43 protein-coding genes and 1 pseudogene (1 of these 44 running past the window's edge) are annotated in these 57,671 nt (G+C 65.9%); 22 read left to right on the plus strand and 22 right to left on the minus strand.

Annotated features, from left to right (window positions below):
- Window positions 1–16: 16 nt before the first annotated feature.
- The 4 genes from EJB06_RS26385 to EJB06_RS26400 all read right to left on the minus strand — a co-directional run bounded on the left by EJB06_RS26385 (window position 17) and on the right by EJB06_RS26400 (window position 3,837).
- Window positions 17–442 (minus strand): YbaN family protein, encoded by a 426-nt coding sequence (locus EJB06_RS26385; protein ID WP_126077021.1) that lies wholly within the window; start codon window positions 440–442, stop codon window positions 17–19.
- A gap of 85 nt (window positions 443–527) precedes the next feature.
- A complete protein-coding gene (locus EJB06_RS26390) occupies window positions 528–1,301 on the minus strand; it encodes a hypothetical protein (protein WP_126077022.1) in 774 nt (257 codons plus the stop codon).
- A 136-nt stretch (window positions 1,302–1,437) separates the two neighbouring features.
- Window positions 1,438–2,898: a catalase gene (locus tag EJB06_RS26395; protein WP_126077023.1), complete on the minus strand. Its 1,461-nt coding sequence runs from the start codon at window positions 2,896–2,898 to the stop codon at window positions 1,438–1,440.
- 114 nt (window positions 2,899–3,012) lie between these two features.
- On the minus strand, window positions 3,013–3,837 hold the full coding sequence (locus EJB06_RS26400; RefSeq protein WP_126077024.1) for an alpha/beta fold hydrolase: 825 nt from the start codon (window positions 3,835–3,837) through the stop codon (window positions 3,013–3,015).
- A 186-nt stretch (window positions 3,838–4,023) separates the two neighbouring features.
- Here EJB06_RS26400 and EJB06_RS26405 point away from each other — a divergent pair, with 186 nt between their 5' ends.
- From EJB06_RS26405 to EJB06_RS26425, 5 genes are all read left to right on the plus strand, one after another.
- Window positions 4,024–4,542, plus strand: coding sequence for a sigma-70 family RNA polymerase sigma factor (locus EJB06_RS26405; protein WP_126077025.1), 519 nt, complete (start codon window positions 4,024–4,026; stop codon window positions 4,540–4,542).
- Complete coding sequence (locus tag EJB06_RS26410) at window positions 4,539–5,513, plus strand: FecR domain-containing protein (RefSeq protein WP_126077026.1); 975 nt, start codon at window positions 4,539–4,541, stop codon at window positions 5,511–5,513. Before EJB06_RS26405 ends, EJB06_RS26410 begins: the two co-directional genes overlap by 4 nt.
- 75 nt (window positions 5,514–5,588) lie before the next feature.
- Window positions 5,589–8,012, plus strand: a complete 2,424-nt coding sequence (locus tag EJB06_RS26415) for a TonB-dependent receptor (RefSeq protein WP_126077027.1) — start codon at window positions 5,589–5,591, stop codon at window positions 8,010–8,012.
- 39 nt (window positions 8,013–8,051) lie between these two features.
- On the plus strand, window positions 8,052–8,633 hold the full coding sequence (locus tag EJB06_RS26420; RefSeq protein WP_126077028.1) for a hypothetical protein: 582 nt from the start codon (window positions 8,052–8,054) through the stop codon (window positions 8,631–8,633).
- Window positions 8,600–9,328 (plus strand): substrate-binding periplasmic protein, encoded by a 729-nt coding sequence (locus EJB06_RS26425; RefSeq protein ID WP_126077029.1) that lies wholly within the window; start codon window positions 8,600–8,602, stop codon window positions 9,326–9,328. Before EJB06_RS26420 ends, EJB06_RS26425 begins: the two co-directional genes overlap by 34 nt.
- A gap of 16 nt (window positions 9,329–9,344) precedes the next feature.
- On the opposite strand, the gene trpS is transcribed toward EJB06_RS26425, so the two are convergent.
- Both trpS and EJB06_RS26435 read right to left on the minus strand, forming a co-directional pair.
- On the minus strand, window positions 9,345–10,364 hold the full coding sequence (trpS, locus tag EJB06_RS26430; RefSeq protein WP_126077030.1) for a tryptophan--tRNA ligase: 1,020 nt from the start codon (window positions 10,362–10,364) through the stop codon (window positions 9,345–9,347).
- Window positions 10,365–10,585: 221 nt separating this feature from the next.
- Window positions 10,586–11,296: an aspartate/glutamate racemase family protein gene (locus EJB06_RS26435; RefSeq protein WP_126077031.1), complete on the minus strand. Its 711-nt coding sequence runs from the start codon at window positions 11,294–11,296 to the stop codon at window positions 10,586–10,588.
- A gap of 127 nt (window positions 11,297–11,423) precedes the next feature.
- Between EJB06_RS26435 and EJB06_RS26440 the strand changes: the two genes are divergently transcribed.
- Together EJB06_RS26440 and EJB06_RS26445 are read left to right on the plus strand one after the other, a co-directional pair.
- On the plus strand, window positions 11,424–11,603 hold the full coding sequence (locus EJB06_RS26440) for a DUF6726 family protein (protein ID WP_126077032.1): 180 nt from the start codon (window positions 11,424–11,426) through the stop codon (window positions 11,601–11,603).
- A 1-nt stretch (window position 11,604) separates the two neighbouring features.
- On the plus strand, window positions 11,605–12,120 hold the full coding sequence (locus EJB06_RS26445; protein WP_229427300.1) for a hypothetical protein: 516 nt from the start codon (window positions 11,605–11,607) through the stop codon (window positions 12,118–12,120).
- Here the strand turns inward: EJB06_RS26445 and EJB06_RS32280 are convergent.
- Window positions 12,092–13,933 (minus strand): hypothetical protein, encoded by a 1,842-nt coding sequence (locus EJB06_RS32280; RefSeq protein ID WP_198420925.1) that lies wholly within the window; start codon window positions 13,931–13,933, stop codon window positions 12,092–12,094. The two genes, EJB06_RS26445 and EJB06_RS32280, sit on opposite strands and share 29 nt — an antisense overlap.
- Before the next feature lie 237 nt (window positions 13,934–14,170).
- On the opposite strand from EJB06_RS32280, the gene EJB06_RS26455 reads away from it, so the two are divergent.
- Window positions 14,171–14,788 carry an LON peptidase substrate-binding domain-containing protein gene (locus tag EJB06_RS26455; RefSeq protein ID WP_126077033.1) on the plus strand — a complete coding sequence of 206 codons (618 nt, stop codon included), beginning with the start codon at window positions 14,171–14,173 and terminating at the stop codon, window positions 14,786–14,788.
- 106 nt (window positions 14,789–14,894) lie between these two features.
- On the plus strand, window positions 14,895–15,686 hold the full coding sequence (locus tag EJB06_RS26460) for a hypothetical protein (RefSeq protein ID WP_126077034.1): 792 nt from the start codon (window positions 14,895–14,897) through the stop codon (window positions 15,684–15,686).
- Window positions 15,687–15,722: 36 nt separating this feature from the next.
- Here EJB06_RS26460 and EJB06_RS26465 read toward each other — a convergent pair whose 3' ends face one another.
- On the minus strand, window positions 15,723–18,884 hold the full coding sequence (locus EJB06_RS26465; protein ID WP_126077035.1) for a ligand-binding sensor domain-containing diguanylate cyclase: 3,162 nt from the start codon (window positions 18,882–18,884) through the stop codon (window positions 15,723–15,725).
- Between the two features lie 313 nt (window positions 18,885–19,197).
- On the opposite strand from EJB06_RS26465, the gene EJB06_RS26470 reads away from it, so the two are divergent.
- The 9 genes from EJB06_RS26470 (at window position 19,198) to EJB06_RS26510 (ending at window position 30,720) form a co-directional block, all read left to right on the plus strand.
- Window positions 19,198–20,706 carry a DEAD/DEAH box helicase gene (locus EJB06_RS26470; RefSeq protein ID WP_126077036.1) on the plus strand — a complete coding sequence of 503 codons (1,509 nt, stop codon included), beginning with the start codon at window positions 19,198–19,200 and terminating at the stop codon, window positions 20,704–20,706.
- Between the two features lie 156 nt (window positions 20,707–20,862).
- Window positions 20,863–21,807, plus strand: coding sequence for a glycosyltransferase family 2 protein (locus EJB06_RS26475; RefSeq protein ID WP_126077037.1), 945 nt, complete (start codon window positions 20,863–20,865; stop codon window positions 21,805–21,807).
- A 54-nt stretch (window positions 21,808–21,861) separates the two neighbouring features.
- A complete protein-coding gene (locus tag EJB06_RS26480) occupies window positions 21,862–22,254 on the plus strand; it encodes a GtrA family protein (protein ID WP_126077038.1) in 393 nt (130 codons plus the stop codon).
- Between the two features lie 55 nt (window positions 22,255–22,309).
- Window positions 22,310–24,049 (plus strand): hypothetical protein, encoded by a 1,740-nt coding sequence (locus EJB06_RS26485; RefSeq protein ID WP_126077039.1) that lies wholly within the window; start codon window positions 22,310–22,312, stop codon window positions 24,047–24,049.
- The gene (locus EJB06_RS26490) at window positions 24,046–25,248 is read left to right on the plus strand and encodes a hypothetical protein (protein WP_126077040.1); all 1,203 of its coding nucleotides are present in this window, start codon (window positions 24,046–24,048) and stop codon (window positions 25,246–25,248) included. Before EJB06_RS26485 ends, EJB06_RS26490 begins: the two co-directional genes overlap by 4 nt.
- A 119-nt stretch (window positions 25,249–25,367) precedes the next feature.
- Window positions 25,368–26,792, plus strand: coding sequence for an MBOAT family O-acyltransferase (locus tag EJB06_RS26495; RefSeq protein ID WP_126077041.1), 1,425 nt, complete (start codon window positions 25,368–25,370; stop codon window positions 26,790–26,792).
- A gap of 1 nt (window position 26,793) precedes the next feature.
- On the plus strand, window positions 26,794–28,002 hold the full coding sequence (locus EJB06_RS26500; RefSeq protein WP_126077042.1) for an alginate O-acetyltransferase AlgX-related protein: 1,209 nt from the start codon (window positions 26,794–26,796) through the stop codon (window positions 28,000–28,002).
- 86 nt (window positions 28,003–28,088) lie between these two features.
- Window positions 28,089–29,513 carry an MBOAT family O-acyltransferase gene (locus tag EJB06_RS26505; RefSeq protein WP_126077043.1) on the plus strand — a complete coding sequence of 475 codons (1,425 nt, stop codon included), beginning with the start codon at window positions 28,089–28,091 and terminating at the stop codon, window positions 29,511–29,513.
- Window position 29,514: 1 nt separating this feature from the next.
- Window positions 29,515–30,720 carry an alginate O-acetyltransferase AlgX-related protein gene (locus EJB06_RS26510; protein ID WP_126077044.1) on the plus strand — a complete coding sequence of 402 codons (1,206 nt, stop codon included), beginning with the start codon at window positions 29,515–29,517 and terminating at the stop codon, window positions 30,718–30,720.
- 1 nt (window position 30,721) lies between these two features.
- On the opposite strand, the gene EJB06_RS26515 is transcribed toward EJB06_RS26510, so the two are convergent.
- From EJB06_RS26515 to EJB06_RS26530, 4 genes are read right to left on the minus strand one after another with little or no spacing between them, the layout of a single operon-like run.
- On the minus strand, window positions 30,722–34,495 hold the full coding sequence (locus tag EJB06_RS26515; protein ID WP_126077045.1) for a glycosyltransferase: 3,774 nt from the start codon (window positions 34,493–34,495) through the stop codon (window positions 30,722–30,724).
- Window positions 34,495–35,943, minus strand: a complete 1,449-nt coding sequence (locus EJB06_RS32285; protein WP_198420926.1) for a class I SAM-dependent methyltransferase — start codon at window positions 35,941–35,943, stop codon at window positions 34,495–34,497. Before EJB06_RS32285 ends, EJB06_RS26515 begins: the two co-directional genes overlap by 1 nt.
- Window positions 35,940–37,160, minus strand: coding sequence for an ABC transporter ATP-binding protein (locus tag EJB06_RS26525; protein WP_126077046.1), 1,221 nt, complete (start codon window positions 37,158–37,160; stop codon window positions 35,940–35,942). Before EJB06_RS26525 ends, EJB06_RS32285 begins: the two co-directional genes overlap by 4 nt.
- The gene (locus EJB06_RS26530) at window positions 37,160–37,960 is read right to left on the minus strand and encodes an ABC transporter permease (RefSeq protein WP_126077047.1); all 801 of its coding nucleotides are present in this window, start codon (window positions 37,958–37,960) and stop codon (window positions 37,160–37,162) included. The genes EJB06_RS26525 and EJB06_RS26530 overlap by 1 nt, the downstream gene beginning before the upstream one ends.
- 266 nt (window positions 37,961–38,226) lie before the next feature.
- Here EJB06_RS26530 and EJB06_RS26535 point away from each other — a divergent pair, with 266 nt between their 5' ends.
- The gene (locus EJB06_RS26535; RefSeq protein WP_126077048.1) at window positions 38,227–39,372 is read left to right on the plus strand and encodes an acyltransferase family protein; all 1,146 of its coding nucleotides are present in this window, start codon (window positions 38,227–38,229) and stop codon (window positions 39,370–39,372) included.
- A 310-nt stretch (window positions 39,373–39,682) separates the two neighbouring features.
- Here the strand turns inward: EJB06_RS26535 and EJB06_RS26540 are convergent, their stop codons facing one another.
- The 6 genes from EJB06_RS26540 to EJB06_RS26565 all read right to left on the minus strand — a co-directional run bounded on the left by EJB06_RS26540 (window position 39,683) and on the right by EJB06_RS26565 (window position 47,405).
- A complete protein-coding gene (locus EJB06_RS26540; protein ID WP_126077049.1) occupies window positions 39,683–40,960 on the minus strand; it encodes a phenylacetate--CoA ligase family protein in 1,278 nt (425 codons plus the stop codon).
- Window positions 40,960–43,491 carry an acyl-CoA reductase gene (locus EJB06_RS26545; protein ID WP_126077050.1) on the minus strand — a complete coding sequence of 844 codons (2,532 nt, stop codon included), beginning with the start codon at window positions 43,489–43,491 and terminating at the stop codon, window positions 40,960–40,962. Before EJB06_RS26545 ends, EJB06_RS26540 begins: the two co-directional genes overlap by 1 nt.
- A 2-nt stretch (window positions 43,492–43,493) precedes the next feature.
- The gene (locus EJB06_RS26550) at window positions 43,494–44,654 is read right to left on the minus strand and encodes a LuxE/PaaK family acyltransferase (protein ID WP_126077051.1); all 1,161 of its coding nucleotides are present in this window, start codon (window positions 44,652–44,654) and stop codon (window positions 43,494–43,496) included.
- Window positions 44,651–45,865: an MFS transporter gene (locus EJB06_RS26555; protein ID WP_164558048.1), complete on the minus strand. Its 1,215-nt coding sequence runs from the start codon at window positions 45,863–45,865 to the stop codon at window positions 44,651–44,653. The genes EJB06_RS26550 and EJB06_RS26555 overlap by 4 nt, the downstream gene beginning before the upstream one ends.
- A gap of 10 nt (window positions 45,866–45,875) precedes the next feature.
- Window positions 45,876–47,036, minus strand: a complete 1,161-nt coding sequence (locus EJB06_RS26560; RefSeq protein WP_126077053.1) for a GNAT family N-acetyltransferase — start codon at window positions 47,034–47,036, stop codon at window positions 45,876–45,878.
- Window positions 47,037–47,180: 144 nt separating this feature from the next.
- Window positions 47,181–47,405 carry a hypothetical protein gene (locus tag EJB06_RS26565; RefSeq protein ID WP_126077054.1) on the minus strand — a complete coding sequence of 75 codons (225 nt, stop codon included), beginning with the start codon at window positions 47,403–47,405 and terminating at the stop codon, window positions 47,181–47,183.
- A gap of 292 nt (window positions 47,406–47,697) precedes the next feature.
- Between EJB06_RS26565 and EJB06_RS32705 the strand changes: the two are divergent.
- A pseudogene (locus EJB06_RS32705) lies at window positions 47,698–48,026 on the plus strand (IS5/IS1182 family transposase); the annotation flags it as partial.
- A gap of 176 nt (window positions 48,027–48,202) precedes the next feature.
- Here the strand turns inward: EJB06_RS32705 and EJB06_RS26570 are convergent.
- The 4 genes from EJB06_RS26570 to EJB06_RS26585 form a co-directional block, all read right to left on the minus strand.
- Complete coding sequence (locus EJB06_RS26570) at window positions 48,203–48,979, minus strand: Crp/Fnr family transcriptional regulator (protein ID WP_229427301.1); 777 nt, start codon at window positions 48,977–48,979, stop codon at window positions 48,203–48,205.
- 12 nt (window positions 48,980–48,991) lie between these two features.
- Complete coding sequence (locus EJB06_RS26575; protein ID WP_126077055.1) at window positions 48,992–49,321, minus strand: VanZ family protein; 330 nt, start codon at window positions 49,319–49,321, stop codon at window positions 48,992–48,994.
- 89 nt (window positions 49,322–49,410) lie between these two features.
- Window positions 49,411–50,772: a tetratricopeptide repeat protein gene (locus EJB06_RS26580; RefSeq protein WP_126077056.1), complete on the minus strand. Its 1,362-nt coding sequence runs from the start codon at window positions 50,770–50,772 to the stop codon at window positions 49,411–49,413.
- A complete protein-coding gene (locus EJB06_RS26585; protein WP_229427302.1) occupies window positions 50,769–52,589 on the minus strand; it encodes a CHASE2 domain-containing protein in 1,821 nt (606 codons plus the stop codon). Before EJB06_RS26585 ends, EJB06_RS26580 begins: the two co-directional genes overlap by 4 nt.
- Window positions 52,590–52,892: 303 nt before the next feature.
- Here EJB06_RS26585 and EJB06_RS26590 point away from each other — a divergent pair, with 303 nt between their 5' ends.
- Window positions 52,893–54,251 (plus strand): FecR family protein, encoded by a 1,359-nt coding sequence (locus EJB06_RS26590; protein ID WP_126077057.1) that lies wholly within the window; start codon window positions 52,893–52,895, stop codon window positions 54,249–54,251.
- Between the two features lie 597 nt (window positions 54,252–54,848).
- On the plus strand, window positions 54,849–57,671 hold the 5' portion of the coding sequence (locus tag EJB06_RS26595) for a DUF4214 domain-containing protein (RefSeq protein WP_126077058.1). The gene runs 1,434 nt beyond the window's last position; only the first 2,823 of its 4,257 coding nucleotides appear in the window; the start codon lies at window positions 54,849–54,851; its stop codon lies off the right edge, out of view.

Below are 57,671 nucleotides of genomic sequence, written 5' to 3' on the forward strand. Positions count from 1 at the left end.
CAGTCTTTGCGCTGCCTCAGTCGTGCGCGGCGCCGCCGGGCAGGTCCTGGTCCGGGCCGGAGCCTTCCAGGCGCTGCGCGCGCGGGGCACCGGTGGGTACATAGCGCAGCAGGTAAATCGTCACGCCGGCGCCGATACACAGCAGCATCAGGGTCAGGCCGGTGCGCTGCAGGCGCAGCATGGAATACCCCATCGACACCCACATCAGTACCAGGATGGTGATCTTGGCGCGGCGCGGGATGCCGCGCCCCTGTTCGAAATCGCTCAGGTATTTGCCGAATACCTTGTTTGCCAGCAGCCAGGCATGCAGGCGCGGCGAACCGCGCACGAAGCAGGCCGACGCGAGCAGCAGGAAGGGGGTGGTCGGCAACAGCGGCAGGAAAATCCCGAGGATGCCCAGCAGCACGGCAAGACAACCGATGATGTTCAGCAGCAGTTTCATGTCGTGTCCTTTGGTGGCCGTGGAGGAGGGCGCCGCCGGTCTCGATCCTGGCGCGAGCGCGCATCCTACCACCTGGCCGCGGACGCTAGGAATACGGTCGTGTGGCGGTCATGCGTTCCCAGACGCGTTCGAGCAGTCCTTGCATGAAGTGTACGGCCCTGTTGACCATCGATGTGTACGCCAGCGCAAAGGCCGGCGCCGGCGCCATGCGCGGGGCCGGGGCGCGTGGCGCCGGAGACGTCGCTGCCACCTTGGCCGCCGCTTTCTGCGCCGAGCGCGAGGGTTCTTTTTCGACGCTGCAGTTGCAGCCGAGCAGATGCATGGTGCCGACCAGGCGCTGCGCCGTCACATGGTCGAGCCGGCTGCGGATGACGGCATTCGGGGTGGCCAGCATCGTCACCGCCTGTTCGCGCGTGCACTTGAGCAGCGGCACCAGCTTGTCCAGCATGGCGCCCGTGTTGACGTTTTTCTGGATGCTGGTGAGCACTACCCGGAAGCGCGCCGGACGGTACACCAGGCCGGCCTGGGTGTCGATCACCGTCAGCGACAGCGCACCGGCGCGGCGCAGCACGAAGGACAGCACCTCGACATTCTTGTACGTGAGAGTGATCACGCCGATGTCGCCGGTCAGGCAATCGCGCAGCGGGGTGTCGCCCCAGGGGCAGGCGGCCGCGCTGGCGCGGCTGTAGGCGCCGCTCGAGGCGCACGGATAGCGCGCCGTGATGGCCTCGTAAAACTGCAGCAAGCGTGCCGACGGCGGCAAGTCCATCGAGTTCAGCGCGAGCGTGTTGGCAAACCCCCGGACAGAGAGATTGTCGGAAGGCACTGGCGGGACCACCACTTTCAAGATGTAGCTCATCCGGAAATCTTGATGCTTATGGGAAACGCGTAGTGTATGCCATTTAGTGCCTTGGCGAAAGAAGCATGCGGCAGCGTGGCGCGATTGAGACAATCGGCCGCGCTGCGCCCTTGCCGTCCAGCCGATCGCGGCGTGTTTACACGACCTTGTTCGGCGTTGCCGACGCCACGCCGCGCGCCAGCGCCGCCGCCACGCCGGCGCCATAGGCCGGGTCCGCCTTGCTGCAATTGGCGATATGCCGCTCCTGCACCGCGCGCGAGGCGCCGCCCAGCGAACGCGCGGTGTTTTCCATCAGTACCTCGCGCTGGGCTTGCGTCATCAGGCGGAACAGGGCGCCCGGCTGGCTGTAATAGTCTTCGTCGACCCGGTGATCCCAGTGCGCGGCGGCGCCCTCGATGGCCAGCGGCGGTTCCGAAAAATCGGGCTGCTGCTGCCACTGTCCCTTCGAATTGGGCTCGTAGCCGATGGTTGCGCCATGATTGCCGTCGACCCGCATGGCGCCGTCGCGGTGGTAGCTGTGCACCGGGCAGCGCGGGGCGTTGACGGGAATCTGGTGATGGTTCACGCCGAGCCGGTAGCGCTGCGCGTCGCCATAGGAAAACAGGCGAGACTGCAGCATCTTGTCCGGCGAAAAGCTCACGCCCGGCACCACGTTGGCGGGCGCAAACGCCGCCTGTTCCACGTCGGCGAAATAATTCTCGGCATTGCGGTTCAGTTCCAGCACGCCGACATCGATCAGCGGGTAATCCTTGTGCGGCCAGACCTTGGTCAGGTCGAAGGGATTGATGTGGTAGGTTGCCGCATCGCGTTCCGGCATCACCTGCACCTGGAAGCGCCAGCGCGGGAACTCGCCGTTCTCGATGCTGTCGAACAGGTCGCGCTGGTGGGTTTCGCGGTCGCGCCCGACCAGCTCGCTCGCTTCGGCATCGCTGAGGTTCTTGATGCCCTGCTGGCAAAGGAAGTGGAACTTCACCCAAAAGCGTTCGTTCGCGGCGTTGATGAAGCTGTACGTGTGCGAGCCGAAGCCGTGCATGTGGCGGTACGAGGCTGGAATGCCGCGTTCGCTCATCACGATGGTGACCTGGTGCAGCGCTTCCGGCAGCAGGGTCCAGAAGTCCCAGTTGTTCTCGGCGCTGCGCAGATTGGTTTTGGGGTCGCGTTTGACCGCGTGGTTCAGGTCGGGGAACTTGAGCGGGTCGCGCATGAAAAACACGGGGGTGTTGTTGCCGACAATATCCCAGTTGCCTTGTTCGGTGTAGAGCTTGACGGCAAAACCGCGAATGTCGCGTTCGGCGTCGGCTGCGCCGCGCTCGCCGGCCACGGTGGAAAAGCGCATGAACAGGGGCGTCGTCTTGCCCACTTCGGCAAACAGGACGGCCTTGCTGTAGCGCGTGATGTCGTTGGTGACAATAAAGGTGCCGAAGGCGCCCGAGCCCTTGGCGTGCATGCGCCGCTCCGGGATCACTTCGCGGTCGAAGTGGGCCAGTTTTTCCAGGTGCCACACGTCCTGCAGCAGCAGCGGGCCGCGCGGGCCGGCGCTTTGCGTGTTCTGGTTGTCGGGCACCGGCGCGCCGGCGGCCGTGGTCAGTTTGGTCATGGAGGGTCTTTCAAGCGAATGGAGGGGAAGGCGGCGCCGCCAGGGGCGCCGGCCGGTGTGGGTGATGCGTGCTGCCTCAGTAGGCAATGTCAGGACTCGATGTCAGACTCGATGTCAGGACTGGATAAATGCCAGCAAGTCCGCGTTGACCCGGTCCTTGTGGGTGTCGGTCAGGCCATGCGGCGCGCCCGGATACACCAGCAGGGTCGCATGCGCGATCAATGTGGCAGCAGCCTTGCCGGCCGCCTCGATCGGCACCACCTGGTCGTCGTCGCCATGGATGATCAGGGTCGGCATGCTGAATTTTTTCAGGTCCTCGGTGAAGTCGGTTTCCGAAAAGGCCTTGATCGAATCGTAGGTGTTCTTGTGCCCGCCCATCATGCCCTGCATCCACCACGCCTGCACCAGGCCCTCGGAGCGGACCGCGCCGGGGCGGTTGAAGTTGTAGAACGGGCCGCCCGCGATATCGCGGTACAGCTCGGCGCGGTTGGCCAGGGCGCCGGCGCGGATGCCGTCGAACACGCTGAGCGGCAGGCCGCCCGGGTTGGCTTCGGTCTTGAGCATCAGGGGCGGCACCGCCGAGATCAGCCCGGCCTTGGCCACCCGCTGGCTGCCGTGGCGGCCGATGTAGCGCGCCACTTCGCCGCCGCCGGTCGAAAAGCCGAACAGCACGGCATCCTTGACGTCGAGCTTGTCGAGCAGCTGGGCCAGGTCGTCGGCGTAGTGGTCCATGTCGTTGCCATCCCAGGGCTGGCTGGAACGGCCGTGGCCGCGCCGGTCGTGGGCGATGCAGCGGTAGCCCTGGCCGGCCAGGAACAGCATCTGCGACTCCCAGCTGTCCGAATTGAGCGGCCAGCCGTGGCAGAACACGATCGGCTGGCCGCGTCCCCAGTCCTTGTAATAGATCTCGACGCCGTCGCTGGTCGTAAATGTGCTCATGGGATTCTCCGTGGGATGGTTGGGATGTGCGGACGCTGCCCGCGCGAGCAGGATAGGGCGGCGCGCGCGCCGGCGCATCACCGGAAAGAGGGATGGCGGCGATGCCGCTGCCGTGGCAGGGGATGATTGCCGGCATCATGCGGCATGGGTTAAAATGAGAACAATTCTCATTTGCGTTTGATGCCCATGTCCGCCGCCGAGCTCGCACAACAAGACGCCATGCACGCGCTGTATCGCGGCCATCACAGCTGGCTGACCGGCTGGCTGCGCCGCAGGCTCGGCTGCTCGGCCCAGGCCGCCGACCTGGCGCAGGACACTTTCGTGCGGGTGCTGGCGGCGCGCAACGCGACCCGCATCGCCGAGCCGCGCGCCTACCTGGCCACGGTCGCGCGCGGCATCCTGGTCAACTGGTACCGGCGCCAGGACCTGGAGCGGGCCTGGCTGGACGCCGTCGCCCTGCTGCCCGAGGCCAGCGTGCCTTCGCCGCAAGAGCGCTACCTGCTGCTCGAGACCCTGCAGCGGGTCGACGCCATGCTCGATGCGCTGCCGGCGCCGGTGCGGCGCGCCTTCCTCCTGTCCCAGCTCGACGGCATGGGCTACGACGCCATCGCCATCGAACTGGGCGTGTCGACCGTCACCATCAAGCGCTACATGAAACAAGCCTTCCTGCATTGCCTGCTGCTGGCTGGCCAGGACGGCGCATGAGCGCGCCGATTGCGCCGATTGCGCCGATTTCCCCGCGCATCCTGGAACAGGCGGCGGCCTGGCTGGTGCAACTGCACAGCGGCGCCGCCGGCGATGCCGAGCGCGCCGCCTGCGCCCGCTGGGTCGGGCAGGATCCCGAACATGCGCGCGCCTGGGAACGCGCCGAAGCGCTGATGAACCAGCTGGGCGGACTGCCGCCGGCGCTGGCGCGGCCCGTGCTCGGCCGGCCCGCCAGCGGCGCGCGGCGCAAGGCGCTGGCCGGCGCCGCCGGCTTGCTGGTGCTGCTGCCGGCCGGCTGGCTCGGCTGGCGCATGAGCGCGCCCGCGCACCGCACCGGCAGCGGCGAACGGCGCGAACTGCTGCTGGCCGACGGCAGCCGCGTCACCCTCAACAGCGGCAGCGCCATCGATGTGCATTTCGACTCCGCCGAGCGCCTGGTGCTGCTGCGCGAAGGCGAGATACTGGTCAGTACCGCGCCCGACCAGGCTGGCGCCCGGCGTCCGTTCCGGGTCGCCAGCGCGCACGGCCGCATGCAGGCGCTCGGCACGCGTTTCACCGTGCGCGCGCACGCCAGCCGCACCGAGGTCGCGGTACTCGACGGGGCGGTGCGCATCGAGCCGGCCCATGGCGCCGCGCTGACCCTGCGCGCCGGCCAGCAAACCTCCTTCAGCGCCGGCGCCGCGGCCGCGGCCGCCGACACGGTCGACGCCGCCGCCTGGACGCGCGGCATGCTGCTGGCCGACAAAATGCCGCTGGCCGAACTGCTGGCCGAACTGGCGCGCTACCGTGGCGGCGTGCTGCGCTGCGACCCGGCGCTGGCGGCGCTGCCCGTGTCCGGCGCCTTCCCGGTCGGCAACCCGCGCGAGACCGAACGCGCGCTGGCCATGCTGGCCGCCACCTATCGGCTGCAAGTGCACACGCGCCTGGGCGGCTGGTGGACCACGCTGGTGCCGGCCAAAAAAGAAATGTGAAAAAAGCTGATACTTTTTTTCGGCTCGGTTGGCCTGCCTCGTGAACCCCTCATTTTCACGCAAAGGAAACCCGCCATGCCGCAGCCCCGCCCGACCCGACTTCATCACGCCATCCGCAGCGCCTGCCTCGGGCTGGCCCTGGCCGCGCCGCTGGCCGGCGCCGCCCCGGTCACGCTCGACACCGCCCCGTTGCAAAGCTACAAGCTGCCGGCCGGCCCGCTGGGACGCGCGCTGTCGGGCTTCGCCGTCGACGCCGGCATCGCGCTCTCGTTCGATCCGGCCCTGACCGAGGGCCTGATGGCCGCCCCGCTGGCCGGCAGCTACCCGGCGCGCGAAGCGGCGGCGCGCCTGCTGGCCGGCAGCGGCCTGGAACTGGCCGCGCGCGCCGACGGCAGCTACACGCTAAAAAAGTCGCCCGCCCCGGCCCCGGCCCCAGGGCCGGCGCCGACGGCCATCCTGCCCGGCGTGACCGTGACCGCCAGCGCTGAGACGTCCCCCGGCGAGCTGCCCGACGCCTACGCCGGCGGCCAGGTGGCGCGCGGCGGCCGCCTCGGCATGCTCGGCAACATCGACGCCATGGACACCCCGTTCAACCTGACCAGCTACACCGCCCAGGCCATCGAGAACCAGCAGGCGGCGACCATCGCCGACGTGGTCGCGCGCGACCCCTCGGTGCGCAGCACCGCCCCCAGCGGCGACGTGGCCGATTCCTTTTTCATCCGCGGCTTCGCCATCGGCGACAACAACATCGGCGAAATCGCCTTCGACGGCCTGTACGGCGTGGCCCCCAACTACCGCCTGCTGGCCGACTACGCCGAACGGGTCGATGTCCTCAAGGGCCCGGCGGCCATGGTCTACGGCATGTCGCCCAACAGCGGCGTGGGCGGCAGCATCAACGTGGTGCCCAAGCGCGCCGGCGCCGACCTGACCCGGGTGCAGGCCGACTACGCCGGCAGCTCGCAGGCCGGCGCCAGGGTCGACCTGGCGCGCCGCTTCGGCCCCGAGCGCGCATTCGGCGCGCGCTTCAACGGCGGCCGGCGCAGCGGCGACACCGCCATCGACATGCAGTCGCGCACATCGAGCCTGGGCGCGCTGGCGCTCGATTACCAGGGCCAACGCCTGCGCGCCACGCTCGACCTGATCGACCAGCGCGAGGATGTCGACGCCCCGTCGCGCCGGCCGTGGCTGAGCGCCGGCCTGGCCGTGCCGCGCGCGCCCGACGGCCGCACCAACCTGACCCAGCGCTGGGAATGGTACGACAGCCGCGAGCGCTCGGCCCTGCTGCGCGCCGACGTCCAGGCGCATGAGCGGCTGACCCTGTTCGCCAGCGCCGGCACGGCCCGCAGCGATGTCGACCGCCTGTTCAACACGCCGTCGATCGTCAACGCCGCCGGCGACACCACCGTCCTGCCGACCCGCGCCGTGTTCGACGTCGAGCGCAGTGCGCTCGGCGCCGGCCTGCGCGCGCGCCTCTCCAGCGGCGCCGTCAGGCATCAGCTCACGCTGGAGTGGAGCCAGTACCAGGACCGGCTGGCGATGGGCACCCGGGCCGGGCGCGCCTACACCTCGAACATGTACGCGCCGGTGGCGCAGCCGGCCCAGGACGTGGCGGCGCCGGCGGCGGTCGCCCCGCGCTCGACCACCCGCCTGGGCGGGGTGGCGCTGGCCGACATGCTGTCCATGTTCGACGAGCGCCTGCAAGTGATGCTCGGCCTGCGCCGCCAGACCATCCGCGCCGACACGGTCGGCGCGGCCGGCATCGGCGCCGCCCGCTACCAGCAGAGCGCGGTCACGCCGATGGCCGGGGTGGTGCTCAAGCCGTGGCGCCAGGTGTCGCTGTATGCCAACCATATCGGCGGCTTGAGCAAGGGCGACAGCGCGCCCGATAGCGCCGTCAACGCCGGCGAAGCCTTCGCCCCGTACAAGGCGAAGCAGAACGAGATCGGCGCCAAGCTCGACCATGGCAGCCTGGTGACCACCGTGAGCCTGTTCCAGATCACCCGTCCGAGCGGCCAGCTGACCGCCAACCGCTACGCCGCCGACGCCGAACAGCGCAATCGCGGGATCGAAGTGAACGCCTACGGCAAGCTGGGCGAGGCGGTGCGCTTGTACGGCGGCGCCAGCTGGACCGATGCCGAGCTGGTCAAGACCAACAGCGCCGCCACGCTCGGCAACACGGCGGTCGGCGTGCCGACACTGCACGCGACCATGAGCGCCGAATGGGACCTGGCGCAACTGCCCGGCCTGACCCTGACCGGCGCGCTGCAGCACAGCGGCGCGCAGTACGCCAACCAGGCCAACACCCAGCGCCTCGACAGCTGGACCAGCGTCGACCTGGGCGCGCGCTACCGCGGCACGGCCCTGGGCAAACCGCTGGTGCTGCGCGCCGGCCTGCGCAACGCGGCCGGCAAGCATTACTGGGCCGGCGCCTCGACCTGGGGCACCCTGATCGCGGGTGCGCCGCGCAGCGTGGTGCTGTCGGCGGCGCTCGACTTCTGAGGCAAAGGGGAGGATCGGCCTGCGCCCGGAGAGGCGCGCGTGGGGTATGATCTGCGCTCCAACCGTTTCCCTCTCTCCATGCACAGCCTGCGCCCCCTTGCCATCCTGCTGGCGATCTTCACCATCCCGGCAGTGCTGGGATGGGGCTTCGCCACGCTGATGGGCGCGCTGCTGCTCGTTCCTCACCACGGCACGCGCTGGCTCGCGCATTTACCGCTCGCCGCGACCGCGTGCGGCATCATCCTGTTGGGCTGGACCGGCCTGGCGTCCCTGTTCTGGACCGCGCGCCACTTCGACGCCTACATCAGCCCCACGCCGCGCTGGGTGCTGGCCGGCTACCTGCTCTGCGCCCTGGTGTTTGGCCTGTTGCTCAAGGATCTGGCGCCGGGGCTGGCGAGCCTGCGCGATGCGCAATCCTTGCTTACCTATGCCGGCGGTCCGGCCGGCCTGCTCTTGCTGGCGCTGTGGCGCTTGTGGCGTATCCGCCGCTTTTACGCGACAGATATTGCCGAATTGCATCAAAATAGTGCATGCGCCGGCGCTGCCGATGGTACATTGGGTGCACCCACCGACCATCTTGCCGCCCCATGTTCAAGCGACCCGCCTGCCTCCTCGCGCTGACCGTCCCGCTGTGCCTGCCGTTCGCGGCCGCCGCCGCCCCGGACCTGGTCATGATCGCGCCGCTGAACCAGGTCATGCCGCTGGCGCAGTTCCGCGACGACAAGCTCAGTGGCGGCATCCTCAAGGACCTCGGCGACCTGCTGGCGCGCCGGCTGGGGCGCGGCATTGCCTACCTCAGCGTGGCGGGAGAGCAGGTCGGCGCCACGCTCGATGCCGGCACGGCCGACGGCATCTGTTATGTGCGTCCGTTCTGGATCGACGGGCATTTCGACTGGAGCCGTCCGCTGCTGCCGGACGCCGAGGTGATCGCTTCGCAGCAGGGCGCGCCGCGGGTGCGCTCGCTGGCCGACCTGCGCGACCGTCCGGTCGGCACCGTGGCCGGCTACCGCTATCCGCGCGTCGAGCAGGTGCTGGGCCTGCGCTTCCAGCGCAGCGAATCGCGCACCATGGAAGAGAATCTGCGCAAGCTGATGGCCGGCGCGGTGCGCCATACCGTGATCGGGCAGGCCACGCTGGCCTACCAGATGCGCGTCCACAAGGACCTGAAGCTGCGCCAGGACCTGGTGTTCGCCTCGTTCAAGGCGCAATGCGCGTTCTCGAAAAAGGCCGGGGTGCCGTTCGAGGAAATCGACCAGGCCATCAACGGCCTGATCGAGGATGGCAGCGTGGAGGCCATCCTGGCGCGCTACCGCTGAGGGCAGCGCACGCGCATCAGAAGTAGCTCAGGCCCATCGCGCGCTTGACTTCATCGGCCGTCCGCGCCGCCACTTCGCGCGCGCGCGCCGTGCCGTCCTTGAGGATCTGCATCACGTGGCCGCGATCCTTTTCCAGCTCGGCGCGGCGGGCGCGGATCGGGCCCAGGAACTCTTGCAGGCAGGTTTCCAGGCGCGCCTTGACGATGCTGTCGGCCAGGCCGCCGCGCTGGTAGTGCGCTTTCATCTCGGCCAGCGCGTCCTTTTCAGGATCGAAGGCGTCCAGGTAGGCGAAGGCGATATTGCCTTCGATATGGCCGGGATCGGCCACGCGCAGGTGCAGCGGGTCGGTGTAGACCTTCTTGACGGCGGCGCGCACTTCGTCGGCGGTGGCGGACAGGTTGATCGTGTTGCCGAGCGACTTGCTCATCTTGGCCTTGCCGTCGATGCCGGGCAGGCGGCCGATTTCCGGCACCAGGGCCTTGGCTTCGACCAGCACGTCCTGGTTGGCGATGCGGTTGAAGCGGCGCACGATTTCATTGGTCTGCTCGATCATCGGCACCTGGTCTTCGCCGACCGGCACCAGCACCGCCTTGAAGGCGGTGATGTCGGCCGCCTGGCTGGCCGGATAGGTCAGGAAGCCGGCCGGGATGTCGCGCTCGAAGCCGCGCAGGCGGATTTCTTCCTTCACGGTCGGGTTGCGCTCGAGGCGCGCCACGGTCACCAGGTTCAGGTAGTAAAAGGTCAGTTCGGCCAGTTCCGGGATCTGCGACTGGATCAGGATGGTCGACTGGGCCGGGTCGATCCCGGTCGCCAGGTAGTCGAGCGCGACTTCGATGACGTTGCGCTGGACCTTGCCCGGGTCGTCCATATTGTCGGTCAGCGCCTGGGCGTCGGCCAGCATGATGAACTGGCGGTAGTCGCGCTGGTAGCTGACGCGGTTGCGCAGGCTGCCGACGTAGTGGCCGAGGTGGAGCGGGCCGGTCGGACGGTCGCCGGTCAGGATGATGGGTGCCGCGTTGGAAGCTGGTGTTGGCATTTCGATAGTCCTTGGTGGTTGCCCCTATCGGAAAACGCTCATAAAAAACGCCGCCCAATCGAGGCGGCGTTCATGGAAAACACATGATGGTGCAAGCGCCGCGCAATGTCAGCGCAGCCACCAATTCAAACTTTGGGCATGTGAATTAAACGTTGTCATGCTCGTATCCTCGCAGTTTTGCGCGGCCGTGTCAATCCGGTAAGGCCGCTTTCCTTCCCGCTTCAGCGTTGCCCGATTGCGTGGCGCAGCGCGGCGCGCGCCAGCAGTCGGGTCGAGTCGAGCGTGGGCAGGGGCGAATTGCTGTTGTTCATGATCAGCGGAATCTCGGTGCAGCCCAGCAGGACCGCATCGCAGCCGCCATCCTTCATGCGCGCGATAGTTTTTTGGAAATACGCGACCGCCGCCGGCTTGCACTCGCCGTTGACCAGTTCGTCCATGATGATGCGGTTGATTTCCATGCGCGCGGCCAGGCCCGGGCGCACTGTGGCCAGGCCGCGCGCGCCGAAGCGCTCCGGATAGACCTCGCTCTCGACCAGCCAGCGGGTGCCGGTCAGGCCGACGCGGCGGTAGCCGCGCGCCAGCGCTTCCCCTGCCACCACGTCGGCGATATGCAGCCAGGGCAGGGGCGAGCGCGCCAGTATGCCGGGCAGCGCCTGGTGAATGGTGTTGTCGGGACAGATCAGGAAATCGGCGCCGGCGGCGGCCAGCTTGTGCGCCGACGAGAGCATCAGTTCGCCCACGCCGTCCCAGTCGTCGGCGTCGATGCAGCGCAGGTAGGCGGCCAGCGCGTGCGAATGCATGCTCAGTTGCGGATGCTCGTAGGGCCCGAGCTGGCGCGCGCCCTCGTGGCAGATGGTGCGGTAGCACAGTGCCGCCCCTTCGGCCGAGCAGGCGACGATGCCGATATGCAGTTGAGCGGTGGGTGATTCCATGCAAGCCATCCTAGCACTGTCTTGCGCACCCTGTGGCGCACTCACGTTTTGTTACCTCGAACTTCTTGTCGCCACGGTGGCGCGCCACTTACAATTCTTTCTCACCCTCACTTTTCCTGGATTCACGATGAACGCCCGCCTTGTCTGCCGTCTCGCCACCATCCTCCTGCTGCCGGCCGTGCTGAGCGGTTGCGGCGTGCTGGCGGCGCCTTGCCGCGTCGGTTCGGCCGTGATCAAGATGGTCCCCGTGGTCGGGCATGCGGCGGCCTTGCCGACCGACGCCTGCGCCGCGGTGATCGATCCTTGACGTGCCCGAGATCCTGCCTGCGCCTGGCCCCGGCGGCGGGCCGCTGAGCATGGAACAGCTGCTGCGCCGCCACTGGCTCGCTTCGCTCCTGCTCGGGTCCGTCCTGCTGCCGCTGCTCTGGGCCGCGATGGCGCCGATTCCCCCGGGCAGTCGCGATTTTCTGCTCGACATTCCCGAACATGCGGCCGAGCGCCGCCGCGCCGGCGACAAGGCCGAGGTCTTGCCGGCCGTGGTGCGCCTGACCGTGGGCTTGCGCGACGTGCTCTTGCTGAGGAATAGCGACAGCGTGCCGCACCAGGTCGGGGGCCTGCGCCTGATGCCGGGCCAGGAATTCCGCCTGCCCTTCGAGCGCGCCACCGAATTGCAGCTGCCGTGCAGCGCGCGCGTCAGCGGCAGCTTGACGGTGCTGGTCGGCATCCATCCGAATCCCGGGCCGGACCGCTTGCGCTGGCGCCTGTACGCGCTCGAACAGGCGGTGCGCGGCTACGCTATCGAGGGACCGCCGCCGCGTAGTTGAGGCGCCGCGCTTCGCGCAGGCGGCCGTTTTTCAGCTTGCCTTCCACCAGCTCATCGCCCAGCAGGGCGAACATGCGTCCCTGGACGAACAGCGGGCGGGCGTTGCCGTACCAGGCGGCGGCGTCCTCGGGCGCGCCGTGCTGGGCCTTGAGCGCGCCCAGTTCGCGCAGCCGCAGCGCGGTGTTGCGCAGGTACAGTAGCGAGGCCGCGTCCTCGCCCTCGTCGGCGCGCCCGGCTTCCACGATCGCCAGCGCCAGCATGCCCTGGCCGGGGCGCTGGGCGTCGTAGGCTGGCGGCCGCACCGGCGCCGGGGTTTCGCGCGCATTCGGATGGACATGCACGCTGGCCACGCTGGCTTGCTGGTCCGGCCCCGCTCCCTGTCCCAGCCGGACACTGCTCAGGTGCAGCGCGCTGCGCGCCTGGCCGGCCACCACCGCGTCGCCCCCCATGGCCGCGATGCGCTCGACCGGGTGCGCCAGCTGCAGGCGCTGCAGGCCGCCGGTGCCGTCCCAGCGCAGCGCGAACAGCGGCGCGCGGCCGTCGGCGCCGGCGCGGGCGCCGCCGTACACCAGCCAGGGACCGATGAAGCGGTTGCGCAGCGCTTGCATGGGCAGGTCGGGCAAGTCCTTGTAGCTGGACAGGGGGGCGCGCTGGTCGCCGTCGGAAAACGCTTGCAGCGGCAGGCGCAGCAGGGCCAGGGAGTCGGTCCCGGCCTCGCCGCGCCAGGACGGGCCGGCGCCGTCCGCGCCGACCAGCACGTTCAGGTGGGCGTCCGCGCTTTCATGGAAGGAAAACTGGTCGCGCGGCGCGCCCGACACCCGCAGCGCGCCCGGCGCGCCGCCGTTGAAGGGAATGCGCAGCAGGCCGGCGCCGGCCTCGCCGGCGTAGGGGAAGGTCCAGACATACACCGCTTGCGGCGCCATGTGGAAGGCGCGCGCCGGCGGCGCCAGCACCGCGCTGGCGTCGCAGCGCAGCGCGCGCCCGGCCAGGTCGCACACGGTGACGCTGTGCAGGGTAGGGCCACCCGGGGTAGGGCCGCCCGGGGTAGGGCCACCCGGGGTAGGGCCGCCCGGGGTAGGGCCACCCAGGGTAGGGCCGCCCGGGGTAGCGCCGCCCGGGGCAGGGCCACCCGGGGCAGGGCCGCCCGGGGCAGGGCCGCTGCCGATGGCGGCGTCGAGACGGTACACGCGGCTGGCGGGGACGATGCGCTCGAACCCGGCCGTCCCCGTGCGCAGCGCCGGCAGCCGGGCCAGCGGCTCGGCGCCGGCCTCGGTCGCGAGCGCGGCGTACAGGACCAGCTTGCTGTCGATCTGCTCGACGGCCGGGGCCTCCGGCGCCGCGCCGCGCAGCAGGTGGCTGGCGCGAAAAGCCAGGCGGCCGGCGGCGTCGATGTCGAACAGGACGATGCCGGTGCTGCGCTCCGGTTCGCTGTAGCCGATCACGGCCACCGTGTCGCCCGCCACGATCACGCGGTCGTAGCGGCTCATGGCGGCGCCGCCGGGGGCGAAGGCGTCCAGCGCCGCCACCGGCTTGAGCTGGTCCTTGCCGGTGTCGACGGTAAACAAGCGTCCCTGGCGCAGCAGCACCAGGTGCCTGCCGTGTTCGGCGGCCATGGCGGCCTCTTGCGCGTCGATGGGGCCCGCCGGCGCCGGCGCGGTCGTTGCGGGCGTTGCGCCATGGTCCTTGAAAAACGCCGCCAGCTGCGCATCGTCCTCGAACGCGCGCAGGGTTTTCTGTGGCGCCGGCTCGCTGGCGCGCTGCTGGCAGCCCGCGAGCAGCAGCAACGCCAGGCCGGCCGCAAAGAGATGCGACATGGGTTGGCTCTCCTGTTTGATGTCTTCCGGCGTCTTGCCTGAATCACGCCTTTTATATGTATGTCCGTTCCTGGCCCGCAGCGACGATTGCGCATTGGCGGGACATGGAATGTAACGGAAGCGGGCCGAAAAAGGGGTTGCTTGATGTAAAAAAAGTAAATTGGCGACACACCCGCGCCGCTGGGCGGCGCCACAATCGTGCTTCGCTGCCAGCCCGGATTCTGGCATCATGGGGTGATGGCGACCCTCACTTTCCCACTCTTTCCACTTGGTACGGTCCTGTTCCCGGACGGCGTGCTGCCCCTGCAGGTTTTCGAGGTGCGCTACCTCGACATGGTGGGCAAGTGCATCGCCGGCGGCAGCCCGTTCGGGGTGGTGCTGCTGACCGAGGGGCGCGAGGTGCGCACGCCCGAGGGCCAGGAGCGCTTCCACCCGGGCGGCACCCTGGCTTCGGTGCACGACAGCGCCATGAGCGCGCCCGGCCTGATGCAGCTCAGCTGCCGTGGCGGCGCGCGCTTTCGCATCCTGGCCAGCGAGCGCCGTCCGAACGGCCTGTGGATGGCCGAGACCGAGCTGGTCGACGACGACCACGCGGTGCCGGTGCCGTCCGAGCTGCAGGGCGCGGCCGACGCGCTCGACCGCGTGCTGGCCTCGCTCGACGAGGTGCCCGAGCAGCGCTGGCCGGTGCTGCCGCCGTTCCGCCTCGACGATTGCGGCTGGGTCGCGAACCGCTGGTGCGACCTGCTGCCGCTGCCGAACGAGCAGAAATACCGTTTGCTGATGCTGGACAACCCGGTGATCCGGCTCGAATTATTGCACGACATGCTGGACGAACATGGCCTGATCACGTCCTGACGCGGGTTCCGGGGCGCTCGCTTGCGCAGCCATGGCGCAATGATAAGATAGCGGCAAGGGCGCGTGCCCCTGCCGCACGGGAACCCGTTCAGACGAGGATGGCAGCATGAGCTTTTCCGATGAAATCCTGAAGGCCTACGCCGACGGCGCGCTCGGCGACGCCACCCGCCAGGCGGTCGAGGCGGCCGTGCGCCAGGATCCGCTGCTGGCGGCCCGGGTACGCCAGTTGCAGGCCCAGCGCAGCAACGCCTTTGCCGGTTTCGGACAGGGCGGGGCCGAGGGGGCGGCCCAGCGCCAGGCGGCGCCGCCGCGTTCGGCCAAGGTGGTGCACCTGCATGCCGTGCGCAGCCCGCGCGTGGCCGCCGCCGCGCCGGCCGACGACACCCCGCACACCTGGACCTGGCCGGCCTGGGCCAGGCTGGGCGGCATGCTGTCGGTCGCCGTGCTGGCCGGCGCCGGCCTCGGCTACGCGGTGCAGCCGGTCCCGCTGGCGCTGGCCGACGGCGACGGCGCGGCCATGATGGCGCGCGGCGCGCTGGCGCTGGCGCTGACCCGGCAATTGTCGGGCGCGGGCGGCGACGCGGCGCACGCCGATCCGGTACACGCCGACCGGGGATACGCCGACATGCCGGTGCGCATCGATCAGAGTTTCCTGTCCAAAGACGGCGCCTATTGCCGCAGCTTCCGGCTTGCCAACGGCGGCGGCCTGGCTTGCCGCGCCGAAGGCGGGGCCTGGCAGATCGCGCTGTTCGCCGCCATGGACGGCCCGGCCGCCGAATACCGCAGCCCCGGCAAGGGCATGCCGTCGGCGGTGCTGGCCGCCGTCAACCGGCGCGCCGACGAGCAGCTCGACCCGATCGCCGAACGGGCCGCGCGCGACCGCGGCTGGACCCGCTGAGCGCGGCTTCGCCACGGCGCCGTCCCAACGGCAGGCTCAGGCGCACATCGCGCGGTTGCGGCCGTCGGTCTTGGCGCGGTACATGGCGCGGTCGGCCTGTTCGATCAATTGTTCCGGCCCGCCGCTCTCGTCCGGCATCAGCGAGGCCACCCCGATACTGATGGTCACCACCCCGTACGGCGACTTGGCGTGCGGCAGCGCCAGCTGTTCCAGCGCCAGGCACAGCGCGCTGGCCAGTTCGTGCGCTTCGGCCACGCTGGTGGCCGGCGCCAGCAGCGCGAATTCCTCCCCGCCGTAGCGCGCCACCAGGTCGGACGGCCGGCGCGCGTGCGCCGCGATCACCCCCGCCACCGCGCGCAGGCACTGGTCGCCGGCCTGGTGCCCGTAATGGTCGTTGTAGCTCTTGAAATGGTCGACGTCGAGCATCGCCAGCGCCACCGGATAGCCGTTGCGCGCGCCGCGCCGCCATTCGGCTTCGAGCGCGTTGTCGAAGCCGCGCCGGTTGTTGATGCCGGTCAGCCCGTCCGTGCTCGACAGTGCGGCCAGCTTGGCGTTGCTCGCTTCCAGCTCGGCGGTGCGCTCGGCCACCATGTGCTGCAGCTGCTTCTGGCGCCGGGTCAGGTCGCGCACGCGCGCGCGGTAGGCCGCGCTCAGCAGCGCCAGCGCCAGCAGGGCCAGGATGGTGCGGAACCACCAGGTCTTCCACCAGGGCGGCAGGATCGTCACCGTCATGCTGGCCGCGTTCTCGCTGCGCATGCCTTGGTGGTTGGCGGCGCGCACCGAAAAGGTGTAGGTGCCGGGATCGAGGTTGGTGTAGGTGGCGCTGCGGTGGGCGGCGTCGGTGAGCACCCAGGCGCGGTCGAAGCCGGCCAGCCGGTATTCGTAGGTGTTGCGCACCGGGTCGGTGAAGTGCAGGGCGGCGAATTCGATCGAGAACACCGAGCCGTCGCCGGCCAGGGTCAGGTTGACCGGGGCCGTCACCGGCCCCTCGAGTTTCAGTCCCGGCACCGCGCGCCCGTCGCGCAGCGAGCGGTTGAACACGCTGATATCGGTGATCGCCACCTGCGGCGGCGAGGACACGCTGCGCACCGCCGCCGGGGTCACCCCGGTGATGCCCTTGACCCCGCCGAAGTACAGGCGGCCGTCCGGCGCGGCGTGCGCGGCGCCCGAGGAAAAGCCTTCCGACAGGCCGTCGGCGGGGGAAAAGCGCGCCACCGTGCCGCTCTCCGGATCGAGCCGCAGCAAGCCGTTGGCGGTGCTCAGCCATAACTGGCCGGCGCGGTCGCTGCGCATCGCCAGGATCTTCAGCGGGCCAACGCTGCCGGGGCCGTCGTAGCGGCGGAAGCTGATCGCCCCCCTGGCGTCGGTCATGATCTGGTTGACGCCGCGCGCGGTGCCGGCCCACAGGCGCCCCTGCGGGTCCTGGTACAGCGAGACCACATTGTTGTCCGACAGCGAATGCGGGTCGCCGGCGCGCTGGCGCAGGTGGCGGAAGGTGCCGCTGGCCTGGTCCAGCACGTCGAGCCCGCCGCCGCCCCATTCCGAGCCCATCCACACGCGCCCGAGCCTGTCTTCGACGATGCTGGTGGTGCCGCTCACGCTCCTGCTGCTCGGCTGCGCCGGGTCGGACGGGTAGGGCGTGCTGCTGCCGCTGGCCGGGTCGTAGCGCAGCACGTGCTGGCCGGTGCCGATCCACAGGGCGCCGCCGGAGGCCGGGGCGATGGTATTGATGAAGTCGCTGCCGACCGAACCGAAGCTGACCACCTGGACCGGCGCGTCGAGCGCGTCCAGCCGGTTCAGGCCGGCCGAGGTGCCGATCCACAAGGGACCGTCCGGCTGCTGGTACAGGCTGTAGACGATATTGCTGCTCAGCGCGCTTGGAGAGGCGGCGCCCGGCCGGGTGTCGGCGCGGTAGCTGCGCAGCACGGCGCCGCTGGCGCTGTCGAACAGCGACAGGCCGGCGTTATTGGCCAGCCACAGGCGCCCGTCGGGCGCTCCTTCCATGGCGCGCATGGCATTGTTGGGGCGCAGGTTGTTCGCTTCCACGTCGAAGGGAATGAAGCGCTGGAAGCCTTCGCTGTTCAGGTTGACGAGGCTGATGCCGTCGGTGATCGAGCCGATCCACAGCATGCCGCTGCGGTCGTGCATCACGGCGCGGATATCGTCCGAGGGCAGGCTGTAGGAATCGTTGGCGCGGTGCACGTAATGCACGGCCTTGGCGGCCGCCCCGTGCGGGTCCCCCTCGGGCTCGCGCTTCTTGTCCCAGCGCAGCAGGCCGGCGCCCAGGGTGCCGGCCCAGACCGTGCCGTTGCGGTCGCCGTACAGGGTGTTGATGCGGGTCGCGGGCGAATCGACCTGGCGCCGCGTGTGCCAGCCCTGGCCGGCGCGCCAGGTGACCACCCCGGTCTCGGTGCCGATCCACAGGGTGCGGTCGGGCGCGAAGTGCAGCGCGCGCACGATGTTGCGCTTGGGGTCGGGCGACTCGGGGCGGTCGACCCGGAAGTGGACGAAGCTGCTCGCGCCCGGCGCCAGGTAATCGAGTCCGCCGGGCCAGGTGGCGGCCCACAGGCCGCCGTCGGCGTCCAGCGCGATGGCGTTCAGGTCGTTCGAAGCCAGGCTGCCGGCGCGCGCCGCGTCGTGCAGGTGCAGGGTGAAAGTGGCGCTGGCCGGATCGAAATGCTGCAGCCCGCCCCAGGTGGCCAGCCACATGCCGCCCTTGCCGTCGCCGATGATTTTCTTGACGATGCGCTGCGAGGCCGGCCCCGGCGGCGGCACGAAGCGGGTGAAATTATTGGTTTCGGGATTGAAGCGCGCCAGGCCGTTCTGGGTCGCCACCCAGATCGTGCCGGCCGCGTCCTCGTACAGGTCGGAGACGCGGTCGTGCGGCAGGTTGCCGCCGCTGTTGGCGTTGCTGGCGTACTTGACCGCGTGGTAGCCGTTGTAGCGGTACAGTCCGCCGCTATGGGTGCCGATCCAGACAAAACCCTGGCGGTCCTGCAGCAGCGCCAGGATCGACAGCTCGTCCGAGCCGAACGAGGGCAGGCGCTTGAAGCGCAGCGGCGAGGTGGGGGTGGTGCCGGCATGGGCCGGCTGCTGCAGGCAGGGAAGGACTCCCAGCATGGCGCACAGGCACGCCCACAGCAGCAGGCGCGGCAGGGCGGAGGGATGACGGGCGAAGGCGGTAAATACGCTGAACATGGCAAATAGTTGTCTACAGTACCGGCCACCCCGGGAATGCCGGGGAACTCGGGCAGTGTAAACCAAGTTGGCTGTGCGGCAATACCTCTTTCAAGATGTATTATCGATGTACAGTTGCCGTGATTTAGGGTATCGTTTACGGCACTATTATTGCATCTACGTCCGTACGCCCGGTTCTGCCGACGCTGTCGTGGCACTATTCGAGCTGGCCCCGGTCTTGCCATTACGCCCGGCTCGTTCCCGTCCATCCTGGAAGTTCCCCGCGTCGGCCTGCGCGGGCGTAGAGCATATCGAACCAACGCCCGGAAAACTTATGCCTGAAACACCGATTACCATCGAAGCCGACAGTGCACCCACCGTCAAGTTCGCCGATTTCGGCCTTGCGCCGGAGATCCTGCGCGCACTGACGGACCAGGGCTACATCCATCCGACGCCGATCCAGGCCGCGGCCATTCCCATCGTGCTGCAGGGCCGCGACGTCATGGGCGCGGCCCAGACCGGCACCGGCAAGACCGCCAGTTTTTCGCTGCCGATCATCCAGCTGCTGCTGGCGCACGCCAATCCGAGCATGTCGCCGGCGCGCCACCCGGTGCGCGCGCTGGTGCTCACGCCGACCCGCGAGCTGGCGGTGCAGGTGGCCGAGAACGTCAAGGCCTACGCCCAGCACACCCCGCTGCGCTCGACCGTGGTGTTCGGCGGCATGGACATGAAGGGCCAGACCGTGATCCTCAAGGGCGGGGTCGAGATCGTGATTGCCACCCCGGGCCGCCTGCTCGACCATATCGAACAGAAGAACGTCAGCCTGGGCCAGGTCCAGATGCTGGTCATGGACGAAGCCGACCGCATGCTGGACATGGGCTTCCTGCCGGACTTGCAGCGCATCATCAACCTGCTGCCGAAGAAGCGCCAGAACCTGATGTTCTCGGCCACCTTCTCGCCAGAAATCAAGAAGCTGGCCAACAGTTTCCTGACCGATCCGGCGACCATCGAAGTGGCGCGCAGCAACGCCACCGCCGACAAGGTCACCCAGATCGTCTACAAGGTCGCCGACGAAGCCAAGCGCGACGTGGTCGAATTCCTGATCCGCGGGCGCGACCTGAAGCAGGTGCTGGTCTTTTCGAACACCAAGATCGGCGCCTCGCGCCTGTCGCGCCACCTGGAGCAGGGCGGCATCAAGGCCACCGCGATCCACGGCGACAAGACCCAGCAGGAGCGCATGGCCGCCCTGGACGCCTTCAAGAAGGGCGAGATCGACGTGCTGGTCGCCACCGACGTGGCCGCGCGCGGGCTCGACATTTCCGACCTGCCGTGCGTGATCAACTTCGACCTGCCCTACAACGCCGAAGACTATGTGCACCGGATCGGCCGCACCGGCCGCGCCGGCGCCTCGGGCGACGCGCTGTCGGTGTTTTCGGACAAGGACGAGCGCCTGCTGGTCGACATCGAAAAACTGATCAAGCAAACCATCACGCGCGGCGAACTGGCCGGCTTCGTGGCCAGCAGCGGCAGTAGTGGCAGCGGCGCGCGCGGCGAAGCGGGCGGCGAACGCCGTCCGCGCCGCGACGAGGGCGCCGGCGGCGCGCGTTCCTCCGGCCGTGCGCCCGAACGCGAACGCGGCGGCGAGCGCAGTTTCGGCGCCGAACGCGGCGCCGCGTCCGGCCGTTCCGGCCCGTATCCGCGCCGCGAAAAAGTCGATCCCTGGTTCCTGACCCCCTACGAACCGGCCAAGAAGAGTGCGCCGGTGGCGGTCGAGCAGGTCGGCGCCAGCGCCAAGCCCAAGCAGAAGATCGCCGTGCTGCTCGGCGGCTCGCCCAAGCAGTAAGACGCCGGCCGGCACACCCTCGGGGCGCGGCGGCGCGCTGCGCGGCGGTCCCTCGAGTGTTGCCTGGATGTATAATTTGCCCAAATGTAATGCCGCAACGCGCCCGGCCGTCCGGCCACCCGCTGCGGCGTTGTTCTTTTTATTCACTGTATAGCCATGAACAAACTCATTAATCAAAGCATCGCCATCCTCGTGCCTTGTTACAACGAGGAGCTGACGGTTGCCGCGATTGTTCGCGACTTCAACGCTTGCCTGCCGCAGGCGGTAGTGTATGTTTTCGACAACAATTCCAAGGATGCCACCGTGCGCCTGGCGCGCGAAGCCGGCGCCGTGGTGCGCAGCGTGCCGCTGCAGGGCAAGGGCAATGTGATCCGGCGCATGTTCGCCGACGTCGACGCCGATATCTACATCATGGTCGACGGCGACAATACCTACGACGCCAGCGTGGCCCCCCGGCTGGCCGAAAAACTGGTCGACGAAGGCCTCGACATGGTGGTCGGCACGCGCGTGTCGACCGAGCAGGAAGCCTACCGCTTCGGCCACCGCTTCGGCAACCGCATGCTGACCGGCTCGGTCGCGGCGGTGTTCGGCAATACCTTCACCGACATGCTGTCGGGCTACCGCGTGTTTTCGCGGCGCTACGCCAAGTCCTTCGCGGCGCACTCGGCCGGCTTCGAAACCGAAACCGAGCTGACCGTGCACGCGCTGGAACTGCGCATGCCGGTGGCCGAGGTCGAAACCATCTACCGCTCGCGTCCCGAGGGCTCGGTCAGCAAGCTCAACACCTACCGCGACGGCATCCGCATCCTGTGGACCATCATCAAGCTGTTCAAGACCGAAAAGCCGCTGGCCTTCTTTTCGCTGGCCTTCTTCGCCTTCATGCTGGCCGCGCTCGGCTTCGCCCTGCCGCTGCTGCAGACCTACCTCGACACCGGCCTGGTGCCGCGCCTGCCGACCGCGATCCTGTCGGTGGCGCTGAGCCTGTTCGGCGTGATCTCGCTCAACTGCGGCCTGATCCTCGACACCGTCACCAAGGGCCGCATCGAACAGAAGCGCTTCGCCTACCTGGCGATCTCCGGACCGCGCGTGAAAAATGCCTGAGTTCGGCAGTAAGGGCGGGGCCCGCGTGCGCCCCATCGACGCCGCGCCGGCGCCATGAAGCTCGGCGTGCAGCTGCTGCGCTTCGGCGTGGTCGGCGTGGCCGGGCTGCTGGTCGACCTGGGCGTGCTGGCGCTGGCGCGCAGCGCCGGCCTCGACCCGTATGCCGGGCGCGCGCTCTCCTTCCTGTGCGCCGTGTTCGCCACCTGGCAAATCAACCGCCGCTATACCTTCCACCCGGCCGGCATCTCGCTGTGGACCGAATGGTGGCGCTACCTGCTGGCCATGAGCGGCGGCGGGGCGGTCAATCTGGCCACCTACAGCGCCATCGTCTGGTGCTTTCCCGGCGTGCCGCAGATTGCTTACTGGGGCGTGTGCGCCGGTTCGCTGGCCGGGATGACGGTCAATTTCGTGGGCGCGCGCTGCTTCGTGTTTCAACGTAAATCGTAAGGGCTGACGCGCCCCCTTTCTCTTCTTTCTCTTAACTATTGATCGCAGGATTCGCATGAATGTCGTGACTCGGGCAATTTCGCGTGTGGACGCCGGCGTGCTGCGCCTGTGGGAGGGACTCGACCGCGCCGCCGCGCTGCGCCTGTCCCTGTGGCTGGGCCCGCTGCTGGCCGGCCTGGTCTCGATGCAGCTGGGGCAGGATGCCAACTGGGACTTGCGCAACTATCACTGGTATAACCCCTACGCTTTCCTGAACGGCAAAATCGGCGTCGACCTCAATCCGGGCCAGTTCCAGAGCTATTTCAATCCCACCATCGACCTGCTGTATTACGGCCTGGCCACGCATTTTCCGACCCGCGTGACCGGTTTCGTGATGGGCTTCCTGCACGGGCTCAATTTCGTGCTGCTGATCGCGATCGTGCGCCAGGTATTGCACAGCGCCGAGCCGGCCGCGCTGGGCGGCGCGCGCTGGCGCCTGCCGCTGCTGCTGGGCGTGGCCGGTTGCCTGGGATTTTCCTTCCTGACCCAGCTCGGCAACACCATGGGCGACAACCTGACCTCGCTCACCGTGCTGGGCGCCATCGCGCTGCTGCTGCGCCAATGGCCGCAACTGCTGGCCGGCGGCGCGCGCGCGATGATGGTGGCCGCCCTGGCCGGCCTGATCATCGGCGCCGGCACCGGACTCAAGCTCACCAACGCCAATTACGCGCTGGCCCTGTGCCTGGCGCTGCTGACCTTGCGCGCCAGCCTGTGGCAGCGCTTTTGCACGGCCTTCGTGTTCGGCCTGGGCACCCTGGCCGGCATCGCCGCCAGCGCCGGCCACTGGTACTGGCTGATGTGGAAGCAGTTCGGCAATCCCCTGTACCCGCAATTTAACAATATCTTCAAGGCGCCGCTGGCCTCGCAGATCGCCGTGGCCGACATGGGCTGGGTGCCCAAGAACGCGCTCGAAGCGCTGCTGTGGCCCTTCATCTTCACCTTCAATTCGAAGCGCGTGATCGAGCTGCCGATGACCCAGATCATCTGGCCGCTGGTCTACATCGCCTTTATCGCGCTGGCCGCGCAGCGCCTGCGCCGCCTGTGGCTGGCCGCGCCCGCGCCCGCCGCCATCCCCGCGTCCGACACCCCCGGCGCGCGCCTGCTGCTGGTGTTCTTTGCGATTTCCTACCTGATCTGGCTCAAGCTGTTCGGCATCTACCGCTACATGGTGCCGCTCGAACTGCTCGCGCCGCTGGTGCTGTGGCTGCTGCTGCACCGCCTGTGCAGCGCGCCGGTGGCGCGCGCCATGGGCGCCTGGTGCATCGTGCTGGCGGCCATCGCCGGCCTGCCGCGCGTGAACTGGGGCCACCATTACAATGGCGACAAGAGTTTCACGGTGCAGGTGCCGGCCTTTGCCGCGCCGGAGCAGAGCATGGTGTTTACCGTGCATGGCGACCCGCCGATGTCGTGGCTGGTGCCGCATTTTCCGCAGCGCCTGGCGTTCGCCGCGCTCGGCTCGGGCTTTCCCGAGTCGCCCGCGTTCGCCGAGCGCGTGGCCCGGATGGTGGCCGCGCGCAAGGGGCCCCTGTACGTGATGCTGGCCGCCGGCGGTTTGCCGCCGGGACCGCGCAGCGGCGCGCCCGCGCTCGATGCCGAGGCCGCCCAGCGCCAGCGCCGCCTGTACGACGCCGGCCAGGAAATCCTGCAGCGCTACCGCCTCACCTTCGACGAAGCGAGCTGCGTCGTGTACGACGCCCGCTTCGGCGGCGGCGGCAGCGATCCGTATCAACTCTGTGAAGTAGGGCACCTGCCATGACCACCATTCTCGCGCACCTGCGCCGGCATTCGGCCAAGATCTCGATCGTCGCCCTGCTGGCCCTGCCGGCGCTGCTGTCGCTGCAGCGCGCCATCGGCAACGCGCCCGATCCCAACCTGGCCCCGCTGCCGCCCAGGCCCCAAAGCCTCGCGGACTGGACCGCCGCGCCGTCCAAGCTCAGCGCCTGGGTCGACGACCATTTTGGCGGACGCAGGAATTTCATCCGCGTCGGTACCTTCGTGCGTTTTCACCTGTTTAAGGAATTTCCGACGATCCAGATGGCGGCCGGCCAGCACGGCCGCTATTTCCTCGCCGCCCACGGCACCAACGTGGCGCGCTACCAGGCCATCACCACCGTGTGCGGCAAGGGCGTGGCCAACGCCACCACCATCCCCTACCTGAACAGGATGTTCGGCGCCTTCCACGCCGCCGGGCTGCAGCCGAAACTGCTGGTGGTGCCGTCCGCGCCGGCGGTGCACCCGGAAGACGTGCCGCCCGCCCTGGTGGCCGAATGCAGCAGCGAGCGCACCGCCGTCACCACGGTCCTGGCGGCGCCGGAACTGGCGCGCGAGGCGTCCGCGAACATGTTTTATCCGCTCAAGGAAATGCGCGAAATCAAGAAAAGCGCGACCCTGTTCCCCGACACCTGGTTCCACTGGACCGGCGCCGGACTGGACCAGGTGGCGCGCCTGTCCCTGACCCGCTTCTGGCAGCGCCCGCTCGACCAGGGGCCGGCCCTGGCCACCCGCCGCCATGTGGCGGGCTCGGACGTGTCGCACCTGTTCGACGGCATCACCCTGAGCAGCGAGATCGTCGAGCCCGACCTGGAGGCGTCCGGCATCAAGGGCTGTTTCGGAGGCGAGTGCTTCCCGGAAGTGGCGGCCGCGCGCATCCTGCAGGACGTCAGCCGCTTCGACAATCCCAGGGCCCCGGCGCGCCGCCTCCTGATCGTGTCCGACTCCTTCGGCGTGAAGATCGCGCCCTGGTACGCGCGCTACTACCGCCAGGTCGAGCACATGGCCACCAACCGGGTCGACCAGCTGTCGGCGCCGCAGATGGCGGAACTGAAGACCTTCCTGTACCGCGATCCGGCCCAGACCGACATCCTGATCCTGTACCACGACGGCGGCGCCATGTACGACACCTTGCGCCTGGGAACCGAAAACATGCTCCCCGCCGCCGTGCCGAAGCAGGGCTGACGCGCTGCTTACGATAATTTCTTATTTGCAAGTTTTCGATTATTGCAATAGGGCGATGCTATAATTCCGCGCTTTAGCAGCGCCGCCATCGCCGCCGTGTTCATCTGACGAGACATCTTATGGTTTTCAGTTCGGCCGTTTTCCTGTTCTATTTTTTCCCCCTCTTCCTGCTGCTGTATTACGTTTTGCCGTGGAAAAACGGCGTCCTGCTGATCGGCAGCCTGGCGTTTTACGCCTGGGGCGAACCGCGCTTCGTGCCGCTGCTGATGCTGTCGGCCTTCCTGAACTACAGCGTCGGCTACCTGATCGCGCGCGCCCACGGCCAGCGCAAGGCGCTGCTGGTCCTGGGGATCGGCCTGAACCTGGCGATGCTCGGCTATTACAAATACCTGGGTTTCTTCGCCGGCATCCTGAACGCCGTCGGCCTGCGCGAAGGCGCGCTGCCGGCCATCGTGCTGCCGCTGGGGATTTCGTTCTTCGTGTTCCAGGGCATTTCCTACCTGATCGACGTGTACCGGCGCGACATCACCGCGCAAAGCAGCTTCCTGCGCTTCGCCATGTACAAGGCCATGTTCCCGCAGCTGATCGCCGGCCCGATCGTGCGCTACAGCCAGATCGCCGATGAAGTCGATCACCGCTCGCTGAGCAATGAACGGATCTGGATGGGTTTCCGCCTGTTCGTGCTGGGCCTGGCGCAAAAAACCCTGATCGCCAACTACGTGGCCTTGCCGGCCGACCGCATCTTCGCGGTCGATCCGGCCCAGCTCGACGCCCCCGGCGCCTGGCTCGGCATCGCCTGCTACACGATCCAGATCCTGTTCGACTTCGCCGGCTACTCGAACATGGCGATCGGCATCGGCCACATGCTCGGCTTTACCTATCCGCCCAACTTCAACCGCCCGTATGCGGCCACCTCGATCACCGATTTCTGGCGCCGCTGGCACATCAGCCTGTCGAGCTGGTTCCGCGATTACCTGTACATCCCGCTGGGCGGCAACCGCGCCTCACCAGTGCGCACTTACTTCAACCTGGCGCTGGTGTTCTTCCTGTGCGGCCTGTGGCACGGCGCCGCCTGGACCTTCGTGATCTGGGGCCTGTGGCACGGCGCCCTGCTGGTGCTCGAACGCCTGGGCGGCGCGGCCCTGCTGGCGCGCCTGCCGGGCGTGGTGGCGCAAGCCTGGACCATGCTGTGCGTGATGATCGGCTGGGTCTTCTTCCGCGCCAACGACGTGCCGTATGCGCTCAAGTACCTGGGCAGCATGTTCGGCGCCTATGACGGGGTAGCCGTGCTGCATCCGTGGCGCCATGACATCGACAACACCGCGGCCTGGGCGCTGGCGATCGGCATCGTGCTGGCATGCTGGCGCCTGCGTCCGGCCGCCGGCCGCAAGCCCGAAGCGAAGGCGGTGCCGGCCATCGTGGCGCCGCGCGCCGGCGTGCTGGCCAACAGCGCCAGCGTGCTGGCCACCTCCGCGCTGGGCCTGCTGTGCATCGCCAGCCTGGCCGCCGGCACTTACAACCCCTTCATCTATTTCAGGTTCTGACATGGCGCCAGCCTTACTTGCGCGCGTGGGCGGGCACTCGGCCAAGGCCATCATCACCTGCATGCTGGCCATGCCGGCCTACCTGTCGCTGGGCGCATTGCGCCTGCCGGACGACCCCAACCTGACGCCGCTGCCGCCGCGTCCGCACAGCGTCAAGGAGGCGGTCGAGCTGCCGCCCAAGCTGACGGCATGGGTGAGCGATCACTTCGGTTTTCGCACCAGCTTCATCGAAGCCGGCAATATCCTGCGTTTCAGGCTGTTCCACGAGTTTTCGACGGTCCAGCTGGCCTATGGCCAGAACGGGCGCTACTTCATGGCGGCGCACGCCAAGACGGTCGGCCCCTACCAGGCCATGACCACAGTGTGCGGCAAGGGCAAGGCCAACGACAGCACGATTCCCTACCTGAACAAGCTGTTTACCGCCTTCCACGCCGCCGGCATGCAGCCGAAGTTGCTGGTGGTGCCCTCGTCGCCGGCGGTGTATCCCGAAGACGTGCCGTCGAGCCTGGTGGAAGAATGCACCAGCACCGACACGGCGGCCGCGCGCGTGCTGGCCGCGCCCGAGCTGCTGCCGGAAGCGCGCAGCGCGATCCTGTATCCGCTCAAGGAAATGCGCGAGATCAAGAAAACAGCGACCCTGTTTCCCAAGACCTGGTTCCACTGGGGCGGCGCAGGCCTGGACCAGGTCGCGCGCCTGACCGTGAGCACCTTCTGGCAAATGCCGCTGGACCAGCCGCCGCTGAAGCTGCGCACCTATATGGACCGGTCGGACCTGGCGCACATGATGATCGGCATCGATCTGAAGAGTGAAATGACCGATCCCGACCATGGCGCCTCCGGCATCCAGGCCTGCTTCGGCGGCGATTGTTTCCCCGAAATCGCCAGCGTGTCGCGCATCCTGGGCGACGTCAGCCGCTTCCGCAATCCGCATGCGCCCAAGCGCCGCCTGCTGATCGTGTCCGATTCCTTCGGCGCCAAGATGGCGCAGTGGCTGAGCCGCTATTACGGCGAGGTCGAGCATTTCTGCAGCAGCCATACCTTCGAGCTCTCGCCGCAACAGGTCGATGAAATGAAGGCGTATATCTACCGCCAGCCGGCCGACACCGACATCCTGTTCCTGTACCATGACGGCGGCGCCATGTATGACGTGCTGAGAAACGGCACCCAGATGATCCTGCCGGCCCCGCTGGCGCCCACCCCCACGCCCTGAGATCCCGGCCGCGCCGTTCACATTCTTTCTACTCATGTCGAGCGCGCGCCCACGGGGCGCCGCTGTATTCCTCTGACGAGACATCCATGGTTTTCAGTTCAGCCGTTTTCCTGTTCTACTTCTTTCCCTGCTTCCTGCTGCTGTATTACGTTTTGCCATGGAAAAACGCCGTCCTGCTGATCGGCAGCCTGCTGTTCTACGCCTGGGGCGAACCGCGCTTCGTGCCGCTGCTGATGCTGTCGGCCTTCCTGAACTACAGCGTCGGCTACCTGATCGCGCGCGCGCGCGCCCAGCGCAAGGCGCTGCTGGTCCTGGGCATCGGCCTGAACCTGGCGATGCTCGGCTACTACAAATACCTGGGTTTTTTCGCCGGCATCCTGAACGCCGTCGGCCTGCGCGACGGCGCGCTGCCGGCCATCGTGCTGCCGCTGGGGATTTCGTTTTTCGTGTTCCAGGGCATTTCCTACCTGATCGACGTCTATCGGCGCGACATCGCGGCGCAAAGCAGCTTCCTGCGCTTCGCCATGTACAAGGCCATGTTCCCGCAGCTGATCGCCGGCCCGATCGTGCGCTACAGCCAGATCGCCCACGAAGTCGAGCGGCGCACGATCGGCAATGCGCGCCTGTGGCTGGGGTTTCGCCTGTTCGTGCTGGGCCTGGCGCAAAAAGTGCTGATCGCCAATACCGTGGCCCTGGGGGCCGACCGCATCTTCGCCATCGATCCCGCCCAGCTCGATGCCGCCGGGGCCTGGCTCGGCATCGCCTGCTACACGATCCAGATCCTGTTCGACTTCGGCGGCTACTCGCTGATGGCGATCGGCATCGGCCACATGCTCGGCTTTAGCTATCCACCCAATTTCAACCGTCCGTATTCGGCCGCCTCGATCACCGATTTCTGGCGCCGCTGGCACATCAGCCTGTCGAGCTGGTTCCGCGATTACCTGTACATTCCGCTGGGCGGCAACCGCGCCGGGCCGGCGCGCACCTACTTCAACCTGGCGCTGGTGTTCTTCCTGTGCGGCCTGTGGCACGGCGCCGCCTGGACCTTCGTGATCTGGGGCCTGTGGCACGGCGCCCTGCTGGTGCTCGAACGCCTGGGCGGCGCGGCCCTGCTGGCGCGCCTGCCGGGTATCGCCGGCCAGGCCTGGACCATGCTGTGCGTGATGATCGGCTGGGTCTTCTTCCGCGCCGACGACGTGCCGCACGCGCTCAAGTACCTGGGCGCCATGTTCGGCGGCCATGACGGCCAGGCCTACCTGCATCCGTGGCGCATGGACGTCGGCACCAGCGCGCTGCTGGCGCTGGCCGTCGGCAGCCTGCTGGCCTGCTGGCGCCGCCCCGGCGCGGACCTGCCGAAGGACGGCGCGGCGCACGCCCGCGCGCCTGGCGCGCGCCTGCCCGCCGCGCTGCTGCAGGGCGGCCAGGCCGCGCTGACGGCGTCGCTGGCGCTGCTGTGCGTCGCCAGCCTGGCGGCCGGCACCTACAATCCCTTCATCTATTTCCGCTTCTGATATGAGCAACCCTGTTTTCGCCATGCTGGCCCGGAATGCCGGCAAGTTCCTGGTGGTGGCGCTGCTGGCGGCGCCGGCCCTGATCTCGCTGCACGATGCGCGCACCAAACCGGCCGATCCCAACCTGGCGCAGCTGCCGCCGCGCCCGGCCAGCGGCGCCGAACTGCTGGAAACGCCGTCCCGGTTCAATGCCTGGGTCAACGACCATTTCGGCTACCGGGTCGACCTGGTCAAGTTCAACAACCGCCTGCGCTTCAAGCTGTTCCACGAATTCCCCTCGGTGCAGATGGCGGCCGGACGCAACGGCCGCTATTTCCTGTCGGCCCACGGCACCACCATGGCGCCGTTCCAGGCGGTGACGACCGTGTGCAGCCGGGGCGTGGCGCGCGACTCGACAGTGCCGCACCTGAACCGCCTGTTCGGCGCCTTCCACGCCGCCGGCCTGGACCCGAAACTGCTGGTGGTGCCGTCGGCGCCGGTGGTCTATCCCGAAGACCTGCCGCCGTTCCTGGAGAGCGAGTGCGCCAGCGAGCGCAATCCGGTCGACGCCGTGATCGCCTCGCCGCGGCTGGACCCGGCCGCGGCGGGCGCCATCTATTACCCCTTGAAGGAAATGCGCGAGATCAAGAAGAGCGCGGTGCTGTACCCGAAGAGCTGGTTCCACTGGACCGGCGACGGGCTGGACCAGGTGGCGCGCCTGTCGCTGGCGCATTTCTGGCAGCGTCCGCTCGACCAGGGGCCCGCGCTGCCGCACAAAAAGCGGATGCAGATTTCCGATGTCTCGCACCTGTTCGACGGCATCCTGCTGGAAAGCGAAACGGTCGAACCGGACCTCGAGCGTGCCGGCGTGAAGGGATGCTGGGGCGGCGAGTGCTTCCCCGAGATCGCCGACATCGCCAAAACCCTGCGCGATGTCAGCCGCTTCGACAATCCCAAGGCGCCGCGGCGGCGTCTGCTGATCATCTCGGATTCGTTCGGCTCGAAAGTGTCGGCCTGGTATGCGCGCTACTACGGCCAGGTGGAGCAGTTCGCCACCAACGGCGTCGACCAGCTCACGCCCGCGCAGCTGGACGCGTTCAAGGCCTATATCTACCGCGAACGCGGCGCCACCGACATCCTGATCCTGTACCACGACGGCGGCGCCATGTACGACGTGCTGCGCTTCGGCACCGAACGCCTGTTGCCGGCGCCGCTGCCGAAGGCCTAGCCTACTTGCCCGGCGCGGTCGGCTGCCACGCCAGGTCGCCGCCGCGCCCGTCGAGCACGGCCAGCAACTGGCCGGCGTTGTCGCGCCAGGTGATCCACGGCATGCCGGCCGAGTCGGGCACGGTGCCGGCGCTGCGCCGCTCCAGCCAGGCGCGCAGGGCCTGCGCCAGTTCGGTCCCCTGCATCCCGCTGAAGTAGGCCGCATGCGTGCCCGCCACTTCGCGGAACACCGGCAGATCGCGCGCCAGCACCGGCAGGCCGTAGCGCGCCGCCTCGATCAGCGGCAGGCCGAATCCTTCGCCCTCGCTCGGTACCAGCAGGCAGGAACTGGACTGGTACAGGGCCAGCAGTTCGGCGTCGCCGATCCCCTGCCGCCATTCCAGGCGCTTGCCCAGTTCCGCATGCCCGCGCAGGCGTTCGACGATGCGCGGAATGGTGCGCCGCGCCGCCGCCGGCAGCGGGGTCCAGCCCTCGGCGCCGACGATCGTCAGGCGCACGTCCAGCCCTTCGCGCCACAGCACTTCGAAGGCGTCGAGCGCCTGCAGGTGGCCCTTGCGCGGCTCGATCGTGCCGACCATCAGGAAGGTGGCTGGACCGTCGCGCCGGGCGGCGGCGGGCGCCGGCGCGGGCGCGGCGCCGATGTCGGCGCCGTGGTGCAGCACCGCCAGCTTGAGCGGGGCGCGCAGTTCCAGCCGCGCCGCCGACCTGCCCAGCCAGTCCTGCAACTCGCTGCGCACGGCCTGCGAGATGCACAGCAGGCGGTCGGCATTGGCGGCGATGCAGCCCAAGAAGGCGTCATGGCCGGCGTCCGCGCCTTGCGGGAAGAACTCGGGACGCAGCACCGGCAGCAGGTCGTGGATCAGGAAGCTCACTTCCACCCCGCGCGCGCGCCAGGCCGCGAACAGGCCGTCGCGCGCCGCCGCCAGCACCGCGCCGGGCGCGTAGTCGGCGCAGTAGAAGCGGTCGCCCGCCTGTACTTGCACCGCCTGGTCGGGCGGCAGCGGCGCGTCGATGCCGTACAGGCTGCGCGCATAGGCGCGCGCATAGCGGTATTCGCTGCGCCCGTCGTGCTCGGCCAGGTACACCGGTTCGATGCGCAGGCCCGGCTCCACGCGCGCCAGCAGTTCGCTCAACTGCATGCGCACCACCCGCTCGATGCCGGTATTGAGCCCATGGCGCGCGGTCGAGGTGACGTCGACCAGCAACTGGCGCGGCGCCAGCGCTTCGGGCGCGGTGGCGATGCATTGGGCGCTGCGGCGCACCAGCGCGTCGTCGTCCTGCAGGGCCGGCTGGGCCGCCAGCGCGCCGATCAGCGCGGCGCGCGAGCCGGGCGCGCCGGCGTAGGTTTCTTCGATGGCGGCGGCGTACAGGGCGGCGCAATGGGCCGGGCTGTGCAGCGTGTGCAGCAGGGCGCGCGCGCGTTCGCCCAGCGCCGCGCGGCGCGCCGGATCGGCGTGCAGGCCTTCCAGCGCCTCGCGCAGCTGGTCCTGGGTGAACAGGTCGGGCAAGCCCCACACCGCGTCGGCCGGCAGTTCGGCCATCGAGCCGTTGGCGTTGACGATGGTCGGCAAGCCGTAATTGAGGCAGTCCAGCACCGCGGCCGAGGTTTCGCCGCGCGACTGGCAGCGCAGCTGCACGCCGACATCGGCCGCGTGCAGGTATTGCTGGTAGACCGTTTCGTCGGTCCAGCCGGCCACGCGCATGCGCTTGCCGCCGGCAGCCACGGTGGCGGCCACGCGCACGCCGTACTCGCCGCCGTCGTTGGCGCCGACCAGCACCAGGTGGCAGCGCGGGTCGCGCTGCAGGCTCGACGCCATCCAGGCGTCCAGCAATTCCTGGCTATGCTTGGTGTTGGCGACAAAGCCGAAACTGCACACCAAAAACGCATCGTCGGCGATGCCCAGCGCGCGCCGCGCGCTGGCGCGCTCGCCCGGCGCGGGCAGGGCGCGCGGCAGCGGCACCACGCTCCAGTCGCCCGCCGCCAGCGGTCCGTACCAGTGGCGCGCCAGGCTGCGCGCGTGTTCGGAATGGACCACCACCCGGCGCGCCTGCTGCAGCACGGCCAGGTTGCAGGGATACAGGCTGCGCGTTTCCAGCGCGCGCTCGGCCTTCAGGCCGGCCAGCAGGGCGGCCATGCCGTGCGAGTGGAACAGGGCATCGGTCCAGGCATTGGGAATGCCGCCGGTCAGCTGCTCGTAGGCGAGCACGCTGCTGATGAAGAAGTCGTGCAGCACTACCACGCCCGGATGGCGCGCCAGCATGCCGAACATATGGCTGTGGAAGGGGCTGTTGCCGAACTGGTAGACGATGCGTTCGAACTGGCCGGCGTTCTGCTCGAACCAGGCCGCGCTGCGCTGGGGCAGGGCGGCCAGCGCCGGCGGCAGCACCACCTTGTCCTGGTGCACGATCAGCTCGATCTCGTAGTGCGCCAGCATGGCCGGCAGCACCTGCGCGGCGTAGTCGGCGATGCCGGTGCGCTCGGGCGGCAGGGGCGAGACGAAGGCCAGCTTGGGACGCCTGGCCGGCGCGCCTGGCGGCACTTGCGGCGCGCGCGCGCCGAAGCGCCGCTCGAGCGCGCGCAGGGCCTTGCGCGCGCTCTCGTCCCACGAAAAGCGTTTGGCCTGGGCCCGCCCGTGCGCGCGCAGGCGCGCCTGCATGGCGGGGTCCTGCAGCACCTGGCCGATCTTTTCGGCGATCGATTGCGGGCGGTCGGCGTCGAACAGCGCTTCGGCGCAGCCCACCACTTCGGGAATGCTGGTGTTGTTGGCGCCGATGACGATCGCGCCGCAAGCCATCGCTTCCAGCGCCGGCAGGCCGAAGCCTTCGTGGCGCGACGGGAAGATGAACAGGTCGGTGATCCGGTACAGGCGAATCAGGTCGGCGTCGCTGACGTAGCCGGTCAGGATCAGGTGCTCCTTTTCCATGCCGCGCTTGGCCGCGTGGGCCAGCAGGTCGGCCCGGTCGCGCTCGCCGAGCTTGCTGGCGATCAGCAGCTGGTGGCTCTCGCGCAGGGCCGGCGGCAGCAGGCAGTAGGCGGTGATCAGGCCATCGATGTTCTTGCGCGCGTCGAAGCCGCCCGGCGCGTACATCAGCAGGCCGCGCGTGATGCCGAAGCGGGCCCGCAGCTCGGCCACCTGCTCCGGGCTCTGGGCGGCGTCCGGGCAGAAGCTCTCGTCCACCGCGGTCGAGATGGCGTGCACCGAGTCGGGATCGAGCGCCAGCGCGTCGATCGCTTCCTGGCGCGAGTAGTCGGAAATGGCCAGCAGCAGGCCGGCCGCGCGCAGGGAGGCGATCTTGCGCTCGTAATAGGCGCGCTGGATCGGGCTGCCGAGGTAAGCCTCGGGATTGAGGAAGGGAATCAGGTCGTACAGCACCACCGCCGTGCGCTCGGCGCCGGCGAAGGCGCCGACCGAGACCACGGCATCGTCGACGAAGCCTTCGAACAGGCTGGTGACCAGCAGCGCGTCCGGGCGCAGCTGGGCGATGGCGTGTTCGCGCGTCAGTTCGGCGGCGCGGCAACGGCCGCTGTTGCCCGGTTCGATCTCGGCCACCGGGCCGGCGATGTCGAACACGCGGATCCGTTCGGGCGGCACCAGGCCGGCAAAGGCGCGCCGCAGGTCGACGATCGAGGCGCCCAGGGCGCCGTTAAGTACCAGCCAGATCTCGTGCTCGCCGGCGTTGCGCGCCATGCCCAGCGCCAGGGCCAGCGAGTAGCGGCCGATGCCGCGAAAGCGGCTTTCCGACTGGGCGCCCTGGAGGTCGATCACAATGCGCATCAGTTCTTCCTTGAGTCGATAGCTTGTTTGAGTTCTTGGTAAATGTGCTGCGCGCGCGGGCTCAGGTCGCCGGCGCTGTCCGGAAAGGGCGAGGCCGGCGGCGGCGCCGGCGGCGCGGCGCTGCCGCGCCGCAGCACGCCGTACAGGCGCGCGTGCAGGCCGGGGAAGCGGCGCAGCACGGACAGCGCGGCGCGCTTGGCGCGCGGGCGGCGCAGCAGGGCGCGCATCAGCGCCAGCAGCGGCGGCGTGACGCGGCGCTTGAGGCCGGGCACGATGCGGCCGTCGCGCGCGGCGTCGCGCAGGCGGTAGGCGTAGCCGGTGACCATGCGCAGCGGCGCGGTGACGCGCCACGAGGTGCTGTCGAGCAGTTCTTCCACGCGGCGCTGGTGCTGGGCCGCGCGCTCTTCGGCCGTGCCGACGCGCTGGGCCAGCGCAGCGAGGTGTTCCTGGAAGGCGGCCTGGGTTTGCTGCGCCAGTTGCGCCTGCTGTTCCTGGCGCTGCAGCAGCTGGTCGTCGCGCGCGCGCAAGTCGTGCAGTTGCGCTTCGGCCGCATCGTGGCGCAGGCGGTTGCTCTCGACGCCTTCAGCGATGCGCGCCAGGCCCTTGTGCAGGATGTCGAAGGTGGCGCTGTCGGCCTGCTCGCGGCGGCCGACCCGGTCGCCCAGCTGCCCCAGGGCCTGGTGCAGTTCGGCGCGGCGGCTGTGGTCCTGCTCTTCGAAGCGCAGCGCCAGGTCGGACAGGGAGATGCCGTAGCTGGCCGCGAACGGCGCGCCGAACGGGGCCAGGATCGCCTCCGGCGCCTGCTTCTGGCCGAGCACCGCGTAATCGGGGCTGACGCCGTCGAGCACGTCGATCAGGCCGATCGGCTTGCCCTCGTGGAGTTGCGCCGCTTCCTGCAGGCGCAGCACCTTCTGGCGCGCAAAGCCGGCGAAGCCGACCACGAAGTCGAGCAGCGGCGGCGGAATCGGGCGCAGGTGCGAGGGGTCCATGTAGAAGCTGGAGGCGCCCACCACCAGGTTTTCGGGGTTCGGCGTTTCCATCACCAGCAAGCCGCCCGGCAGCAGCACGCGGCGCGCTTCGCGGATCAGTTCCTGCACCATCTCGAAGGGAATGTGTTCGACCAGGTGGAAGGCCGAGACCATGGCCACGCTGGCGTCGGCGCGCGCGCGCAGCGCGGACAGGGCGTCGGTCAGTTCGACGCGCAGGCCGCGTTCGCGGCAGGCCGCCAGCATGCCGTCGTCGAGGTCGACGCCGAAGGTGTCGAAGCCCTGTTCGCCGAGCAGTTCCAGCCATTCGCCGCGCCCGCAGCCCAGGTCGAGCACCGTGGCGCCCGGATACAGCGCGGCCAGCGGCGCGTAGAACGGCTGGTAGGCCGCCAGGCGCGCCTTGATCAGTTCGCGCGAACCGCGGTAGCGGTCTTCGAAAGCGCGGTAAAAATTGTCGCTCATCGCAGGATCTCCACGCGCGGTTCAAGCCAGTTGGTGCCGACGAAATACTTGCGGTTCATGTTCATCACGATGAACAGGAAGGCCAGGTCGCGCCACTCGTAGTTGTCGCCCAGATGGGTTTCGGTGCTGGTCAGGGCGGTGGTCAGCGAATAGCTGCCTTCGCCCAGGTTGAGCGGGAAGGCGAAGCGGAACGTGAGTTCTTCGCCAGGGGCGACATCGTGCAGCACCATGTCCATGTGGTGGGTGTTGGTGCCGTACATCTGCTGGCCGAGGCGGTCCTTGATCATGTAGCCGAGCACCAGGCGCGCGATCGGGGCGTGCGCCCTGACCTTGATGCACAGGGTCACGGCGGCGCCCACGTTGACCGTCTCCAGCGCGCGCCCTTCCTCGTCTTCCAGCGTGATGCGGGTCACGCTCGCCTCGCCGGTGCCGGAACTGGTCTGGGTGCGCCCCGCTTCGGTGACGACCTGCTCGACCCCGGCGCCGTCGCGCGCGGCGATCAGGGCGTTGTAGTAATCCATCACCTGTTCCGGGCTGCCCTGCGAGGCCAGGCGGCCGCCGTCGAGCAGCAGGGCGCGTTCGCAGATCGACTGGATCGCGGCGCGGTCGTGGCTGACGATCAGGAGGGTGGTGCCGAGCTGCTGGAACTGGCGGATGCGTTCGAAGCTCTTGTGCTGGAAGTAGGCGTCGCCGACCGACAGCGCTTCGTCGACGATCAGCACGTCGGGGCGCTTGACGGTGGCCACGCTGAAGGCCAGGCGCATCTGCATGCCCGAGGAATACACCCGCACCGGCTGGTCGATGTACTCGCCGATGTCGGCGAAGGCTTCGATCTCGGGCATCAGGGCGGCGATTTCATCGACCGTCAGGCCGATCAGCTGGCCCGCCATGAAGCAGTTCTGGCGCCCGCTGAAGTCGGGATGGAAGCCCATCCCCAGTTCCAGCAGGGCCGCCACGCGGCCGCTGATCTGCACGCTGCCGGTGGTCGGGGTGGTGGTGCCGGTGATCAGTTTCAGCAGGGTGCTCTTGCCGGCCCCGTTGATGCCGATGATGCCCACCGCTTCGCCCGGCGCGAGCTGGAAGCTGACATCCTGGATCACCCATTTGAGGCGGTGGCGCGGGCCGAGGAAGGGCAGGACCCATTCCAGCAGGCGAGCCCAGCGGTTGCCGTATTGTTTGTAGGCCTTGCCCAGTTGATTGACGCGTATGGTACCCATCAGAGTTCATCCACCATTTCGCCGGAGCGCTTGCGGAACAGTAAGAGGCCCATCAGGCAGCACAGCACGGTGAGCACAAGGATCGGCAGCATGGCGGCCCAGTCGGGCGCGCGGCCGTGCACCAGGATGGTCTGGTAGGCGGCGATCACCGAGGCCATGGGATTGAAGACCAGCAGTTCGCGGATCGGCTTGGGCAGCGCCGTGGCCGGGTACACGATGGGGGTAAACCAGAACCAGAATTGCAGCAGGATCGAAAAGAACTGGCCGACGTCGCGGAAGAACACGTTCAGCACGCCGAGCACCATGCCCAGGCCGATCGAAAACAGGATCTGCAGCGCCAGCACCGGGAACAGCAGCAGGTAGACCGGGCCGGGAAAGGTGCCGGACCAGGCCAGGAACAGGGTGAACAGGCCGAAGATGATGGCGAAGTTGACGCAGGCGTTGAGCACCACGATGATCGGCAGGCAGATGCGCGGGAATTGCAGCTTCTTGATCAGGTTGGCGTTTTCGATGAACACCGTCTGCGCGCGCGTGGTGATTTCGGCGAACAAGCCCCAGGTCAGCGCCCCGGCGCACAGGTAGATGCTATAGGCGAAGGTCGAATCGACGCCCTGCAGGCGGCTGCCCATGACTTCGGAAAAGATCACGGTGTAGACGGTGATCATGGCCAGCGGATTGAGCACGGTCCAGACCGCCCCGAACAGGGAATTGCGGTACTTGGACTGGAATTCGCGCTTGACGCTGCCGAGCACGAAGCCGCGGTAGCGCCAGACGCCGCGGAACATCGACAGCGAAATCATGCGCGCGGGGCGCGGCGCGCGGGCAATCGGGGAGGAAGCGCAGGCGCACAGGCGGCGAACGGCAAGGTCATGGTGTGGGTCGTTTTATCAGGCATATGGGAAGTCACGGGTCGCGCCGCACCGCGCATGGTCTGGCCGGGGCTGCGGGGCGGAAGATTATAGCATGCAGCTTTTCAGCCACGCCGGCCCGAAAAGGGGGCGGCGGCCGGCAATGGCGGCCTTGCCGCGCTGTATAATCTTGCATCGATTCCAGATGTTTTTCCACGATGCACGCTCACGACACCGCCCCTCCGCCCGCCGCCATGAACCTGGCCGGGATCGACCTGCTGCGCTTCGCCAGCGCGCTGGCGGTGCTGTTCTGGCATTACCAGCATTTTTCTTTCGTGGGCGCGGTGCCGTTCGAGTTCGATAACCGGGAAGAGCCGTTCTACGGCGCCCTGTCGATGTTTTATCATTACGGCAAGTTCGGTGTACAAGTGTTCTGGAGCATTTCCGGCTTCATCTTTTTCTGGAAATATGGCGAGGCGATCGCCGCCGGGCGCATCCAGGCCGGGCGCTTCGCGCTGCTGCGCTTTTCGCGCCTGTATCCGCTGCATCTGTTGACCCTGCTGCTGGTGGCGCTCGGACAGCTGCTGTTCCGCGCCAGCCATCCGGCGTATTTTGTCTACCAGGACAACAGCCTGGCGAGTTTCTTCCTGCAATTGGGCGTGATCGGCCACTGGTTCTATCCGCTGTTGAGCAGTGTCTCGTTCAACGGCCCGATCTGGAGCGTGGCGCTGGAACTGCTGGCTTACCTGCTGTTCTTTTTGCTCAGCCGGCGCATCGGCGTGGGCGCGCGCGCGACTCTGGCCACGGTGGCGCTGCTGGCCCTGGGCCATTATGGAACCGGCCTGCCGGCCTTCGAATGCCTGCTGTTCTTTTACCTGGGCGGGGTCGTGTGGCTGGCGGCGCGCCGTGCGGCGCTGTGGAGCCGGCGCCGCCGGCAGATCGTCAACGGGGCGGTCGCGCTGCTGTTCCTGGCCACCTGCGCCGCCGTGCGCCTGCGCCTGGTGTGGGCCGACCATGTGGTGGTGCCGATGGTGCCGCTGCTGGTGTATGTGTTCCTGCAAGGGGTGCAGCCGGTCAGCGCGCGCCTGCGCCGGGTTTTCGGCGAACTGGGCAACCTGACCTACGCCAGCTACCTGCTGCATTTTCCGCTGCAACTGTATATCGCGCTGGCCTGCGGCTGGCTGGGACGCGAGGTGCCGTGGCGCTCGCCCTGGCTGTTCATCGGCTTCGTGACGGCCACCATGCTGCTGTCGTATTGGTGCTACCGCCATGTCGAGCGGCCGCTGCAGGACTGGATCCGGGGCAGGTGGGGTGCGCCGGCGGGCCTGACGAAGCCGCTGGGCGGCAGCGCGGCGCCGGTGTGATGGACCCCATTGGCGAATCGCTGCCGGGTGGCGCGCCGCCCCAGCCGGCACCCGTGCACCACGCGCAACGCTGTGTGCATGCCTTTGATGGCGGGAAGCCAGTTTGTCACCATTTGTCGTAAACAGGCATCATTTAAAAACTGGCACTCAAATTTCTTTCTGAGAAATTTTAATCTACTCATGCAATTTTGCTGAATTATTAATCTGCGAGGTGGCATACATTATCCACCTCGTCGCCATTCGTCGCTGCTCCATCCATGAATCCGAGGACCACAGCATACGCTGTTGCCGCGCCAAGCTTTGCGTGAACTCAGGCAAAACGACGATCGATCACGCGCTTGAGCTTTCCCGAGCGGGGATTGATTTCCAGCGCCGTCGCATCCACCCATTCTATGTCGATGGGCAGGATCTTGCCTTGCGCCAGCAATTGAGCATACATGGGGCGATGCTCGTAGATCGCGGCGATGATCTGCGCGCTGAGCGCCGGATCGGCATTGCGATTGCCGATCCGCAGTATCAACCCATCCTTTCCGTCACGATGGATGGTCAGCAATTGAAAATCGCAGGCGCCCTGGCAAGCCGGAAACGACGCCAGTACCGACCTTACATCTTCCGGATACAGCGTGACCGGTCCGATCCTGGCCGATTCATCGGAACGCCCCCGTAACAGAAACTTGCGATGCGCCGTACCATGGGCATCGACCCACCTGGCCCTGTCACCGACCGGATAGCGCAGGATCGGCATCAAATGGCGGCGCAGGGCCGTGACCACGGCCAGCCCTTCGATGCCCGGCGCGACGATGGGCGAGCCCGTTTCTTCATCGATAATTTCGAACAGCGCATCATCATCGTAGCAGCGAAATTCATTGGGGCCGCATGAAAGATCGGCGAATCCCAGCAATCCGGCATCCGTGCTCGCATAACCGATGGAGCGGATCTCGACGCCTGGAAAGCATGCTTCCAACCTGGCGCGCTGATCGGGATACATGGCTTCGCCGGCAAACAGGATCAATCTGACCGTCGACGCGGCTGGATCGCCTCCCACCTTGTCAATGTGATCTACCAGACTCATCATTGTGGTCGGCACGCCAGCCAGGACCGTGGCCTTGAATTCCTTGATAAAGCGATAGACATCGTCGGGTGTCGTGGCGCCCGCAATCGGGAGTTGCATGACCCGCTTGGGGCACTCTTCGAGCGCCTTGTGGGTAAACAAGAACGATCCATACAACTCGCCGACATAAAACAGATTGGCGACCCGGTCGCCATCCTGCAGACCTCCCAGCGCCAGTCCGCGGGAAAAGGCTGTGACAAACACATTCCACTCAGTCCGGCTGAACACCGAGAACTTGGGGTTGCCGGTGGTTCCGCCACTTTTCAAGACGATGCCATCGTGCATTTCCCCCGTCAGCAATTGCCCACCCTCCAGACGGTTGGCTTCCCAAAACGCTTGCTGGCTCAACACGGGCAACTGTTCGATCGCGTGTACCGTTTCCGGCAATGCGCGGTAAAGATCGCCATAAAATGGCGAATTTTCTCGGGCAAACGCGATCAGTGAGGGAAGTATTTCCCGGCTAATTTCCATGCTCATCAACGCGCTCTCCGATCCAGCACACGAATCAATTTTCCGCTTCCCGCAGTCCTGTGGAATTCATCGATTCCCACCGCTTGTACTTCAAACAGCAGCGTTTCATCGGTCAGCACGGCTTCCTGCAAATCCAGGTAGTTTTCCAGGAAAATCTCTCGGCAACGCAGCGCCGGCAAGCGCTCCGAATCGGAAATCAACAAGATGACCTTGTCCTTGATCCCGGCTTGCGCCAGGATCAGCTGCGCTTCGCCCGCATAGGCGAAGTGCGTCGCCAGGATGCGGATGAATTCCTGATAATTGAGGAAAGTGGAACCGATCCGACAAATATCCCCCGTCCGTCCCAGCAATCGAAAGCGCGGCGCGGCCCTGCCGCAGGCGCAAATGCCATCCGGATCGGCGATCCAGTGGCCGACATCGCCGATTTCGTAGCGCAATGGCTTATTGACCGACAACATGCGCGGCGTGAAAACCAACCGGCCGACTTCCTCGCCTTGCACCGCTCGATCTTCATCCATTTTCAAAATTTCGAGGTATTGAAGCTGTTGCTGAAGATGGTGGACGCCGCCATCGCTATGTTCGCACTGGAACCCGATCGGACCGATATCGACGCTGCCATAGGCGGCCGAGCGTATCGCATCGACCTGGAAGGACTCGCGCAGATAATTTCGCTGGGCGGGACTGAAATGTTCTCCGCCATAATAGATCTTCTTGACTCCCCGATAGGCGGAGAGAATGTCAGCTTCCTTTTCAAACAGTTGCAGAATATACGATGGCATGCCGAGCAAGACATTCACCTTGTTCTTGACGATTTCCTGGGCGACCATGCGGGTATCGCCATGGGCCGCCATGGGGAACTGGATGGCGCCCAGCTGTTCGAGCGCCGAAAAAAAGCTGATGAAGCCACCGTAGAGTCCCCCGCCAAAGAACAGATTCATCGCCCGGTCGCCGAGCGGATCGAAGCCCGCCGCGTACAAACCCTCGGCACCGAGCCGGATATGTTCATGGTATTGCTGGTAGCTGAACGTCGACAGTTTTGGTTCGCCCGTGCTACCGCCCGACTTGAAGAAAAGATGGGCTTGGGCAGGATCGGCCGGCACCGACTGGAACTGCTCCTTGGCGGTAACGGCCGGAACGGGGTCCCACTGCAGCGGAGGGAATTTTCTCAACTCATCGAAATTGGAAATCCCCTGCGCTTCATGGGCCAACTGCAAGCTCACTCTGCGGCAATAGCGTTGCAACGCATAGACACCGTCATGCGGCTCGCCGGGGTATCCTCCCGTCATTTCGCCAATACGCCGGATACGGATCGCACCCGCACGCAAGAAAGAGCGCGACAGCGGATGAATTTCCGAGAGTTTGCAACAGATCGCCACTGTTTGCAGATAGTTGCGCATGGGCCGCAAGACCCGGATGATGTCGGTGCGCGGCAAGGGCTTGACCCAGATGCTGCGGTACAGCGGCGATGCCGCCAGCGCCGCATGCTCGTCGATGTAAATGCGCCACCCGCCATCTGGTGCTTCGATGAGGCGAGCATTGCCGAGACACGATTCGAGCCTGTGACACTCGCTGACCAAAGCAATTTCGCCGGCACTGGCGGTATCGGGCAACTGGCGCGGCAGTTCGTGCGCCACCAGCGTCAAGGCATCGGCAAGCCGCTCGCCAAACCGCTGCAATTCATTCCAGTCCGACGTGTCGAGATAGACACATTGCGGACTAGAACACGCTTGCTGTTCCATCAGGCAGCATTCCATGGCGAGTTGTTTCAGCGTATGGGGATCCTGGGCAGCTTCCATGGAAAGAAATGCCAACGATATCTTGTGTCCCCACTCGACCATGCGCACGCTGGCAGGGGCCATGGCGCGTATCGATTGAATCGACTCTTCACCGCCCCAGGCGGCAATGCCGTCGGCCCCGGCAAATACCGGCTCCAGCAGATCTTTTCGCTTCGACGAGATTGTCGCCACGATAATGAATTTCTCAAGCTGGGCGCTCGGATCGCACTTGCCCAAGGCATGTAACAAGATCTGGGGGAAGGAGCTCTCTTGCGGACTCGTCTTGAGAAAGTTAAAATTTCCAGAAAGCAATCCTTCGAGCACGCTCATCGGCCCGACCGTGAAGGCATTTTGCGGTGAAATGTGGACCAGGAAACCCAACGGCGCCCAGGCTTCGAAGATCGCATCGTCGAATTGGGTGCGGCAAGCGAGCAAGGGATTGCTGGAACCGAGTTCACGGATGAGCTTCTTTTCCAGATTCGCACGGCGCAAGACATCCGCTATTTCAAGCAAGGCCAGATCGATTTCGTCCGACGTAAATTGACCGGTGCCAGACAAGCAGTTCTTCAATTCGGTAAAAATAGCCGATTTTTCCCTGATATTTTTCCCGAGTAAATCCCCGGCCGCCAGCACCGTCTCGATATCGAGTTCGCACGCCATTTGCCGGGCCACCAAGGATTGTATATCGCCGATCCTGCTGGCCAGTTCTTGATCGCCGATCCACTCGCCTTGCCAGAGGTGTTGCTTGTTCATATCTTCCATGATTACCGCCTCAACAGTTCAGCCGCCGCAATGGCGCAGCTTTTGTTTTTACTTGTTCCAGCCCGTCCGTGAATGACGAAATACGGCCGCTCATTTCCGCAAGCACAGGATTCGCCGGGATACAGTGTCGCCATGTCGCCCATCAAGACACTCTGGGCAGGCACTGAGGTGATGTAGGGCGTGAGAAATTGCAGAAAGCCCGCTTCACCGAATTTCCTTGGTTTCAGGGTACGCACATCGCGGATGATCACCTGCGACCAGACGGGAACATGAAATTGGTGGTGTGCGCACTCCGCGTACGGGACGGCATGCTCGACCGAGCCGAAGCTGTCGCGGATACGCAGGTCGGGAATGCCAAGCTGCTCGTGAATGCGGGCGTACAGATCGTGTTTGGCGATCGCCTGGTCGGCATTGCCTTTCCATCCACCGCCGAGGAATACCAGCGAATCGGCGGAGAGTTTGAGCGGCGGCAAGCCCAGCTCGCGCATCCGCTTCAGTGTAAAAAACAGAAATGCCGGGAAACCGAAAATGCGTACCGGAAGACCTTCTGCGGCGTAGTGCTGCAGCTTTTCGATGCAACCAAAGACATCGAACTCGTGCGACGCGCCGCCCGCCGCCGTTGTTGGCGCGCCGGTCCTGCGCAAAGCATAAAATGCCGATGCAACGGGTGCATACTTGCACAGGAAATTGTCGGTGTGGGCCGTTCCCAGTTGCGAATCCGGTGCGGTTTCATACGAATACAGCAGATAGTTGGTCTTGACATCCGGCGTGTTCCAGCCAAAGTGCTCGAAGACCGCGTCGATCATCTTTTGCCCGGCGCTCAATGACCAGGCATCGAACGAGACTTGCGACTTTTGACCGGTGGTTCCGGAAGAAGTCAGGTGCAGCTTGATGTCATCGCGCGCAACCGAAAGAAGTTCGTGCGACTTGAAAAACGTCGCAGGAACGAAGGGGATGCTCGCCAGGTCATCGATCGAGGTCAGCGTGGCGGCATCGAATTGTTTCATTTCCAGCAATTTACGATAAAATGGCGATTGCTCTCGGTGCCAGTTGATATTTTCCTTCATGGCATCGACAAACAGCGATTCCTGCGCGGCGGAGGAAGCGAAGGGATGGCGTTGTTCGCAAACGCCCTGGACCGCGTGCATAGTCTTGATATTCATATTTCCCTAAATTCCCGATAAAATGCGGTGGCCAGTGATATCGTCAACAACCCGAGCGCGAGACATATCGTCATTTTTGTCAAATCGATTTTTTCAATCAAGCTTCCCACAATCAGCATCGATATCGGCAAGGCGCCAATACTGATCGTATTGACCCAGCTCATGACCACGGGGACATCGGCCGGCGCCGGCCGCGATTGAAACAGCGTCAATAGCGACACATTGACGACGGCCAGTGCCAGCCCCAGGCCAGCCAGTGCCAGGCAAGCCAATACGGGATTGTGGTTCAAGCCGAAGAAAAGGTAGAGCAGGGACACGGCGCTCAAGCCGGCGATCGCCCGCTTGCCCCTATTGAGCGGAAATTCCGCGACCGAAAGCAACAAACTTCCCGCCACCATTCCCATGCCGATCGACACCTCGAAGGCGGCCAGCATGGCAAGATTGCCGGCGAACCGGGTCTGGACGAACAAGGGGAGCAAGGCCATCAAGGGTGTCAGCGCAAGATTCATCAGGAAAAATGCCGACAACATGAAGCGTATCAAGGGATCGGCAAACATCGACCGCCCGGGTATCGCTGGCGCCATGTCGGCATTCGCCGGCGCCGATTCGACCGTTTCCGGATTAGCAGGATCGAGGCGGATTCCCCCTTCCAGCCCTGCCGCCAGCAAATAGCTAAGCCCATTCAATACAAGCAGACCCGACAAACCAAGCCAAGGATAGAGCAGGGCGGAAATCGCTGGCCCAACTACCGTCCCCAGGGAAAAGCAGGAATCGACCATGGCGGTCAACTGTGGGACCAATTCCTTTTTAGGCATGAGCCCGGGCAGCGTAAAGACAGCGATATTGAACAGCGCGCCAAGCAAATTTGAAACAAACGTCAGGATAAATAGCGTGGTCAGCGAATGGTGCTTGAAATAGGCGAGCCACAACAGTCCGACCAGCAAGAAGATGATGCCCCTTAATACGTCGGTGTGTATCAGCGTCCTCAGGACGCCGATTCTTTGCACCAGCTTGCCCCCACTGCTGGCCAGCAACAGATGGGGAAGCGCGCCTACCGCCAGGAACCACGGTATCATTTGTATGGATTGCTCCTGAGAAATAACCCAGACCAGGCCGAGGGTCATCATCTTGTCGCAGATTTGTGAAATGAATTGCCCGACGAAAAGCCGGGATGAATTCTGGTCCTTGAATACTGCTATTGAAAATTTCATGATCATCCTGTCACGCTGCGCACGCCGGTTCCGGCTCCAGCGAATTTTTTTTCCAGAATTGCAGATACTGGTTCAAATATTCGCGATTAATGCCTTCCAGGCGGATATTTCTGAAATTCAGTATTTCATAAGATCGGCTGAATATGACGAAATCATAGCGCTGCGCGCCAATCAAATGCATGGCGGGGAAATAGGCGCAGGGAATGAAACCGGCTTGCATGGCGATTTCTATTTTCGCCGACTCATCGGCGCGAATAATGAATTCGATATAGCGCACACCCAGGTCCTGCAAGATTACCGATGCCTTTTCCACGATATCGGCGAATCCTGCATTGCACAGATCGTGAATGCCGATCAACACGCAATGTTTGTCCGTCTCTGAAAAATAACAGAAAACCTCCACGTCCTGATCGGCCGAGCTGATCAGCAGATTGGGTTCTTGAAACGGGAAAAAAGTATGGTGGTCCTGCGCCACCAGCGCGTTCTTGCCCTCGTCAAAACGGCGCTTGGTCAGGCGCGGTGCATGGATCAATTCGAGTTCCAGCGCGGAGCGTGCGCGCGAAAAATTTTCGGCGCTGGTATGGGGAATCCAATCGTCGGGAATCGCGGGCAAGCCGCATTCGCGCCGGACTATGTCAAAAAGGGGACGCAGGCGTGGATGCAGGGCAAAATCGGTAAAGCGCGAATCGAACGCGCTTTTCGTAAATAATGCAGTAAGGCAATGCGTTTCATACCCACTCGTCTTGTGAACATTTGGGAAAATTCCCAGTTTTCGGTAGCCCAGATTCGCCGTTAATTTTTGCGGTGCCGAAGAAACCGTTCTGGTTGTGGCGTAGACGACTTCGACATGTGCGATGGCGCGCAATTGCGCATAGCCGAATTCCATCATGCGTTCCGTCAAATTCTGTCCGCGACAGTCATTTTCAATGACTGCGCCAAAGACTTTGGCAAACCCGGTCAGCGTGTGCTGATAGACAACGGACCCGACAATTCGGTCATCGATGGACGCCACAATCCAGTAATAGTCATCCCGCCCGAGCGCAGCGCGCAGTCGCGCCGTCTCCGACATCATTGGATCACTGTAATCACCTTGGTAGACGCTCTGGTAGAGGTCGACGATCTGAGCGGCATCTCGTGGAATGGCTTTTCTTAAGGTAATATTTTTTTCCATAATATTTTTTTTGACCGTGTATTATCTTATTGGAATAGCGCCGCTTTATTGGTGTGCAAGTTAATCATGGCGCCGAATTCTATATAAGGCAACATTGAAAGTCAAGCAGGGAAATATGACGGCTTGGTGACGACGAAGAAAATATCAGGCCGGGGCCGAATAATTACTCAAGGTGGACAATAAATTAAGCGGAAAATTGTCATCAATTTGTAACGCAAAAAATGCAATAAGCATTTTATTTGCCACGGATCCGGTTTTTCTTAAAACAGCCAGAGCGACGCGTCTCGTCGCTCTGGCAAACCATGTGATACCTTGCCAGTCGATAAACTCGGCGCTCCCGACATAATGTGACGCTTTTATGACCGACATGCAGCGCCTTGGGCGGCATGCTTTGGAGGCAAAGCGTTCACCTGACAAGGCTCCTGCTGGCGTCGTCGCCGTCGTGGCAATGGAGGCTCTTGCAAAACTTGCTTAGCAGGGGAGTAGCTTGGGATGGCAAGCAAAAGGGAGGGGGGGCACCAAAACGCCCCACGCCATGGATGCTCCCGGCGCGATCTGATCATGCAACGCCGGAACGCGATTCAAGATGATGTTACGCCCGCGTTGCGTAGCGAAATTGGCATCGTGACGCCGACATTGGCGCGCGTGGTGCATATTCTGGATCGGGCATATCAGCCGGGACGGTACTGCGATCGCGGCACGCGAGCGGCCTGTCGCGCCAGGAGCGGCCGAAGCCGCTGTTGCGCCCGGCGAGAAAAGCGCGTGCAAGCGTCAAGGCAAGCGCGCAGTGCCGGCGTCAGCCTCCCCGATCCGGCGCCAGCGCAGCCAGTCGCTGCCGGCATGCTGGCGGAATTGCCCACTGCCTGTGCCTGCGGCACAAAGTGCAACGCGCAAGGCTACAAAATGAGCTGGAACGGCTACAAGCTGCATATCGGCAGCGCCGACTGCGGCGTACCGGTCGCCGCTTTGCTGTGCTCGGCCTCTGTGCATCGATATGCCGGTAGATCTTCCCACCGGCCCCTGACTGAAGTAATTCGCCCGGCCGCGCAGCATCGGAATCAAGTCTTTGACCCGCGTCTCCGGCGTTGCCGCGAACCATAAGCTCGTCGTGTCGGCATGTATGTGCTTCCGTTATCGCATTCTTCCAACGGCAGACAGCGGTGTATTTAATTCTGCGCCAGCTTGTGCAGCTCCGCCGGATTGAGGATGATGAGCCGGTGCGTGCCCTTTTCGATGATGCCTTGCTGTACCAGCGCGAGCAGGGTGCGGGTCACCGTTTCGCGGCTGGTGTTGATCATGTTGGCGATATCCTGGTGGGTCGGCAGGTTTTCCACCACTTCCACATCGCCTTCCTTCTTTTCCTTCATCAGTTCGAGGAAGGTGTAGATGCGCTTGGCGGTGTTGTGAATGCTCAGCAGCGCGCGGAACTGCGAATCGCGCTGCACTTTTTCGGCCAGGAAGCGCAGCATGTGCTTGGCCACCGACGGCGAGTGCGAAAACAGGTGCAGCGCGGTGTTGCGCGGCAGCAGCGCCACCATCACCGGACTGAGGGCCACCACCGAGGCCGAGCGGGTCGAGCCGTTGATCACCGCAATCTCGCCGAAGAAGTCGCCGGGCGCGAGCATGCGCAGGCCGATCGCGCGTCCGTCTTCGGTGACGTCGATCACTTGCAGCTGGCCCGACAGCAGGAACAGCAGGCTGTCGCCGCTGGCGCCCTTTTGCAGCACCACGTCGCGCTTGGCGTAGGTGCGGATGCGCAGGTCGGTCATGACCTGGCGCATTTCATCCTCGCTCAGCTGGGCCAGCAGGGGAATCTTGCGCAGGTGGATCTGGACGCTGACCTTGTTCTGCGAATCCTTGGGCACCGGCATCACCGAGGCATCCTCGGGACCGAGCGGAACCCCGTTCTTGGTGGCGGTGACGATGAAGTTATCTGTACTCATGCACGGTTTCCGTCATAGATAGGCATGCGCCAGCGGCGCGCACAGCGCCACCGTGGCGATGCCGGCGGCATTGGCCGCCATGTCGCGCCAGCAAAACTTCCTGCCTGGCACTAAATTCTGCAGGATTTCGATGAGGAGGGCGGCGCCCAGCAAGCCCAGCAGGCATAGCTGCAGGATCCAGCCCCCCGGGACCATACGTGCCAGCAACAGGGCGAGCAGGCCGAACGCCAGGAAATGCAGCAGCTTGTCGTTCGGCAATGGGGGCAGCCATTCGTTGGGCACCAGGCAGCCCGCCACGATGCCCACCGTGGCCAGTAAAAACACAATCAATTCCCAAGTCATCTTATCCACATCAACAGTCGATCCGCCGGCGCCGGGACCTCCCGCGGGGTGTCCCGTGCCAGCGCCAGCAGGCGTGCCGGAGCGGTATCTTACCAGTTGTCGGTGCGCCAGCTGAACTGGAGCCAGCGGCTGTCGTACTGGAACAGGGGAATGTTCTCGCGATTGAAGGTGCGCCGCACTTCCAGCTGCAGGGCGCTGTGGGTGCCGACCGGGAACAGCAGGCTGGCGCGCAGCTGGGTGGTGTCCTGGTCGCGCCGGGTCTCGATGAAGTCTTGCGAGTAGATGCGCGAACCGCGCCAGGACTGGCGCGACAGGCCGGCTTCGGCGATGGCTTTCTCGCCCAGCAGCGCGACCAGGTTGGCGCCGCCGTACCAGCCGTGGCGGTCGCCGCCGGGACGGGCCGTCTTGCCGGCGTCGGCCAGCAGGCCGGCCGAGAGCACCACGGTGCGCTGCTTGCCGCGCATGGCCAGGCTGGTGCCCAGGTCGAGCGTGCGCGCATCGTAATAGCGCCGGGTCGGATAGATGGCGCTGCTAAAGCCGGCGCTGAGCGACCAGCCGAGCGATTCGCCCAGGTCGAGCGGCGGCACGGCGCGCAGCAGCACCTGGGCCTGGCGCTGGTACAGCTCGCCGCCGAGGCGGACCAGGCCGTAGGCGGCGGTGGCGCGCCCGGTCCAGCCGGCGCCGCTCCACGGCCGTTCCAGGGCGAGCAGGGCCGAATCGCTGTCCTGGCTGGTCACGTCGGTATGGCGCAGGGCGCGCAACTGGGCGATCAGGAGCATGCCGCGGCTGCCGATCGGCTGGTTGAAGTCGCCCGACAGGACCTTGAAATGGTCGGCGCGCGGGCGCGAGTCGGTTCCCAGTTCCACCTGCTGCAGGTTGTTGGTGCTGCCGAGCATGACGAAGCGGCTGCTCGAACCCTGGTTGACGTTGGTGTCGTAACCGGCGCCGAGCTTGAAGGACATCGAGCGCGGATGGCTGCGCTGCCCCTTGCAGCCCGAATTGCGGTAGTGGGCGATCAGTTGCAGGATCGACTCGGACGGATGGAAACGCTGTTCGATCTGGTCGAACAGGCGCTCGGCCTCGGCCTTGTTGCCCAGTTCGCAATGGCTGATCGCCAGGTCGAGCCAGGCGCCGGCGTGCAGGGCGTTCTTTTCCAGCAGCCGGCTGAGCTTGGTGGTGGCTTCGTCGGGACGTCCTTCGGACAGCGAACGCAGGGCGTCGAGGTACAGTTTTTCTTCCTGGGCCGCCTGCTCGTCGCTGAGCGGGGCCGGGGCCTCGGGTGCGGGCGATTCGGCCGCAGCTGTTACCGGCGCCGGCGTGTCGGGCGCCGCCGTGTCGGCCGCTGGCGGCGCCGCGTTTTCCGGCGCCTCGCCCAGCTGGGCGCGCGCCGGGGCGAGCGCGCCCAGCGCCAGCAGCATGGCCAGCAGCGGCGTCAGGAACGGGCGCCTCATGCCAGCTCCTCCAGCGTGTACAGCTCGATCGGCACTTCCTTGCCGCGCAGCGCGTGGCGGCCCAGGCTGAGGAAGCGGTGGCGCGTGGCGTAGCCGACCGTGCCCTGGCCGATGATCACATCGTGCGGGAAGTCGCGCGCCGCCTGTTCCAGGCGCGAGGCGGTGTTGACGCTGTCGCCGACCGCCGTATAAATGCTGCGGAAGGCGGTGCCGTAGTCGCCCACCATGGCCAACCCGCTTTCGATGCCGATGCGTACGCGCAGCGGCTGGCCGCCGGCGCGCACCCGGGCCGCGCTCAGGATGGCGACTTCGCGCAGGATGCGGGCCGCCGCGTCCAGCGCCAGGTCGGCGTGCTGTTCGTTGGGAATCGGCGCGCCCCAGAAGGCGACCAGGCCGTCGCCGGTGTATTTGTCGAGCGTGCCCTTGTTTTCCAGCACCGGACGGGTCAGGCAATCGAGGAAGTCGGTGGTCAGCCTGGCCGCTTCCTCGACCGGCAGCGCTTCGACCTGCGAGGTGTAGCCCTGCATGTCGGCGATCAGGGTGGTGACCTGCAGCTGGCGCGGCGCGAGCGGGTCTTTCAGGCCGCTGCGCAGCAGTTCGTCGACCACTTCGCCGGCCACGTAGCGGCGCATGGTGTCGAGCAGGCGCCGCGAACCGGACTGGGCCAGCTGCCAGTGGAAGGGCACGCCCACCGCCAGCAGGAAGGCGATCGACAGCAGCGGGCCGCTCACCGAAAAATCGGGATCGTGCGCGGACAGGCCGTAGGCCAGCAGGGCCCAGGTCAGCGAAGCGAGCGCCAGCATCAGCACATTGACGGCGGCCGACAGGCGCGCGAAGGTGTAGCCGGCCAGGGCCGCGACGGCGCTGGCGAACAGCACCGCCATCAGGCGTCCGGGCCAGGGCGCCGGGGCCAGCCCGGCCTGGCGGTCGAGCAGGGTGGTGAGCATCGAGGCGTGTACCAGCAGTCCCGGGCTGGAACGCCCGAGCGGGGTGGCGACGCGGTCGCCGATGCTCAGCGACGAGGAGCCGATCAGCACCAGGCGCCCTGCCACCATGGCCGGGTCGACCCGGCCGTCGAGGATCTCGCCGGCCTTGGCCACGGTGTAGGCGTCGAGCGAACGGCTGAAGGGGACGCGCTGGTAGCCGTCCTGCGGGCCGGGCGCCGGTGCTGCGGCGGGCGTGCCGCAGCAGTCGAGCAGCGCGCGCGACAGGGTCGGAAAGCGGCGCTGTTCGAACCAGGTATACATGGGGACGCGGCGCAGCACGCCGTCGGGATCGGGGCGCACCCCGATATTGCCCACGTGCGGGGCCAGCGCCAGCCCGGCGTGGTTGGCAATGAAGCCGTAGGCCGGCACGGCCCCGCCCGCCGCTGCGGACGGGATGCCGCCGGCCGGGCGCCCGAAACGCAGCGCCTGCGGGCGCTGTTCGTAATCGAACAGCTGGGCCAGCACCAGCGGGCCCTGCCCGGCCAGCACGGCCAGCCGCAGGTCGCCGGCCGGGTCGCCCGGCTCGCCTTGCAGGATGTCGAGCGCGACCGCGCGCGCACCGTCGCCGATCAGGGTTTCCACCAGTTCGGCCAGGCGCTCGCGCGACCATGGCCAGGGATGCGCCGCCAGGCTGGTTTCGTCGATATCGACCACCAGGATGCGCGGCTCGGGCGTGTCGACCGCCTGCGCCACCACGAAGCGGTCGCGCAGCCATTCGTCGGCCGCGTCCAGCACAGACGGCCCGCGCGGCCATTGCGCCCAGACGGCCAGCATCAGCGCCGCCAGGGGAATCGACAGGTGCAGCAGGGAAGAGGGGGAAAAGGAGCGCAAGTGGGCCAATGGGTTTGTCGTGCCGGCCGACGGGCGATGGTGCTCCCGGCGCGGCCGCGCGACCTGAAATAACGCAAGTATAACGCCAGACAGACAGCAATACTACCAAAGCAACTGTTTTTGCAACATTACTTCCCGCACAAGGTTTTCGTGCGCTCAGAGGGCGCACGGTAATCATACTGGCAAGGACCGGGCAAGAGATGTTGCGCAAGCGTCTCAGATTTGTATCAGAATGCAATAATGTGACGTGCAACACATTTTGAGGGGTTTTGCGGGCGCATAATCCGTACTAAGGGAGAATTTATGTTTAATCAATCCATTGCCACATTCCGCTATCTGTCTGTTGCGTCCGTTGCGCTGGCGCTGTCCTGCGCCGCGGCCGGGCAGGCCGGCGCCGCCGAAGCGGGGCGCATCGTGTTCGTCACCGGCGAGGTCCAGGTGGCCAGCAAGGCGGGCGTGCTCGACGCGCCGGTCCAGGAAGGCGACGAGCTGAGCACGGGCGCGCAGGGCTATGTGTATATGAAGACCGTCGACGGCGGCTTCCTCATCCTGCGTCCCAACAGCAAGGCGCGCGTGATCGCCTACAAGGTCGACGCGGCCAATCCGGGCAATACGCGGGTCAAGCTCGAACTGCTCAGCGGTGTTGCGCGCAGCATTTCGGGCCAGGGCGTCAAGCTGTCGCGCCAGAACTTCCGTTTCAATACGCCGGTGGCGGCGATCGGCGTGCGCGGCACCGACTTCATCGTCTCGACCGACCAGCAGACCACGCGCATCGCGGTGGTCTCCGGCGGCGTGGTGGTGAGCGGCTTTGCCGGCGCCTGCGGTCCGGAAGGCTCCGGTCCGTGCGAGGGGCGCAGCAGCCGCGAGCTGTTCGCCGGCCAGCCGGGCATGCTGCTGCAGGTCGACAAGGGCCAGCACGAGCCCAAATTGCTGAACAATCCTGGCGCCAGCCCGAACCAGGTGGTGCCGCCGCGCAGCGACGAGCCGAGCGGGCGTGCGCCTGCGGCGACCACGACCGTACCTGCCTTGCCCGGCACGGCCGTCAATCTGGACGCCAAGAAAGACAGCGTCAACCAGCTTAACAAGCCGCCGGTCGCGCCGGTGCTGCCGCCGGTGCCGCCGGTGGTGGTGACGCCGCCGGTTGTGCCGAAAGGCCCGGAGGTGATCTGGGGCCGCTGGCTGCGCATTGCCAATACGCCGCCCGACCCGGCAGTGATCGCCAGGCTGGCCAATCCCGACTACGACGACGGCACGGTGATCGGCTCGTATGCGATCAAGCGCCGCCTCGACAGCAATATGGTCTTGCCGACGGAAGGCAAAGCCTCGTTTGCGCTGGCCGAAGGCGAGGCCAGTCTGCAGCGCAAGGGCGGCGACGCGCTGGCGGCCAAGATCAACGACGCCAGCCTGAATGTCAATTTCGGCGCTCGCAGCTTTGAAACCAGCATGCTTGTATACAGTCCGGAAGGCGAAATGCGGGTGCGCGCCACGGGCGATGTGCATTCCAAGGGCGATCTGGTTAACGGCTCGGCCTCGAACACCATCGTGCAGGGTTACCTCACGGGCGAAAAAGCCGACGGCGCGCAGTTTATTTTCAAGACCAAGGACACCGGACAAGACTGGAATGCCGAAGGTTATACGCGCTGGACACGCCAGCCGCGTTAATGGCGGGCGGCGCCGGCTAATGCTGACGGCGCCGCGATATATATCGGCCTGATTATCTGGCCGGCGACATGCGAGAAAAGGCTGCCTTGATGGCGGCCTTTTTTTATGGCGTTGCGATAAGCGGCGCGACGCCTGCCGCGACCCGCCGCGCGCCCTGCCGGGCAGGGGTGCGGCCCCTGTTATGCAAGTGCAATGCCAGTGCGATGCGCCTGCGGGCGAGTGTATTGATGGGATGTCCGGATTATCAGCGCCGACGCGATTTTTGATAAAGCCGGGTATTTAATCCGGTGTCCGGCAGGCGGCGCGGCATGGCGCCCGCCACCGTGCGGGCAGGGGGGAGCGATTGTACAAAGATTGCCCGATTCGGCGGCAAGTGCTAAAGAAATAGGCAGAAAGATGTTCAATATCAAATTAAATTCACGAAATTTCAGTAAAAAAAGCGGATTAATCTGGATTTTGTGATGGTGGTCACAACCCGTGCCCCACGATGTGGCAATATACTCCCTGTTCTGCAAAAAAGGGACCGCAAGAGGTGGATTTCACCCCTGGCGGACCGCAGAAATCTGGTTATATCTAAGCTCAACTAAAGGATCCATCATGGCCGTAGCAACCGAGTACACAAAAGTAGCACAAGAACTTTACCTTTCCTATTTTGGCCGTCCAGCCGATGCAAAAGGTCTGGCAAGCATGACCGAAGCCCTCGCGGCTGCTAAGGCTCCTACGGACACCGCAGGCCTGAGCGTTGCTTACAAAACCAACACCGCTGTGAAAGCGCTGATGGACAGCTTCGGCACCAGCGCCGAATCGGCTGCCCTGTACCCAGGCTCGACCGCTGACTTCGTCAAAGCCGTCTACGCCAACCTGTTCGGCCGCGCTCCAGATGCTGAAGGCGCAGCTTACTGGATCGGTCAGATCGACACCGGCGTCGTCAGCAAAGGTGCAGCTGCTTACAACATCCTGACCGGCGCTATCGACGCTAAAGGCGCGGATGCAGCAACCGTGAACAAAAAAGTCACGATCGCGACCAACTTCACCAAAGCCATCGACACCGAAGCTGAAATCAATGCTTACAACGGCGCTGGCGCCGCTGCCGAAGCACGCAAGCTGCTGACCGCTGTCAACGCTAACACCGATGCAACCGCTTACCAGGGCACCGTCAACTCGGTCCTGGCTAACATGGTTCTCGGCACCACCCCAGGCTCGACCTTCAGCCTGACCGCACAGCGCGACGCGCTGGTCGGCACCGATGCCAACGATACCTTCGTCGGCACCATCTTCGACAACCAGAACACCCTGCAAGGCGGCGACAACATCGCTGGCGGCGGCGGCAACGACACCCTGCGCGCCGACATCGGCAATTCGCAGAAATTTGCTTTCCGCGCAGAAACCACCAGCGTTGAAAACATCGTTCTGAGCGCACAAACCGTTTCGACCGACGCAACCGACAACAACACCACCAGCACCAGCGAAGTCCAGGTTGACGCTGAGCGCATGAACGGTGTTAACCGTTGGGAAGACAACAACAGCCGCGCCGACCTGCTGATCGAAGATGTCCGCATCCTCGACCAACAGATCACCCGCGACATCACCATCGCCATGGTCAGCACCGACCCAGGCAACGTTGATTTCGGCGTGTACTTCGACCAGCACTCCCTGCGCGCAGCTCCTGTTGCCGCCAGCGGCGCAACCCTGCGTCTGCAACTGATGGACACCCGTTCGAACGATGCAGGTACCGCACCGCTGCTGAACAACCCGTACAACGGCTTCCAGTTCACCTTCAACGGCACCGCAGTGCGCGTTGCTTCGGAAGCGATCGACCAGGCCAAGACCTACGCCGACCTGCTGACCGCCATCAAGGCAGCTGTTGCCAACACCCCAGCCATCTCGAACTTCGAAGTGACCCTGGGCACCGCCTTTACCGCAGCTGACACCCTGTCGGGCCGCGTACAGACCGGTACCGAAATCGTCATCAAGAACCCAGGTGCAGGCACCATCGTTCTGGACGAAACGTCGGGCTGGCTGGCTAACGCACCAGTGCCACCAAGCTCCGGTCTGCACACCGCGATCCTGACCGCGCCAGCATCGACCACCGCATTCAAAATCACCAGCACCGTCATCCTGGACGACGTGGGCCGTGGTTCGAACGGCGGCGACCTGGTCATCGGTGGCCTGTCGACCGGCGACACCTCGACCTCGATCGGCGTTGAGCGTTTCGAAGTCACCGTTGAGCGCAACAGCAAGCTGCAAACGATGAACTCGACCGACAACAAGCTGGAAGAAGTTGTCTTCATCAACGGCGCTGTCAACAAAGGCAACGTATCGATCATCGGTAACCAGAACCGCGGCGCGAACCTGGGTATCGACGCATACAACCCAGCTGCACTGCCTAACAACGGCCTGCCAAAAATCGTTCAGAACCCAGCTGGCACCCCAGTGGGCACCCTGCGCGACGAAGCACTGCCAGGCACCGACACCATCAACGGCGGCAAACAGCATGGCGACATGTACGGTTTCCACGACATTCGTCTGATCGATGCACAGACCATGGTCGGCAGCCTGAACATGACCGCAGTCATCACCGACCGCGCAGTGACCAAGTACATCACCAAAGTCGACACCCAAGCCAACTCGGCAGCTGACAACATCGCTTTCAGCTACACCGGCGGCGGCAACAACGACGTCATGACCGTGGACCTGGACGCTGGCGTTGCCGGCAGCCGTAGCCACATCCTGAGCGGCCTGGAAGACTTCACGTTCGCCCTGAACGGCGGCGCCGGTAACGATCAGCTGACCCTGCGCGTTGTTCCTGCAGCAGCTGGCAGCACCGCACCGACCACCAACTGGCAGAACAACCAGGACCTGAACAACAACATCACCATCAGCGGCGGCGACGGCAACGACACCATCCGCAAACCAGGCGATGGCGATACCCGTATCGAAGGCGGCGCTGGCGATGACACGATCTACGCCGAAAACACCGGCGTACTGCCAGGCTTCATGAACGCGTACGGCAGCGCCGACAAGGTAGCGACCAACACCACCGCAACCTGGGCGTTCAACACGACCAACCAGACCGCGCTGAATGCTTACCTGGAAGATCGTAACATCGGTAACGTCCGTGCCGACACGAACGAAACCTACAATCTGTATGGCACCAAAGTCACCGTGACCTACCGCGGCATCAGCAGCGTTGTCACCCTGACCGACAACGTCACGTACCGCACCAGCGACCTGCAGATCAACCAGGCCATCAAGAACGCGATCAACAACAACCCAGTGCTGAACAAGCTGTTGCTGGCTTCGGATTCCGCATCGGGCGCCCTGATCGTCGGTTCGCTGACCGACGGCGTGCACGTCGCTGGCGACCTGACCGTGGGCCTGACCGCTCCAACCGCAGCTGTTGGCGCCCTGTCGGCTTCC

Source organism: Massilia atriviolacea, assembly GCF_003953935.1.
Lineage (GTDB): Bacteria > Pseudomonadota > Gammaproteobacteria > Burkholderiales > Burkholderiaceae_D > Telluria_A > Telluria_A atriviolacea.

What these genes read in the sequence shown, in the direction of transcription:
- EJB06_RS26415 (WP_126077027.1), top strand. Translation starts at nt 5,589, where the DNA reads ATGCCGCAGCCCCGCCCGACCCGACTTCATCACGCCATCCGCAGCGCC.
- EJB06_RS26470 (WP_126077036.1), top strand. Translation starts at nt 19,198, where the DNA reads ATGCCTGAAACACCGATTACCATCGAAGCCGACAGTGCACCCACCGTC.
- EJB06_RS26485 (WP_126077039.1), top strand. Translation starts at nt 22,310, where the DNA reads ATGAATGTCGTGACTCGGGCAATTTCGCGTGTGGACGCCGGCGTGCTG.
- trpS (WP_126077030.1), bottom strand. Translation starts at nt 10,364, where the DNA reads ATGCCAACACCAGCTTCCAACGCGGCACCCATCATCCTGACCGGCGAC.
- EJB06_RS26540 (WP_126077049.1), bottom strand. Translation starts at nt 40,960, where the DNA reads ATGAGCATGGAAATTAGCCGGGAAATACTTCCCTCACTGATCGCGTTT.
- EJB06_RS26395 (WP_126077023.1), bottom strand. Translation starts at nt 2,898, where the DNA reads ATGACCAAACTGACCACGGCCGCCGGCGCGCCGGTGCCCGACAACCAG.
- EJB06_RS26550 (WP_126077051.1), bottom strand. Translation starts at nt 44,654, where the DNA reads ATGAATATCAAGACTATGCACGCGGTCCAGGGCGTTTGCGAACAACGC.
- EJB06_RS26515 (WP_126077045.1), bottom strand. Translation starts at nt 34,495, where the DNA reads ATGCGCATTGTGATCGACCTCCAGGGCGCCCAGTCGGAAAGCCGCTTT.
- EJB06_RS26555 (WP_164558048.1), bottom strand. Translation starts at nt 45,865, where the DNA reads ATGAAATTTTCAATAGCAGTATTCAAGGACCAGAATTCATCCCGGCTT.
- EJB06_RS26455 (WP_126077033.1), top strand. Translation starts at nt 14,171, where the DNA reads ATGGCGACCCTCACTTTCCCACTCTTTCCACTTGGTACGGTCCTGTTC.
- EJB06_RS26435 (WP_126077031.1), bottom strand. Translation starts at nt 11,296, where the DNA reads ATGGAATCACCCACCGCTCAACTGCATATCGGCATCGTCGCCTGCTCG.
- EJB06_RS26400 (WP_126077024.1), bottom strand. Translation starts at nt 3,837, where the DNA reads ATGAGCACATTTACGACCAGCGACGGCGTCGAGATCTATTACAAGGAC.
- EJB06_RS26465 (WP_126077035.1), bottom strand. Translation starts at nt 18,884, where the DNA reads ATGTTCAGCGTATTTACCGCCTTCGCCCGTCATCCCTCCGCCCTGCCG.
- EJB06_RS26560 (WP_126077053.1), bottom strand. Translation starts at nt 47,036, where the DNA reads ATGGAAAAAAATATTACCTTAAGAAAAGCCATTCCACGAGATGCCGCT.
- EJB06_RS26510 (WP_126077044.1), top strand. Translation starts at nt 29,515, where the DNA reads ATGAGCAACCCTGTTTTCGCCATGCTGGCCCGGAATGCCGGCAAGTTC.
- EJB06_RS32280 (WP_198420925.1), bottom strand. Translation starts at nt 13,933, where the DNA reads ATGTCGCATCTCTTTGCGGCCGGCCTGGCGTTGCTGCTGCTCGCGGGC.
- EJB06_RS26385 (WP_126077021.1), bottom strand. Translation starts at nt 442, where the DNA reads ATGAAACTGCTGCTGAACATCATCGGTTGTCTTGCCGTGCTGCTGGGC.
- EJB06_RS26405 (WP_126077025.1), top strand. Translation starts at nt 4,024, where the DNA reads ATGTCCGCCGCCGAGCTCGCACAACAAGACGCCATGCACGCGCTGTAT.
- EJB06_RS26505 (WP_126077043.1), top strand. Translation starts at nt 28,089, where the DNA reads ATGGTTTTCAGTTCAGCCGTTTTCCTGTTCTACTTCTTTCCCTGCTTC.
- EJB06_RS26525 (WP_126077046.1), bottom strand. Translation starts at nt 37,160, where the DNA reads ATGGGTACCATACGCGTCAATCAACTGGGCAAGGCCTACAAACAATAC.
- EJB06_RS26500 (WP_126077042.1), top strand. Translation starts at nt 26,794, where the DNA reads ATGGCGCCAGCCTTACTTGCGCGCGTGGGCGGGCACTCGGCCAAGGCC.
- EJB06_RS26580 (WP_126077056.1), bottom strand. Translation starts at nt 50,772, where the DNA reads ATGAGGCGCCCGTTCCTGACGCCGCTGCTGGCCATGCTGCTGGCGCTG.
- EJB06_RS26535 (WP_126077048.1), top strand. Translation starts at nt 38,227, where the DNA reads ATGCACGCTCACGACACCGCCCCTCCGCCCGCCGCCATGAACCTGGCC.
- EJB06_RS26530 (WP_126077047.1), bottom strand. Translation starts at nt 37,960, where the DNA reads ATGATTTCGCTGTCGATGTTCCGCGGCGTCTGGCGCTACCGCGGCTTC.
- EJB06_RS32285 (WP_198420926.1), bottom strand. Translation starts at nt 35,943, where the DNA reads ATGAGCGACAATTTTTACCGCGCTTTCGAAGACCGCTACCGCGGTTCG.
- EJB06_RS26480 (WP_126077038.1), top strand. Translation starts at nt 21,862, where the DNA reads ATGAAGCTCGGCGTGCAGCTGCTGCGCTTCGGCGTGGTCGGCGTGGCC.
- EJB06_RS26545 (WP_126077050.1), bottom strand. Translation starts at nt 43,491, where the DNA reads ATGGAAGATATGAACAAGCAACACCTCTGGCAAGGCGAGTGGATCGGC.
- EJB06_RS26410 (WP_126077026.1), top strand. Translation starts at nt 4,539, where the DNA reads ATGAGCGCGCCGATTGCGCCGATTGCGCCGATTTCCCCGCGCATCCTG.
- EJB06_RS26565 (WP_126077054.1), bottom strand. Translation starts at nt 47,405, where the DNA reads ATGTCGGTCATAAAAGCGTCACATTATGTCGGGAGCGCCGAGTTTATC.
- EJB06_RS26575 (WP_126077055.1), bottom strand. Translation starts at nt 49,321, where the DNA reads ATGACTTGGGAATTGATTGTGTTTTTACTGGCCACGGTGGGCATCGTG.
- EJB06_RS26390 (WP_126077022.1), bottom strand. Translation starts at nt 1,301, where the DNA reads ATGAGCTACATCTTGAAAGTGGTGGTCCCGCCAGTGCCTTCCGACAAT.
- EJB06_RS26440 (WP_126077032.1), top strand. Translation starts at nt 11,424, where the DNA reads ATGAACGCCCGCCTTGTCTGCCGTCTCGCCACCATCCTCCTGCTGCCG.
- EJB06_RS26495 (WP_126077041.1), top strand. Translation starts at nt 25,368, where the DNA reads ATGGTTTTCAGTTCGGCCGTTTTCCTGTTCTATTTTTTCCCCCTCTTC.
- EJB06_RS26570 (WP_229427301.1), bottom strand. Translation starts at nt 48,979, where the DNA reads ATGAGTACAGATAACTTCATCGTCACCGCCACCAAGAACGGGGTTCCG.
- EJB06_RS26425 (WP_126077029.1), top strand. Translation starts at nt 8,600, where the DNA reads ATGTTCAAGCGACCCGCCTGCCTCCTCGCGCTGACCGTCCCGCTGTGC.
- EJB06_RS26460 (WP_126077034.1), top strand. Translation starts at nt 14,895, where the DNA reads ATGAGCTTTTCCGATGAAATCCTGAAGGCCTACGCCGACGGCGCGCTC.
- EJB06_RS26475 (WP_126077037.1), top strand. Translation starts at nt 20,863, where the DNA reads ATGAACAAACTCATTAATCAAAGCATCGCCATCCTCGTGCCTTGTTAC.
- EJB06_RS26590 (WP_126077057.1), top strand. Translation starts at nt 52,893, where the DNA reads ATGTTTAATCAATCCATTGCCACATTCCGCTATCTGTCTGTTGCGTCC.
- EJB06_RS26490 (WP_126077040.1), top strand. Translation starts at nt 24,046, where the DNA reads ATGACCACCATTCTCGCGCACCTGCGCCGGCATTCGGCCAAGATCTCG.